The organism is Reyranella sp. (genome assembly GCF_965229815.1).
GTDB lineage: Bacteria > Pseudomonadota > Alphaproteobacteria > Reyranellales > Reyranellaceae > Reyranella.
On sequence record NZ_CBDDJN010000002.1, the window covers coordinates 446,337 to 499,660 of the forward strand.

Here is a 53,324-nt window from a genome sequence, read left to right on the forward strand (position 1 = left end):
GGCGCCGTTCCAGTTCGACGCCGCGCGGGGGCAGCTGCACCGCACCGGCTGCCGGGCCATCCCGTCAGGCTCCCGCTCGGCGCTCTACGCCGTTTGGGAGGTCAATGCGGAGAGCCAGGCCGTCGCCTGTCCGCGCTGCCGTCCGATGGACGGAAAGGCCGCGCCGGCGAAGCCCGAAGCCAAGCCGCCGCCGGAATCCGGCCCGCATCGCGACGCCAAACACGCCGAAGAGGTCCGGGCGGACCGGGCCGCCCAGGCGGAGGGCCGTCCAGCTGAAGCCCGGCCCGGCACGGCGAATGGCCGCCCGCAGGACGACCAGACCGTCGACATGCTGTACGGCGTCCTCGCCCTCTTCAGCCAGTTCGGCGGCGTGCTGCGCGAGCGCGGCCAGGAGTATCGCCGCAGCGGCGCCGGGGCCGCGCTGGGCGGCCGCATCGAGAAGATCTACGCCGAGGTCAACGAGAACGAGCGCAACGTCCTCGACGTGCTGACCAGCTCGCTCGGCACGCTCGCCGCGGCCCTCCGCGATATCGAAGGCGGGCTTGCCGGCGAGCAGGCCCGTGGGGCCGGGCCGCGCGGCGCCGGGCCGGCGGCGGCTCCCCCGCGGCAAGACGAAGCGCAATAGGAGGCCGCCGATGCCGAGGATCGTCATCTCGCTGAACCTGGGCCCTATGGTGAAGATCGAGATCGAAGGCGACAGCTGTCCGGAGATCGTCGAGGCGCTCGCGGGCTTCGAGAAGCTGAACGACACGGTCGACAGCATGTTCTCGGATCTCGCCCAGCGCGTCTTCCCCGAGGGCGTGCCCGCCGGCGAAGAGGAAGCATCATGACCCGACGGCGGATCGATCTCGCGGGCCATCCCGACCTCGCCACCCGGCTGCGCTTCCACGACCTGTCGTTCGAGGTCGCGGCCAGCGGCACCGTCGAGGTCGCGGTGGGCGACGTCCATCTGCGCTTCGACGAGATTCCCGTCCACGTGCGCATCCCGTTCCTGCGCCGCCGGGTGCAGGCGGGCGCGATCGGTCCGTTCGGCGTGCACATGAAGCCGCTCGAGGGGCGTATCCGGGTCTCCGAGATGGTGACCCGCGGCGTCGTGGGCGGCAAGGACTCGGGCCTCGACGTCCAGGTCAAGGGCGACTGCAAGGGCACGATCGAGATCTCCGACGACGCGGAACCGCCCGGCAAGGATCCGCCCGGCAAGGACAAGGCCGCCAGGGAGAAGTCGAAATGATGGCCTTCCCTCACCATCGACGGGGGCGCCACCGCGGCGGGGTCACCGACGTCTACCATCACGTCGTCTGCCGCCATCAGGTGGAGATCGAGGTCTGGCCGCCCCGCGCCGAAGTCAACTTCCGCGACGACTGGACCGCCAACGTCGCGACCACCCAGGTTCGCTTCGAGGCGCAGGTCTACAATTCGAGCCAGGGCTTCGTCTGGGACGTGCGCGACATCGGCGGCGGTCCCGGGCAAGGCACGATCGACGCCTCCGGCCTCTATCGCGCGCCGCCCAAGGGCGCGCTGGCCAGCGGGACCACGGAGCTGGTCATCGCGACGTCCCGGGAGGATCCCCTGCGCAAGGCCTTCGCCTGGGTGAGCCTGGTGGGTCTCGGCCCCCGGCCGGCCAAGGCGGCGGAGGTGGCGATCTTCCCGCGGCGCATCAACCTCTATTATCGCCAGGGCGCCAACAACGACATGATCGACGACTGCAACAAGCGTTGCCAGTTCGAGGCGATCGCCTTCAACAGCGGCGCCGCGGTCGAATGGCTGGTGAACGGCGCCCTCCAGGCCGGCACCGGACCATGGTTCCTCTACCAGACGCCAGCGAACGGCGGCACCGCCGTGGTCACCGTCAGGGCCCGCCTGCAGGGCAGTCCGGCCGTGTTCGACGAAGCCAAGATCTCGCAACTCAACTACGACTGGCCGGGCATCTAATGCGCCCGCTGCCGCTCCGGAGGGAGCCATGGTGGATGTAAAGGTCAAGCAGGTCCGCGACATCGATCCGCTGGATATCAATCCGCTGACGATCAATCCCCTGACCGTCAATCCCCTGACCGTCAGGCCGATGGCCGTGCACCTGAAGGAGCTGAACCAGGTCGCGCCGCTCTCGGTGGAATCGCTCCGGGTCGATCACGTGCGTCACGTCGATCCCCTGCAGATCGACCAGCTCAACATCACCAGCCTGCCGACCGTGAACCTGACGATGAGCCAGATGCCGGCGCTGGACATCAACGTGAGGCGCGTCCCGCCGGTCTCGGTCGCCCTCCATCAGCAGTTCGAGATGTGCTCGGACTACACGATGACGGCGCGCATCCTCGGCCTCGCGCTGATGCGCCTGTCGCTGGCGGGCCGCACCACCATCACCCCGAAGGATTGCGCCCGGCGCGAGCAGTCGAGGAGCCATGAGCGCAGCTTCCCGGACGTGGCGGCGCTCGGCAACCCGGCCATCCCGAACCGCGCCGTCGAGACCTGCACCCAGACCGTGACCCGCCGGAGCGCGCCGCCGCCCGTCCGCCGCCACGTCCATGCCGGGATGCCGCGCTTCGGCTACTCGCTGCAGCAGGCCGGGACTTCCGGACCCGCGACCGACAGCGCCGTGAACGGAGGCTGACCATGCGCCCTCCCCCCACCACCATCATCCCTCTCGCCTGGTCACGCTCGGCGAGAACCTCGCGATGATCGTCGAGACGGCGAGCCTCTCGGCCATGGCCCTGGGATCGCTTGCCCGCACGCTGCTCGGCGCGCCCTTCCGCGAGGCACGGGGAGGCCACCGCTCCGCATGCGACTGCACGGTCCGGCATCATTATCGATGCTGCTGCGAACCAAGCATGTATCGCTGGGGAGGCAGCTGAGATGGCCGGCGAGACACCCTCTCCGAACGGGAATTCCGGCCCGGCCGGGCCGGAAGCTTCCGCAAAGCCGCCCCTGCAGGGACCCGGCGCGGGCGCGGACCTGCGCGAGCGAATCGACCAGATGGGGAGCATCCTCGCCAAGGGGCTCGATCTCGCCGAGGCCGGCGTCAGCCTCGGCGTCACCATCCTCAACCGCGTGAGCCTCGCGGCCCAGCAGAAGATCCGCGAAGGCCTCGACGAGGCCGCGCAGCCGCCGGGCGGGGCACAGGCCGAAGCGCCGCCGGGCCCGCCCGGCGTCGCTCCCGAGGCGCCGGCCGACGCCGGCGAGAGCGGCCCGTACGGCCTGACGAACCGGCTGCCGCTCGTGCCGGGCGGCGAGGTCAGGATCTCCTTCTCGGTCAACAACGACTCGGCCACCGACGTCCGGAAGGTCGAGTTCAAGGTGCAGGGTTTCGCCGGCGAGTCCGGCCAGGCGGCGATCGACGCCGCGTCCTTCGCCGTGCGGCCGGGACAGAAGACCATCGCCCCGGTCGATTTCGAGAAGTTCGTCCTGAAGGGCGTCGTGCCAGAGACGACTCCGCCCGACGTCTATCGCGGCGTCGTGGTGGTCCACTCGGACAAGGACCTCTTCATTCCCGTGATCCTGGTGGTGACGCCGCCGTGAGGTGAGAGGCTTCGATGAGCACGCTCTACGACGTCATCGTGGTGGGGGCAGGGCCCGGCGGATCGAGCGCCGCGACCTTCCTCGCGCGCGACGGCGCCCGGGTGCTCGTGCTCGACAAGTCGGCCTTCCCCCGCGACAAGGTCTGCGGCGACGGGCTGACGCCCCAGGGAATCTACTGGCTCGACCGCCTGGGCTGCGTGGACGAGGTCCTGCGCCACACCAAGGGCTGCATCAAGAGCGCCGACATCGTCATCAACGGCGAGAAGGTGCTGACCGGCGGCTATCCGCCCGACACGATCTATCCCGACTTCGCCATCATCCTCGACCGTCGCCGGCTCGACAACATCCTGCTGGAGCATGCGATCGCGAGCGGCGCCGACTTCCATGACGAGGTCGTGGTCCGCGATGTCGAGATCGGCCCCGACCACGCGACCGTGACCGGCGAGCGCCGCGGCACGCCGGTCGACTATCGCGGCCGCATCGTCATCGGTGCCGACGGCGTCAGCTCGGCCGTCTCGCGCGCCATCGGCAATGTCCTCAAGGACGGGGTGATGGCCGTGTCGCTCCGGGCCTACTACCGGGACTGCCGCGGCGACGGCGCCCGCATGCAGGTCTACTTCGACCGGGAGTACTTTCCCGGCTACGGCTGGCTGTTCGTCGACGACGAAGGATTCGCCAACATCGGGCTGGGCTGCCTGAAGGACCGGCGCTTTCCGCTGCGCCACAATCTCGGCGCCAGCTTCCGGCGCTTCATCGCCGAGGACCTGGCCGACATGCTGGCCGATGCCACGCCGTGCGGATCGGTGTCCGGCGGCTCGTCCGGCTTCTTCCGGCCGCGAGCCATCTCCGCCGCGCGGGTCATGCTGATCGGCGACGCCGCCAACCAGGCGGACCCGCTGAACGGCGGCGGCATCCACAAGGCGATGGAGAGCGCCTGGTGCGCGGCCGAGGCCTGCCGGACCGCGCTCGCGGACGGCGACTTCTCGGAAGCGTCGATGCGGCGCTATGCCGACCTGTGGAGCCGGCAGTGGGAGGCCGACTGGCGGGCGGCCGAGCTCTTCATGTCGATCGCCAAGAACCCGAGCCTCAGCGACTTCGGCCTGTTCGTGCTGCGCCACATGGGCCGGCTCAGCATGTCGGATCCCAAGTTCCGCACATTCGCCGGCGGCATCTTTGCCGGCATCGTGTCGCAGGATGCCTGGCTGGCGGTGCGCGCGCTCTATCACGCCTTCCCCAAGGACCGCGCCGCCTGGCTCGACCTCCTGCGCGCGAGCGGACAGGAGGTCGGGGGCGAGATCGCCGCCGGGACCGTCAACCTCACCGCCGGCTACCTGGCCAGCGCCACCCGCGCCGCCTTCAGCATGGCGAGGGACCCCATCGCCAACATGGACTGGGGCCTCGACCTCGCGACCAAGGCCGCCTGGCTCGCGCAGAACCGGCTCGCGGGCAGCCCGGCCGCGGGAGGAGAGCCATGACGGTCCATGACGTCATCGTCGTGGGAGCCGGCGCGGGCGGCTGCGCCGCCGCCAGCCTGCTGGCCCGCCAGGGCGCCGACGTGCTCCTGCTCGACCAGTCCGCGCCCCCGCGCGACACCGTCCGCAGCGACGGGCTGATGCCGCAGGGCGTCTACTGGCTCGACCGGCTGGGCTGCGTGGACGCGGTGCTGGCCGAGGCCAGGGGCTGCATCAAGGGCTGCGACCTGTACCTCGACGGCCGGCATCTGCTGACCGGGCGTTTTCCGTCCGATTCGCCCTATCCGGATTTCGCCCTGCTGGTGCTTCGCCGCCGCTTCAACGAGATCATGCTGGCCCACGCCGTGTCGTCCGGCGCGCGCTTCGCCGGCGGGACCATGGTCCGCGACGTCGCGCGGGATGGCGGGGTGATGCGCGTGTCCGCCGATTGCGGCCGCAAGGCGGTGGAACACCGCGCGCGCATCGTCATCGGCGCGGACGGCGCCAGCTCCGCCGTGTCGCGCTCGATCGGCAACAACCTGAAGGACGGGGTGCTCGGCCTGTCGGTGCGCACCACCTATGCCGGGGTGAAGTGCGACGCCGGCATCCGCGTCTACTTCAACCGCGGCTTCTTCCCGAGCTACGGCTGGATGTTCATCGACGAGCACCAGACCGCCTGCGTCGGCGTCGGCTGCGCGGTCGACCAGAAGTTTCCGCCGACCGACAGGCTGGGCGCGGCGTTGCGCCAGTTCATCGAATCGGACCTCAAGGAGACGCTGGCGGATGCCCGCCGGATCGGCCCCTTCTCGGGCGGCATCGCCCCGCACTTCCGGCCGGACGCCATGACCGCCGACGGCGTCGTCCTGATCGGGGACGCCGCCTGCCAGGCCGACCCGCTCAATCGCGGTGGCATCCATACCGCGATCGAGAGCGCCTTCTACGCCGCCGACGCCTGCCGCCTGTCGCTCGAGAGCGGCGACTTTTCGCGTACGGCGCTCGCCCGCTACGAGGCCCTGTGGGGCGCGCACAGCGAGCCCGACTGGCGCACCTCCGAGATCTTCATGTCGCTGGCCAAGAATCCCGGCCTGAAGGAACTCGTGCTCTTCCTGCTGGAGCAGGTGGGCACGCTCGGCGAGGCGGATCCGCGGTTCGGCGCCTTCGCCAGCGGCGTCTTCAGCGGCGTGGTCTCCCAGTCGAGCTGGCTCAGCATCCGTGCCCTGTCCGACGCCGTTCCCCGCGACCCCGCCGCCTGGGCTTCCCTGCTGCGCGAGAACAGCCGGAGCAAGACGAGCGTCGCCGCCGGCTCGGTTCGCCTTCTGGCCGGCGCCGTTGCCAGCGCGGTTCGCGGCGGGGCCGGGCTGGCGCGCCGGCCGGGCCCGTCGATCGACTGGGGCCTCGAGGTGCTCACCAAGGCCCTCACCTTCGCCGACCGGCGTCTCGCGGCCCCGCGCACGGCGTCGTCACCGGAGAATTGAAACAGCAAGAAAGGTCACGTCATGGCATCCCTGTTCGACTCCGTCAGAAACCTGATCCACGACACCGCCCAGGGCATGATCGACGCCCAGGTCACGACCAAGGTGTCGGACATGGTCACGAACTTCGTCAGCTCGGGGCTCGCGGTGACCAACGACACCTTGAAGATCGTGCGCGACGTCACCTTGCCGCCGCCACCGCCCCCGCCGCCCGGACCCTGAAAGCCCGCAGCCATTTCCAGCCCAGGAGAGCCACCCATGTACACGGGACATTGGAGTCATTGCGGCCATCAACCGCCCGCCGGCCACCACTACTATCCTGCCGTGCTGCTGGCCCGGGAGATCGACGTCGACAGCGCCACGTCGTCCCGGGACGGCCTCGTCGGCGGCGCGCGGCCGGTCTTCCTCTCCCTCGAGTATCTGGTGGAGGCCGGAGCGGCCTCGCCCGCCGTGAAGGTGACGACCAACGCTGCCGGCTCGAGCGCCACCTGGAGCGACGACGCGCCGGCCGAGGGCTACACGGTGCGCCAGGCGGTGCTGAGCGCCGCGCCCGGCACGAAGGTGACGCTCTCCGTGAACAATGCCATCGCGCGCCTCAGATGGTGCGAGCTCGTCTGTTGCTGAACCCTTCCCCTGGATGAACGCGCGCACCGGCGCGGCAAGGAGACACGTCATGAATCCAGCCCACTTCGCCACCTACACCGGCGCGCGCGCGCTGCCCTTCGCGCCCCATGGCCATGCCTATGGGCCGGGGATCTGCAAGCGGTGCGGATGCGCCTCCGCCGACTGCCGGTGCGGCTGCCGACAGTGCCGCAAGGAGGCGAAGGACCTCACCTTCACCGCCGATCCCAAGCTCAACGTCCGCGACAACGCCGCCGCGGGACTGGCCGTCGCCCATCTCGCGTCGTTCGCCGCCGCGTCGGGGACCACGACTGCAGCGGCGGCGGCGGCTCCCGCCGCGGTGCCGGCGACGGCCTTCATCGGCGGCGGGTGCTGCGTGCACATCTCGCTGGAGTATGCGCCGATCGCCGCCACGGCACAGTCGGCCGTCGCCGTTCTCGTGCGCGACACCGAAGGCACCGTGATGCTGTGGGAAAAGATCAACCCGGCGGGCGTCCACTACCAGGTCAAGGAGAACGTGGTCACGACCAAGCCCGGCGCGACCATCCTGCTGTTCGCCATCAACGCGACCGTGCGGGCGCGCTGGTGCGAAGTGTTCAGCTGCTAGAGCCGAGAGGAGACCGTCATGGCGCGTACCCGGACGACCAAGAAGCCCGCTTCCCCGAACAAGGCGCAGGCAGAGTTCGAGAAATACACGAGACGCCGCCAGGCGCAGGCGGCATCGACCGGACCATCGGCCCGCGTGGTCGGCCCCGAAGTCGCGGCCGGGACCTTCCCCGCCAGCGGCCTCACCTGGGCGGCGCCCCCCGGTGTCGGGATGGTGCCGGTCTATGTCGCCGGGCCGCCGCCCGGCCCGGGAGACGCCGGCGGCCCCGGCAGCGCAGCGGGTCCTGGATTGACCGACAGCATCGGAACTACGGTGCGCCTCGGCGTGGACCTGCTGAACGCGGCCCTGTTCAACACCGCGAAGATCCTCGGCGGCTTCACCGGTTCCTACGGCTACGACGCGCACGATGGCAGGGGGCACGGGTGCGGCTGCGAAAGCTGCTGCGAGCCATCCTGCTGCCAGCCCGACTGCTGCGGCTGCGAGTGCTGCAATCCGGGCGTCGGGAGCTGCTGCTGAGGCAGCGCCGGCGTCCCCTCCGGGGGGCCGGGCTTCGGAGGCTGCCCGAACATGAAGGTATCGTGACAGCCGCGTGCCGGAGGCGGATGTCTGCGACCTGGTCACAGAAGTCGGACCTGGCCGACGGTCATTCACTCAGCCAAAAAAACCCGTCCGCCGGTTGCTGCGACGGAATATTCCCACCGGGGGACCTCTATCGAGAAGAAGCCTTGTCCATCCTGCAGAAAGTTGCGCCGGTCATCGTGACCATGCGAACCATCCTGGCGAACTGGGCTTCCGTCGAGATGACACCGGTATTCCACGCTGCCTGCCTAAACTTTTCGAACTGCTCAGGCTCTTTGGCGTACGGAGCGCGGATTGGTTTCTTGGGCTTTTGCTCGATCTGGCGTGACATTGCAGAGCGCTTGCTCCCCTTGTTATTGATCTTGGACAAGCCGGGGGCCTTTCGACCTCGCCCTTAGATTATCAGTATCGCAGGCCCTGCCAAACTGCCGATTTGCATACCTTTCGTCCAATAGCGACCCGCTATCGGCGCATAAACAACCCATTCATTTTATGTTCCCGAATCATTCGCCGGGCGGTCCCGCCGTCATTGCCCGCCGGCAGCCGGTCACTTGACGGTCACTTGCCGATCACTTGGTCGGATAGCCGTACCGGTCGACATTGGCTTCGCGATCCGGGGCGTAGCCTGCGTCGAAAACCCGGACCCTGCCATTCTGCAGGAGCGTCGCGAGCGCGTAGGTAAGGGCCAGCGCCGCGACGAGGAGGACCACGCCCCGAACCAAGCCCTTCAGAAGTGGGTCCATGACCCCGCCCCATCCTGTTGACCCACGGGTGGACCAACGTCGAGGCGACGCGCCGAGTTCCGGGTCGTCCGCGGGGGCCGGCGGCAGGTCTGCCGTCAGTCCTTCCAGAGCATCACGCCGCCCTTGATGCCCGCCTCGTTGGGCACCACGGTGACGTCGCCGGCGAGGTCGAAGTTGATCTTCCGGGCGTTGCCGCCGCCGATGTAGAGGCGGTCGAAGTTCGTCAGCACGCGCATGTTGGCGATCGCCTTGGCGACCCGCCGATTCCACCGCTTGGTGCCGACATCCTTGAGGGCCGCATTACCGAGCTGCTCGTCGTAGGTCTCGCCATGCCGGAACGGATGGTGGCCGACCTCCATGTGCGGACCGGGCCGGCCGTCCTGGAAGAAGCTGCTGCCGAAGCCGGTGCCCAGCGTGATCGTGGCCTCGACGCCCTCGCCCGAGATGACGGCGAGCCCCGCCAACTCCGAATCGTTGGCGATGCGCACCGGCTTGCCCAGCGCCTTGCCCAGCCGATCGGCGAGAGCGTAACCCTTCCAGGCGTCGTTGCCGAGGTTGGGCGCGGTCAGGATGCGGCCCTTGCGCACCACGCCCGGAAAGCCGACCGAGATGCGGTCGAAGGCGCCGAGAGGGGCGACGAGGCCGGTCAGGACCTCGACGAACTTGTCCGGCGTCGCCCCGACCGGCGTGTCGATCCGCACCCGATCGGTGACCATGTCGCCCGCGGCGTCGAGCAGCGAGGCCTTGAGCCCCGTCCCGCCCACGTCGATCGCCAGCGTCCGAATGTCCCCGGAGCTCTTCGACTCGACCGATCCACTGTCCGCCACGGCACGATTCCCCGCTTGCTCACCCGCTTGCCGGGCCACATTGCCACGCCGTCGCGGCATGTCGACTCTGAATTGCGCCGGCCGGCGCGGTGGTTCCGGCGGGAAACGGATCCGGGCGAGCGGCGTTGCGCTTGACGTCGATCAAGGCAGGCCTCCCGGCGCGACCGGACACTCCACGGTCGGGCCGCCAGGCCCGAGGGAGGGCGCCGATGCGCAAGCTAACCGATGTCATCCTCGACCAGAATCCGCTGGTGCGAAGCGAGGAGACGACCGTCCAGGAGGCGTGCGCGGCCATGCGCGACGCCCAGGCGGGGACGGTCCTGGTGACCGATGGGAACGGCCGGCTGGCCGGGATCTTCACCGGCCGCGACGCGGTCGGCCGCGTGCTGGCCGAGGGGAGACCCGCCGCGACGACGGCGCTGGGCGAGGTGATGACCCGCGATCCGCTGACGCTGAAGCCCGAGCAGACGGCGATCGATGCCCTGCGCCTGATGTGGGACGGCGGCTTCCGCCACGTGCCGCTGGTGCGCGAGGGCCGCATCATGGGGGTCGTGTCGCGCGGCGACTTCAAGGGCCTCGAGCTCGGCCGGCACGAGGACGAGCGGGACCTGTGGGAGCACATGCGCTGAGCGGCGACGGACGAAATCGCCATTGCGGCGCGATGGCGGATCGGCGGCGTGCTATGCTTGGCGCCGTCCGCCTCCTTCCCGCCCGGAGTTCGTCCTGCCGATCCACTGGGAAATCGACCATGACCGACGGATCGTGAACGTCGTCACCCTGGGCGACGTCTCGCGCGAGCAGATCGCCGGATACATGGACGGGCTCGCCGCGGCGGGCGCCATGCACTACGGCAAGCTGCTCGACACGTGCGGCGCCGACAGCCGCCTGCCCAGCGCGCGCGAGATGCAGGACATCGGCATGACGATGCGCGACTATGCGAATGGCGGGCCGATGGGGCCGCTCGCGATCGTCGTCGACCAGGAATCGCGCATGCAGATGGCCCTGTTCGCCGATGCGGCCGGCCGACAGCGGCCGGTCCGGCTGTTCGAGGACCGCGGCGCGGCGATTCGCTGGCTGATGTCGGTGCTCTAGGTACAGCCGCGTTGCCTCCCGGATACCCGCATACTACGGTCGGAAGGACACTCGAGCGGGGACAGGGCTGATGATTCGGTGCGTGCGGATCTGGACGGGAGACGACGACAATTCGCACGCCGAGGAGGGCTGGATCGATCTCGCGCCCGGCAGCCATGGTGGCGACCTGCTGACCGGCAAGATCGGGACGACCCATGCGTCGTTCCAGGAGACGAAGTCGGGCGGCACCTTCGCCTGGCACACCGCGCCGATCCGCCAGCTCGTCATCACGCTGAGCGGCACGCTCGACTTCGAGACCCGCGGCGGCCAGCACTTCACCCTGAGGCCGGGCGACATCCTGCTGGCGGAGGACACGACGGGCGGCGGCCACAGCTGGCGGCTGGTCGACGAGCAGCCCTGGCGCCGGCTCTACGTGGTGCTGGAGCCCGACGTGCCGGTGCCCTTCAAGCGCGCCAACCAGGCCTAGGCGGAGACCCGGCATGAGCGAGACGAGCGAGGCGACCACGGCGGATGTCGTCCTGGTGGGCGCGGGCATCATGAGCACCACGCTGGCGGTCTTCCTGAAGGAGCTGCAGCCGCATCTCCGGCTGGAGATCATCGAGCGCCTGCCCGGCGAGGCGCAGGAGAGCTCGGGCGCCTGGAACAATGCCGGCACCGGCCATGCCGCCAACTGCGAGCTGAACTACACGCCGCAACGCAAGGACGGCACGGTCGACATCGCCAAGGCGCTCGAGGTCAACATCGAGTTCGACCTGTCGCGCCAGTTCTGGTCGTACCTGATCCGCAAGGGCGCCATCGCGTCCCCCGATTCCTTCATCCATCCCGTGCCGCACATGAGCTTCGTGATCGGCGAGGATCGCGCGGCGTTCCTGAAGAAGCGCCACGCCGCCATGAGCGCCCATCACTGCTATCGCGGCATGGAGTTCAGCCAGGACCACAAGCAGATCGCCGAATGGGCGCCGCTGATCATGGAGGGACGCGACCCCAACCAGATCGTCGCCGCCACCCGCATGGTGACGGGCGCCGACGTCAACTACGGCGCGCTGACCAGCAACCTGATGAACTATCTCAAGACGCAGGACCGGTTCAGCGTGCATTTCCAGCACGAGGTGACGGGTCTTCAGCGCCGGCCGGCCGGCAGCGGCTGGCAGCTCGACGTGCGCAACCTGCAGACCGGCGAGACGCGGCGCATCGGCGCCAACTACGTCTTCCTGGGCGCCGGCGGCGGCGCGCTGCCGCTGCTGCAGAAGTCGGGCATTCCCGAGGCCAAGGGCTTCGCCGGCTTCCCGGTGAGCGGCATCTGGCTGCGTTGCGGCAAGCCCGAGATCGCCGCCCGCCATACCGCCAAGGTCTACGGCATGGCCGCCTCGGGCTCGCCGCCGATGTCGGTGCCGCATCTCGACACCCGCATCATCGACGGCAAGCGCTGGATCCTGTTCGGCCCCTATGCCGGCTTCTCGACCAAGTTCCTGAAGCACGGCTCACTACTCGACCTGCCGATGTCGGTCCGGCCCGACAATCTCCTGCCGCTGCTGGCGGTGGCGCGGGACAATTTCCCGCTCGAGGAATACCTGGTCGGCCAGGTCTTCCAGAGCTCGGGCCACCGCTACAAGGCACTGCGCGAGTTCTATCCCAACCTGAACGAATCCGACTGGGAGCTCGACGTCGCCGGCCAGCGCGTCCAGATCATCCGCAAGGACAAGGTGCGCACCGGGACGCTGGAGTTCGGCACCGAGATCGTCCACTCCGCCGATTCGTCGATCGTCGCCCTGCTCGGCGCCTCGCCCGGCGCCTCGACCGCCGCCTGGATCATGGTGCACATGCTGGAGAACTGCTTCCATCCGCAGCTCGTCGGCCACTGGGTGCCCAAGCTCAAGGAAATGATCCCCTCCTACGGCCACGACCTCAAGACCGACGCGGCCGTGCTCGAACGGGTCCGCAAGGACACGGCGGAAGTGCTGGGGCTCCACACGGTCTGATGCCCGGCCGCCCACCGCCGGCGGAGGCGCTCGACGTCCTCCTGCGTTTCGGCGCGCTGATGCTGCGGTCGGGCGACACCGCCTTCCGGGTGCGCGACGCGATGGGCGATCTCGCGCGGGCGCTCGGCGTCGGCCGCCTGTCGGTGCACATCACGCTGGGCGTGATCACGGCCACGGCCGAGAGCGAGGGCGGGTCGGCCACGGTGATGCGCGAGGTGCCCCCTCTCGGCGTCGATTCCGCCCGCATCGCCGCGCTCGAGCAGCTCGCCCGCACGGCCGGGCCGGGTCTCGCGCCCGCGTCGCTGGCGGCCGAGCTCGACGCGATCGAGCGGGCCCCCGCCCTGCACGGCCTGCCGCCTGTGGCACTTTCGATGGCGGTCGCCTCGGGCTGCTTCGCATGGCTGAACGGCGGCGATGCGCTGGCGATCGCCGCCGCGGCCGCAGCCGGCGGGCTCGGCCAGACCGGACGCACGCTGATGTCGCGCGCCGGGGTCAACCAGTTTGCGATGGCGGCGCTGTGCGCGGTCCTGGCCGCCGGCAGCTACTGCCTGATCGTGATGGGGTTCGGCGTCCGCAGCTTCACGCTCGCCCATGCCGTGGGGTTCATCTCGTCGGTCCTGTTTCTCGTCCCGGGCTTTCCGCTGGTCGCCGCGCTGCTCGACCTCGTGCAGCACCAGACGGCGGCCGGCATCGCGCGGCTGTTCTACGCCATCCTGCTGACCCTGGCCGCGGCGCTCGGCCTCTCGGTCGTCGCCGCCCTGGCCGGGCTCACGCCCGCGCCGGCGGGCGCGGCGCAGGGCCTCGATCCCCTGACGCTGCTGTGGCGCGCCGGCGTCTGCTTCGCCGGCGGCTGCGGCTACGGCATCCTGTTCAACAACCCGATGCGCACCGTGCCGGTGATCGGCCTGCTGACCATGGTGGGCAACGAGCTTCGGCTCGGCCTGCACGACGTCGGCATGGGGCTGGCGCCCGCGACCTTCTTCGGCGCGCTGGCGGTGGGCCTGCTGGCCTCGACGATGCGCGAGCCGCTGGGCGTGCCGCGCATCACGCTGACGGTGCCCAGCATCATCCTGATGACGCCCGGCCTCTACGCCTTCCAGACCATCGTGTTCCTGAACCAGGGCCGCCTGATCGAGGCGATGGGCGCCGCCGCCGTCTGCAGCTTCGCGGTCGGCGCCATGGCGACGGGCCTGGTCGCCGCCCGCTTCCTCACCGCGCGGCGCTGGCGGATGGAACGCTGACGCGGCGCTCGCCGCTCCCGCTCGGGGCCTACTCGGTCGCCACGTAGGGCCGCACCATCTTGGCCGGGTCGACGATCTTGTCGAACTCGGCCTCGTCGACGAAACCCAGCTTCAGTGCCGCCTGCTTGAGGGTCAGGTCGTTGTCCATGGCGTAATGGGCGATCTTCGAGGCCTTGTCGTAGCCGATGACCGGCGCCAGCGCCGTCACCAGCATCAGCGAGCGGTCGACATACTCCTTGATCTTCCTGAGGTTCGGCTTCGTTCCCTCGACCAGGAACTTGCGGAAGTTGGTGCAGCCGTCGGCCAGGATCGCGATCGAATGGGCAATGTTGTAGATCATCAGCGGCTTGTAGACGTTCATCTCGAGATAGCCGCCGGCGCCGCCCATGCCGACCGCCACGTCGTTGGCCATCACCTGGACCGCGACCATGGTGAGCGCCTCGCACTGGGTCGGGTTGACCTTGCCCGGCATGATCGACGAGCCGGGCTCGTTCTCCGGGATGTCGAGCTCGGCGAAGCCGGCGCGCGGGCCGCACGACATCAGGCGGATATCGTTGGCGATCTTGTAGAGCGACACGGCGAGCGTGCGGAACGTGCCCGAGAGCTGCACCAGCGCATCGTGCGCCCCCTGCACCGTGAACTTGTTGGAGGCGCTGACGAACGGCAGCTTCGTCAGGCGGGCGATCTCCGCCGACGCCGCCTCGGCGAAGCCCGGCGCGGCGTTGATGCCGGTGCCGACCGCGGTGCCGCCCAGCGCGAGGTGGTAGACGCCCTTCAGCGCGTCCTGGATGCGCTCGATATTGTCGGCCAGCATGCCGGCGTAGCCCGACCATTCCTGGCCGAGCGTGATCGGCGTGGCGTCCTGCATGTGGGTGCGGCCGATCTTGACGATGCCGTCCCAGGCCTTCGCCTTGGCGTCGATCGCGTCGTGCAGCGCCTGGACCGCCGGCAGCAGCCGCTCGACCGTGTTCACCGCGGCGGCGATGTACATGACCGACGGGAAGGAATCGTTCGACGACTGGGACATGTTGACGTGGTCGTTGGGATGCACCGGCTTTTTCGAGCCGAGCGGCGTGCCGGCGAGCTGGCAGCAGCGGTTGGACACGACCTCGTTGACGTTCATGTTGAACTGCGTGCCCGAGCCGGTCATCCAGACGTGCAGCGGAAACATGTCGTGGTGCTGCCCGGCCAGGATCTCGTCGCACACCTTGACGATCAGACCATGGACCTCGTCGTCCAGCCGCTTGCCGGCATGGTTCGCGTTGGCCGCCGCCTTCTTCAGCACGGCGTAGCCCGTGATCATCTCGCGCGGGATCAGGTCCTTGCCGATGCTGAAATGCTCGAGCGAGCGCTGCGTCTGCGCGCCCCACAGCTTGTCGGCGGGAACGCTCACCTCCCCCAGGCTGTCGGTCTCCTTGCGTACGTCTGCCACGGCCGCTCCTCTCGCAATTTACGCGACTCTAAGTACGTCTTCCTCCTCTCCCCCGCTAGGGGAAGAGGGCGGGTGAAGGGGGTTACGAACGATCCTCGCCTTTCGCCCCCTCTCCTGGCCTCTCCCCCTGACGGGGGAGAGGAACTTGAAGGGAGAGGGCATCGACTGCGACGGCCGCCTAATCGTGCGACGGGCGCGCGCGCAGCGACTTCAGCGCGCCCTGCTTCTTCTTGTCGTCCAGACGGCGGCGCTTGCTGGCCTTGGGCGTCCGCGTCCGGATACGCGGCGCCGGCGGCCGCGCCGCCTCGCGCAACAGCTCGACGAGGCGGGCCAGCGCCTCCTCCCGGTTGCGCTTCTGGCTGCGCTCGCCCTGGGCGACCAGCACCAGCACGCCGTCGCGGGTGAGGCGGCGGCCGGCCAGCCGCTCGAGGCGCCGGCGCACGTCGTCGGGCAGGGACGGCGAGCGGCGCACATCGAAGCGCAGCTGCACCGCGGTGGAGGTCTTGTTGACGTGCTGGCCGCCCGGACCGGCGGCGCGCACGAAGCTCTCCTCGATCTCGGCGGGATCGAGGGCGAGGCGACCCGTGATCCAGATCGGCGCGGCCTTGCCCGCGGGCGCGGCCCCGCCTTCGGTCATTCGCGACCGCCGGCCTTGCGCAGCATGGCCTCGATCGCCGGCCGCCCCGACTGCTTGGCATAGGCCATCGGCGTGCGGCCGGTGAAGTCGGCCTTGTTGGGATCCGCCTTCTTCGCCAGCAGCGCCCGCACGACCTCGGCGTATCCGCGCCGCGCGGCGATCGACAGGGCGGTGGCGCCCTGGCGCGTCTGCGCGTTGGGGAGGGCCCGCTTCGAGAGAAGCAGCTCGACCATGTCGACGTCGCCCTGCTCGGCGGCACGGATCAGCGAAGTATAGCCCTCCTTGTCCTGCATGTCGGGCACGGCGCCGCCCTTCAGCAGGGTCTCGGCCAACGGAAGATGACCCGAGACGACGGCGATCATCAGCAGCGGCTGGCCGTTGGCGTCGATCTGGTTGGGACTTTCGCCCTTGAGCAGCGCGCTGCGCACCTTGTCCACGTCGCCGTCGCGCACCGCCTTGACGATCGGCTTCAGGGTCAGCGTGTCGAGCTGCGCCAGCGCCGGCCCGCTGCCGGCTGCCGTCGCCGGCAGCGCCGCGGTCAGGCTCAGGAAGGTCCGACGGTCCATCATCCAGTCCTCCGTGTGTTCTGGTAGCGCGCCTCGATGGCGTCCCAGATCCGGGCCTCCAGCGAGACGCCGTCGAAGCGGTTGATCTGCTGCAGCCCGGTCGGCGAGGTGACGTTGATCTCGGTGAGATAGTTGCCGATCACGTCGATGCCGACGAACAGCAGCCCGCGGCGGGCGAGTTCGGGCCCGATGATCTCGCAGATCTCGGCGTCGCGCTTGCTCAGGACGTCCTTCACCGCGACGCCGCCGACATGCATGTTCGATCGCGCCTCGCCTTCGGCCGGCACGCGGTTGATCACGCCGACCGGCTCGCCGTCGATCAGGATGATGCGCTTGTCGCCCTTGCGCACGTCCGGCAGGTAGCGCTGGGCGATCACCGGCTCGCGGCTGCGCTGGGAAAACATCTCGAGCAGCGAGTTGAAGTTCTCGTCGTCGGGCCGGACGCGGAAGACGCCGGCGCCGCCGTTGCCGAACAGCGGCTTCAGGATGATGTCCTTGTGCTCGTCGCGGAACGCCCGGATGGCGCGCGCGTCGGAGCTGATCAGGGTCGGCGGCATGACGTTGTCGAAATGCGTCACGAACAGCTTCTCGGGCGCGTTGCGCACGCTTGCCGGGTCGTTCACCACCAGGGTCCGCGGATGGATATGCTCCAGGATGTGGGTGGTGGTGATGTAGGACATGTCGAACGGCGGGTCCTGGCGCAGCAGCACCACGTCGAGAGTCGCGAGGTCGAGCGTCTCGGCCGGCCCCAGGGTGAAATGGTTGCCCTTCTCGCGCCTGAGCGTCATGGGCTGCGCCCGCGCCGTCACCTTGCGGTCGCGGAACGTCAGGTCGGGCGGCGTGTAGTGCCACACCGCGTAGCCGCGCCGCTGCGCCTCCATCCCCAGCACGAAGGTCGAATCACCGTCGATGTCGATGGTCGACACATGATCCATCTGGATGGCGACATTGAGCTTCATGACCGGTGATTCCCCAACTGTCCGTCACCCCGAGCGAAACCGGGGCCTCTCATCGTCCCAGCGGAAGAACAGCAGCCTCGGCGACGCTTCGCTCCGCTCGGCATTCAGTTAAGCCGGCGCCGCAGTTCCTGCAACAGCGTCGCGGCCCGCCGGCGGAGCGCCGGATCGCCGCCGCCGAGCGCGAGGAACCGGTCGAAGGCGGCGATCGCGGCGCGATGCTTGTCGAGGCGGGCATTGATCTCGCCGGCCTCGAACAGCAGTTCCGGGCGGTCCGGCGCGATCGCCAGCATGCGCTCGAGCGACTGCGCCGCGCCCGCCCAGTCGTCGCGCTTCGCGAGCCGGAGGCGCACGTTGTTCTCCAGGCGCAGCAGCACGTCGCGGTCGGACACGGGATCGAAATGCTGGGGCGCGAGTTCGGCCTCCGGGCCCAGCACCTGGCGCAGGAGATTGCGCAGATGCGGCGCATCGCGTTCGACGCCGCCGTGGAACGGGTCGACCACGTGCCGGGCGCCGTCGATCGCCACGCGGATCAGGAAATGGCCGGGAAAGGCCAGGCCCTCGGCCTCCCAGCCCTGACCGCGCGCGACGTGCAGATAGAGGATCGACAGCGCCACCGGCAGGCCCTTGCGTCGTTCGACGACGTGGACGAGGTCGGCATTGCGCAGGTCGTCGTAGGATTCGGTGTCGCCGCGATAGGCGTAGGAACGGGCGATCACCTCGCCCAACGACTCGACCGAGGCGCCGCGGCGGCGCACCAGGTCGGCCGTGTCGGCGACCATCGCCGCCACGTGCTGGCGGAACGGCGCGAGGTCGGGCGGCGGATCGCCGTGCAGGAGACTGAGCGCCAGCGCCGCTTCGAGGAGGTCGAGACGCGCGCCGTCGCCGGCGCAGAGATCTCGCAGGCGCCGCAGCGCATCGGGGTCAGGCACGGCCAAGGTTCACTCCGGCGGACGCCACACGTCGGGGAGGTGAAGCGGCCACAGATGACGCAGGAAGGGGCCGCCCACCAGGACGGCGTCGAACCGCACCGAATGCGCAGCAAAGCGCGGATGACGGGCGAGGAACAGGCTGGCCGCACGCGCGACGCGGCCGAACTGCCGGCCGCCCAGCGCGTCCGTCGCCGTCGGCAGGTCGGCGCGCGCCTTGACCTCGACGAAGGCAAGGATGCCGCCGCGCCGCGCCACGATGTCGATCTCGCCGAGCCTGGTCTTGTAGCGGCGCGCGAGCACCGTGTAGCCGGCCAGCCGCAGCCGCCAGACGGCGCGCAGCTCGGCGACGTGGCCCAGCCGATGGGCCGCCTGCCGTGTCTCGAGGCTCATGATCCGGTCTCGCGGCGCAACTCGAGGGCGCGGGCATAGACCTCGCGGCGCTTGAGCCCGTAGCGGGCCGCGACCTCGGCCGCGGCATCGCGCGTCGAGGCGCCGGCCAGGGCCGCGCGCAGCGCCTCGTCGAGCACCTCGGCCTGCGGCGCGGCCGCTTCGGGCGGTCCGCCGATGACGATCACGATCTCGCCCCTGACGTCGGCATGGGCGGCAAGCTCGCGGGCCAGCACGTCGAGGGGCCCCCGGCGCACTTCCTCGAAGAGCTTGGTGAGCTCGCGCGCGATCGCGGCCGGCCGCGGTCCCAGCAGCTCGGCGAGGTCGACCAGTGCCTCGGCCAGCCGGTGCGGCGCTTCGAAGAACACCAGGGTCGCGGGTACCGCCGCCGCCTCCGCGATCGCCCGCCGCCGCTCGCCCTCGCGGGCCGGCAGGAAGCCGCCGAAGTAGAACCGGTCGGTCGGCAGGCCCGACAGGGCGAGCGCCATGGGCACCGCCGAGGCGCCGGGCATCGCCGTCACGGCGTGGCCGCGCGCCACCGCCGCCCGCACCAGGCGATAGCCGGGATCGGAGATCAGCGGCATGCCCGCGTCCGACACCAGGGCCACGCTCTTGCCGGCCGCCAGGGCCCGCACGATGCGCGGCTCGGCCGCGTCCTGCGTGGCGTCGCTGTAGGCGATGGTGGGGGCGTGGATGCCGTAGTGGCCAGCGAGCTTGGCGAACACGCGCGTGTCCTCGCAGGCGATCAGGTCGGCGCCCTGCAGCACGTCGAGGCCGCGCAGGGTCATGTCGCGCAGATTGCCGATCGGGGTGGCAACAATGTACAGGCCCGGCGCCAGCGCCGGTTTACGCGGCGCCTGCCCGTCGCTAGCTTGTGACCGTTCGTTCCCGTCCATCTGCAGCCGTTCGCCCGGAGTTTCGCGCCGATGCGTCAGTCTCTCTTCGCGCTCGCCACAGCAGCCCTTCTGCTGGCGGCCTGTGCCGAACCGCCCAAGACTAGCACGCCGGCCACCCCGGTAACGACCAAGCCGAGCATCGGATCGCCGGTCACCGCCTCGGGTAAGACGCGCATCGCCCTCCTGCTGCCGCTGACCGGCCGCGCTGCGCCGATCGGGCAGTCGCTGCAGCAGGCGGCGGAAATGGCCCTGTTCGACGCCGGTGCCAAGGACCTGGCGCTGGCGGCCTACGACAGCGGCGACAGCGCCGAGTCGGCGGTCGAGGCCTATCGCCGCGCCCGCACCGAGGGCGTGGCGCTGGTGCTGGGGCCGCTGTTCGGCACGTCGGCGACCGCGCTCGCCCCCCTGGTGGCCCAGGGCGGGGCCAATGTCGTGTCCTTCTCCAACGACGAGCAGGTCGGCCAGCGCGGCGTATGGATCATGGGCATTGCTGCGCCGCCGCAGGTGCGGCGGGTCGTCGACTACTCGGTCGAGCAGGGCATCCGGCGCTTCGCGGCGTTCGCGCCGCGCACCTCCTACGGCCAGCAGATGGTGCAGACGCTGGAGAGCGAAGCGGTGCGCCGCGGCGGCACCGTCGCCGCCGTCGAGCTGTTCGATCCTGGCGGGTCCGAGCTCTTCCCGGCGGCCCGGCGGCTCGCCGACGCGACCCAGGGCGAAGGCCGGCTGGCCGTGCTGGTGCCGGTGGCGCCACCCGGCCTGTCGAGCGTGCTGGCGGCGCTGACTGCGGCCGGCATCGACAGCAAGAACGTCCAGCTCGTCGGCACGGGCGTCTGGGACGTGCCCAACATCGGCTCGGAGCCGCTGGCACGCGGCGCCTGGTACGCCGCCCCCGACCCCGCGAAGCGGGCCGACTTCGAGCGGCGCTTCCTCGCCACCTATGGCCGGCCGCCGCACCGCCTGGCCACGCTCGCCTACGACGGCGTGGCGCTGGCCGCCCAGCTGGCGCGCCTCAAGCCGGGCGGCGACTTCTCGGCCGAGGCGATCACCAATCCCAACGGCTGGTCGGGGGTCGACGGCATCTTCCGCTTCCTGCCCAACGGCCGCTCGGAGCGCGCCCTGGCGGTGATCGCGGTGCAGGCCGGCCCGGGAACGGTCGTGAGCCCCGCGCCCACGGGCTTCGCCACGCCGGTCAACTGACCGGCCACGCCCGCGCCGCCATGGCCCTCCCCCGCGCCATCCTGTTCGACCTCGACGACACGCTGATCCGCGCCTACGCCCAGCCGGAGGAAGCGTGGCGCCGGCTCCTCTCGGTCTTCTCGGCCCATCTCGACGCGCACGACGAGGACTCGATCGAGCGCGTGCGGATCGCCGTCATGGACGAGGCGCGCACCCTCTGGCAGGACGCGGGCGCGGCGGCACGCTGGCGCCTCGACATCCCGGGCGCGCGCCGCCTCGCCACGCGGCGGGGGCTGGCGCGGCTGGGCTATGACGACGAGGCCCTGGCCGACCGCATCGCCGACGCCTTCACCGAGCTGCGCCGCCAGGAGTACCGGCTCTATCCCGACGCCCACGCCACCGTCGACTCGCTGCGCCAGGCCGGCGTGCGGCTCGCCCTCGTCACCAACGGGGCGGCGCAGACCCAGCGCGACAAGATCGCCCGCTTCGACCTCGCCCATCGCTTCGACCATATCCAGATCGAGGGGGAGTTCGGCCAGGGCAAGCCGGAGCTCGCCGTCTACCGTCATGCGCTGGAGCGGCTCGGTTGCGACGCCTGCGACGCCTGGATGGTCGGCGACAATTTCGAATGGGAGGTCGTGGCGCCGCAGAAGCTCGGCATCTGCGGCATCTGGTACGACCCGTTCGACGCCGGTGTCCCGGCGCACGCGACGGCGACACCGACGCGGATCATCAGGCGCCTGGGCGAGCTGCTCGAACGGGCCTGAGCGCCCGTCGGGACTCAGCGGCCGGCGCGGTCGCGCGGCAGCCTGTCGGTGGTGCGCAGCATCAGCCGCTCGACGCGACCGCCCTCGACCAGATGCTTCTGCAGCACCTCGTCGATATCCTCCTTCGTCGGGCACGAGTACCAGACGCCTTCCGGATAGATCACCAGCGTCGGGCCGAGCTCGCAGCGGTCGAGGCAGCCGGCGTTGTTGATGCGCACCTTCTTGAGGCCGAGCTCGCGGGCGCGGCTCTTCATATGGTCGCGCAGCGCCTCGCCGCCGCGGTCGGCGCAGCAGCCGCGCGGATGGCCGGCCGCCCGGCGGTTCGTGCAGCAGAAGACATGCGCCTCGTAGTAGGGCGCGGGATCCTCGGGACGCGAACGCTCGCTCATGCCGGTCTATTCCTTCTTGCCGCCGCCGCTCGCGGCGATGCCGGCGAGCTGCGACCAGAACGCCTGCTGCATCTGCTGCATCTGCTCCATGCCCTGCATCGAAGCCGGCAGCCAGGTCTTGAAGATGGTCTCCGGGTTCATCGCCCCCAGGCTGGCCCGCAGGCGCTCCTCGATCTCGGACATGATGCGGTCCTGCATGGGCTTGATGTCGGGCAGGCCGAAGAAGGCGCGCGCCTCCTCGGGCGTGCAGGTCACCTCGACGTTCACCTTCATGATTCCACTCCGTTTGGGCCACCTTAGGGGATATCGGGCCGCCCGGCCATGCTAAGACCCGGCACATGATCCCGTCCTGGCTGGCCCCCAATCCGCGCGCCACGCGCAGCATGACCTTCGGCCGCGAGCAGCAGTTCGTGGTCAATCCCAACGGCATCCCCGAACTGTGCGAGGACCTGAAGCAGTGCCCGCGCCATGTCCCGACGCCGCTCCTCTCCCTGCCGGCGCTGGCCGGGCGGCTGGGCGTGGGCGAGATCCGCGTCAAGGACGAGAGCCAGCGTTTCGGCTTCGGCGCCTTCAAGGCGCTGGGCGGCGTGATCGCGGTCTACAACACGCTGTCGGGCGCCGTCGGCGACGCCTACCACTCGAGCGTCACCTTCGCCGACCTGCTGACGGGCGACTACGACGAGATCACCAAGCGCTTCGTCTTCTCGACGGCGAGCTCCGGCAACCATGGCCGCTCGGTCGCCGCCGGCGCCAAGCTGTTCGGCAATCGCTGCGTCGTCTTCCTGCCGAAGTTCACGTCGGCCGAGAAGGAGGCCGCGATCCGCGCCCGCGGCGCCGAGGTCGTCCGCATCGACGGCGACTACGATACCGCCGTCGCCGAATGCAAGCGCGTGTCGGCCGAGAAGGGCTGGACCATCATCTCCGACACGTCGTGGGAGGGCTACGACTCGGCGCCGCGCAGCGTCATGCGCGGCTACACGGTGCTGGCCCACGAGGCGCTCGTGCAGTGGGGCGAGGCGCCGACCCACGTCTTCGTGCAAGCGGGCGTCGGCGGCCTGGCGGCGGCGGTGATCGGCTACCTGTGGGCCGTGCTGCCGACGCGCCCGGTCTTCGTCGTGGTCGAGCCGGCGAGCGCCGACTGCTGGTTCCAGAGCAACCTCGCCGGACACGCCGTGCCGGCCAGCGGCAACGCCGACACGGCGATGGGCGGGCTGGCCTGCCGCGAGATCTCGCCGATCACCTGGCCGGTCGTGGGGCTGGCCACCGACTGGTTCATGACCATCGAGGAGGACGAGGTGATGCCCGCCCGGCGGCTGCTCGCCCATCCGCTCGACGGCGATCCCGCCATCGCCTCGGGCCCCTCGGGCTGCGCCGGCATGGCGGGCTTCTGCCGCGTCGCCGCCGACGCTTCCGCCTTCGCGGCCCTGAAGCTCGACCGCCGCTCGCGCGTCCTGCTGATCAACAGCGAGGGCAACCTGGGAGAAGCGCCGGCATGAACCGCCTCGCCGCCGAGACCAGCCCCTACCTGCTGCAGCACGCCGACAATCCGGTCCACTGGTGGCCGTGGGGCGAGGCGGCGCTGGCCGAGGCGCAGCGGACCAACCGGCCGATCCTGCTGTCGGTCGGCTACGCGGCCTGCCACTGGTGCCACGTCATGGCGCACGAGAGCTTCGAATCGCCCGAGGTCGCCGCGGTGATGAACGAGCTGTTCGTGAACATAAAGGTCGACCGCGAGGAACGGCCCGACGTCGACGCGATCTACATGCAGGCGCTGCAGGTGCTGGGCGAGCCGGGCGGCTGGCCGCTCACCATGTTCTGCACGCCGGCCGGCGAGCCGTTCTGGGGCGGCACCTATTTCCCGACGCCGGCGCGCTACGGCCGGCCGGCCTTCGTCGACGTGCTGCGCGGCATCGCCGAGGCGTTTCGCGACAAGCCGGACGAGGTCGAGACCAACCGCGCCGGCCTGCTGGAGGCGCTGAAGCGCAAGGCCGCCAGCAAGGCGATCGCCGTCCCGGGCGAGGGCCCGCTGCTGCCGCTCGAGCTGCTCGACCGCATCGCCGCGCGCGTGGCCGAGGCCTGCGATCCCGACTGGGGCGGCGTCGGCCCGGCGCCCAAGTTCCCGTCGCCCTATGTGTTCGAGATGCTGTGGCGGGCCTGGCTGCGCAACCGCGGCGACACGGCGCTGCGCAACGCCGTCACCGTCACGCTCGACCGCATGTGCCAGGGCGGCATCTACGACCATCTGGCCGGCGGCTTCGCCCGCTACGCCACCGACAACGAGTGGCTGATCCCGCATTTCGAGAAGATGCTCTACGACAATGCCCAGCTCGTCGACCTGCTGGTCCTCGTCTGGCAGGAAACGAAGAACCCGCTCTACGCCGCGCGCATCGCCGAGACCTGCGACTGGGTGCTGCGCGAGATGACCGCCGAGGGCGGCGGCTTCGCTGCGAGCTACGACGCCGACAGCGAGGGGGTCGAAGGCCGGTTCTACGTCTGGACCGAGGCCGAGATAGACGCCGTGCTGGGCGACGACGCCGCCTTCTTCAAGCAGGCCTACGACGTCGGCCCCGGCGGCAACTGGGAGGGTCACGTCATCCTCCACCGCAATCGCGACCCGGCGTGGCGCGGCGAGGCCGACGAGAGCCGGCTGGCGGCGCTGCGGACGCGCCTGAAGACGGTGCGCGACCGGCGTCCCTGGCCGGGCTGGGACGACAAGGTGCTGGCCGACTGGAACGGCCTGATGATCGCCGCGCTGGCCAATGCCGCCGCCGTGTTCGGCCGCGACGACTGGCTGGGCGCTGCCGTCCGGGCCTGGCGCTTCGCGATGGGCGCGCTGCGCGACGAGAACGGCCGGCTGTTCCACTCCTGGCGGCTCGGCAGGCGGCTGCACCGGGCGACGCTCGACGACCATGCCAACCTGGCGCGCGCCGGGCTCACCCTGTTCGAGGTGACCGGCGAGGGCCGCTACCTCGAGGAGTCGAAGGACCTGGTCGCCCTGCTCGACCGCCATTTCGCCGATGCCGGAGCCGGCGGCTACTTCACCACCGCCGACGATGCCGCCGACCTGATCGTGCGCGGCAAGCATTGCCACGACAACGCCGCGCCGGCCGGCAACGGCACGCTGGTCGGCGTGTTCGCGCGGCTTCGCGTGCTCGACGGCGACCAGGCCTGGCACGACAAGGCCGAGCGCCAGGTCGCGGCCTTTGCCGGCGAGCTGGAAGGCAACTTCTTTCCGCTGATGAGCCTGCTCAACGGCTACGAGACGCTGCAGCGGGCGATGGAGCTGGTGATCGTGGGCGACCCCACCCTGCCGGAGACGGAGGCGTTGCGGCTCGCCGTCTACGACCGCAGCCTGCCCAACAAGGTCGTGCGGCGCGTGCGCCCGGACACCAAGCTGCCCGCCGGCCATCCGGCGACCGGCAAGGGCCTGGTCGACGGCAGATCCGCGCTTTACGTGTGCGAAGGCATGGCGTGCCGCGCCCCGATCGTCGACGCCTCCAAAGTTGCATTGCTTTAGCTGCCACCCGTGCTAGTGGTGACCTCCAAGACCGGCCTGGCCGGCAATGGGGGAGAGCTTCGATGATAAGGGGTAACCTGGCGGCCGTCGGCCGCCTGATGCTCGTTTGCGGCCTGGCCTTCGGACTCGGTGCGTGCGCGACCGTGGTCGCCGGCACCACCCAGGAAGTCCATGTCCAGAGCGAGCCGCCCGGCGCCGCCTGCCGTCTCGACAAGCAGTCTGGCAATGTCAGCATCGGCTTCGTCCGGAAGACACCGGAAAAGGTCAAGCTGCCCCGCTCCAAGGACAATGTCGTCATCAAGTGCACGCTGGACGGCTACCAGGAATCGGACGAGCTGATGGTCTCGAGCTTCAGCGGCGCGACGGTCGGCAATATCCTGCTGGGCGGACTGGTCGGAATCGCGATCGACGCCGCTTCCGGCGCCAACAACAAGTATCCCGAACGGGTGACCGTTGTGCTGACGCCGGCCAGCTTCCCCAGCGACGAAGCGCGCGACGCGCACTTCGCCGGCATCCGCTCGCGCATCGAGCAGGGTGCGGCCGCCGAGATCAAGCTCGTCAACGAGCGCTGCGGCGGGACCGGCCGCGAGCTGTGCAACATCGAGATCAAGCAGATCGGCGATGCCCGCGACAAGGCGCTCGCCGATCTCGATCGCCGACGCCTGGCGGCCAGGATCGTGCCGGCCAGCTGACCTTGCAAAGCGCCTTGCCGCAATATGGCGGCGTTCTGGCGACTGGACGGCGCAGCGGCGGGCCATCATCCTCGGCCAAACCCGAGGAGTTTGGTTTCGTGCAGCTTCAGCTCAAGACGTGGCAGTTCGTCGAGGACTACCTCAAGACCAGGACCGGCATCATCATCCCGATCGGCTCGACCGAGCAGCACGGGCCGACCGGTCTGATCGGCACGGACGCGCTCACTGCCGAGATGATCGCCCGCGGCGCCGGCGAGAAGGCGGGCGCGCTGGTGGCGCCAACGATCTCGGTCGGCATGGCGCAGCACCATCTCGCCTTCGCCGGCTCGGTGACGCTCCGGCCCACGACCCTGATCGCCGTGGTGCGCGACACGGTCGTGTCCCTGGCGCGCCACGGCTTCACGCGCTTCTTCTTCGTCAACGGCCATGGCGGCAACATCGCCACGGTTACGGCGGCCTTTTCCGAGATCTATGCCGAACGCTCGATGGAGCGCCTGTCGAACCAGCCCTCGATCAAGTGCGCCCTGCGCAACTGGTGGGACGGGGCGGGCGTGAAGAAGCTCAGCCAGGAACTCTACCCGGTGGGCGAGGGCAGCCACGCCACGGCGTCGGAAGTCGCGCTCACCTGGTACAAGTATCCCGAGACGATGCAGCAGAAGGAAATGGAGCCGCGGATCGCGCCCAACGGCTCCTTCGCCGACGCCGAGGACTATCGCCGGGCCTTCCCCGACGGCCGCATCGGCTCCGATCCCAACCAGGCGACCCCCGAGCACGGCAAGCGCTTCTACGACGTCGCGGTCGAGGAGGTCGCCAGGGACTACGAGCGCTGGGTGTCGCGCTGATCGATCCTCCCCTGCCGACGCGCGGGGGTCACTGAGCGGCAGCCCGCGAAACCAAGGAAACCAAGCGCCGCCATCGCGCAATGGGGCGGCAACCCGGTCCTTTCATCCTGTGAGCCTCGAAGATCGCAGGGGGACCGGTCATGCCGCCGTCGGACAAGCCTCGGGAGCCCGCGCGGCCCCTCTTCCGGCCTGAAGTCGCCGAGCGCACCTGGGAGCTCCTGGCTTCCCGCGGGCTGATGCCCCGGGCCCCCGCCTTCACCTTGCTCATCGTTGCGGGCCTGGCCGTCGTCTTCGCGGTCGGCGGCTTCCTGCTGGTCCGCGGCGCCGTGCCGCGGATCGAGACCGCCGCGGGCTATCTCGAGCCGGCGGGCGGCGTCGCCCGAGTCCGCGCGCCCCGCCAGGGCATCGTCAGCGCCATCCATGTCAAGGACGGCCAGCTCGTCGGACGCGGCGACGCCATCGTCACCCTGCAGTCCGACCATGCCACCACCTCCGGCGCCAGCGCCGAGGCCGAGATCGCCCGGCAGCTCGACAGCCAGCGCCAGGACCTCGAGCTGCAGATCGCCCGCGACCGCGACTGGCGCCTGTCGGAGGAGCGTCGGCTGCAGACCACGATCGACGAGCTCGCCGGCGACATCGCGATGCTGGCGCGCAGCGTCGCCGTCCAGGAGGAGCAGTCGAAGCTCGCCCAGCGCTACGCGGACCGCATCCGCGATCTCGCGGCGAAGGGCACGATATCGGCCGACGAGCTGCAGCGCCGCGAGATGAGCGCCCTCGGCCAGCGCGTCTCGCTGCAGGCAACCGAGCGCGAGATCGCCGCCAAGCGGGCGCAGCTCGCCTTGTCGCGCATCGCGCTCGAGCAGCTGCCGATGATCGCGAACGACCGCCATCGCGGCCTGCGCGAGGCGCTGGCCAACGTGCAGCAGCGCCTGATCGAGCTGGAGGCGCGCCGCGCCACTGTGGTGCGCGCGCCGGTCGCCGGCCGCATCGCCGCCATTCCCGCGCTGGCCGGCGCCGGCGTCGACAGCGGCATGCTGATCGCCACCATCGTGCCCGAGGGCGCCGCGCTGCGCGCCCGCCTGTTCGTGCCGACGCGCGCCATCGGCAAGGTCCATGCCGGGCAGGACGTCGCGATCCGCTACGACGCCTTCCCCTACCAGAAGTACGGCACCTTCAAGGGTCGCATCGAGGAGGTCGCCAACTCCGTGCTCCTGCCGCGGGAGATCGAGCGGATCTCTCCGGTCAGGATGGCAGAGCCGGCCTACGTGCTCGATGTCGCCATCGAGCGCCAGCAGGTCGCCGTGGGCGGCGACCGCGAGGCCCATCTCCGCCCCGACATGCTGCTCTCCGCCACCATCCAGGTCGATCGCCGGCCCATCCTGGCCTGGGTGGGCGAGAGCGTGTTCGGCGTGGCACAGCGCTGACGGGAGGCAGACGATGTTCAGTTTCCGCACCCTTCCCCTGATCCGCCAGGCCGAGACCACCGAATGCGGCCACGCCTGCCTCGCCATGATCGCGGGCTGGCACGGCCACCAGATCGACCTCGTGTCCCTGCGTCTCCACCAGACGGCCTCGGGGAACGGCACCAGCCTGCAGTCGCTGGCGACCCTGGCCGAACAGTTCTCGCTCAACGCCCGGGCGCTGCGACTCGAACCCGCCGATCTCGGCCGGCTCCGGCTGCCGGCCATCCTGCACTGGGACATGAACCATTTCGTCGTACTGAAGTCGGTCGGCCGGCGCGGCGCGGTGATCCACGATCCGGCGCGCGGCGCGATACGCCTGTCGCTCCGCCAGGTCGGCGAGCACTTCACCGGTGTCGCCATGGAATTCTCGCCCAACGAGGCCTTCAGGCCGATCCGCCAGGAGCGCCGGCTGCCGCTCGGCACCCTGTTCCGCGGCGTCGGCGGCCTCGGCGGGCAGGGCGTGCAGGTCGTCGTGCTGTCGGTTTTCCTCGAGGCCCTCCTGCTGCTCGCCCCCTGGTACATGCAGACCGCCGTCGACAACGTGATCCCGAGCGGCGACACCGACCTGTTGCTGGCGCTGGCCGGCGGCTTCGCGATCGTGGCGCTGTTCCGCATGGTCACCGAGCTCGCCCGCTCGACCGTGCTGGTCTACGTGCAGAGCCGCCTCGATCTCGCTTTGTCGAGCCGCCTGTTCGCCCACCTGCTGCGCCTTCCCCAGTCGTTCTTCGCCAGGCGCGACGACGGCGACATCGTCTCGCGCTTCCACTCGCTGGAGCCGATCCGGTCGCTGCTGGCCGAAGGCCTGCTGCTGGCCGTGATCGACGGCGTGCTCGCGATCGCCACCCTGGTCCTCATGCTCGTCATCAGCCCGCTGCTGGCCGGCGTGGCGGTGGCCGCGCTGGCGCTCTACGCCTCCCTGCGCGTCGGCTTCTACCTGCCGCTGTTCCGGCGCGGCGAGGACGTGGTGCGTGCCGAGGCCGCCTGCACCACGCACCTGATCGAGAGCATCCGCTCGACGCAGGCCATCAAGCTGTTCAACGCCGAGATCGAGCGCGAGGGCCAGTTCGTCAGCCGCATGGCCGAGGCCGTGCACAGCCGTGCCGCGCAGCAGCGCCTGGAAGCCGCCTTCAAGTCGCTGCGCGAGACCATCGTGATGCTGGAGCAGGTGGCCTTCGTCGCCGTGGCGGCCTGGCTGGCGATCCGGGGCGACCTCACCATCGGCGTGCTCTACGCCATCCTGGCCTACAAGTCGCAGTTCATGACGGCGGGCGCCCACATCGTCGAGAAGGCCGTCGCCTTCCGCCTGCTGCGGCTGCACCTCGATCGCCTGTCCGACATCGCGATGACCGACCAGGAAGGAACCTATTCCCGCCAGGTCGGCGAGCGGCCGCCGATCGCGGGCGAGATCGAGCTCGACCGCGTCAGCTTCCGCTACGCTGCCACCGAGCCGTTCGTGCTGAACGACCTGTCGCTCAGGATCGAGGCCGGCGAATGCGTCGCCATCACCGGCCCGTCGGGCTGCGGCAAGACCACCCTGGTCAAGATCCTGCTCGGCCTGTTCGAGCCGACCTCGGGCGAGGTGCGGGTCGACGGCGCCGCCCTGCCGGCGTTCGGCGAACGCGCCTACCGCCGCCAGGTCGCCACCGTCATGCAGGACGACACGCTCCTGACCGGCTCGATCCTGCAGAACATCTGCTTCTTCGAGGAAGGCGCCGACCCGCAGTTCGTCGCCGAATGCGCCCGGCTGGCCTGCATCCACGACGAGATCATGCGCATGCCGATGGGCTACCGCACGGTGATCGGCAGCCTCGGCAGCACCCTGTCGGCCGGCCAGCGCCAGCGCGTGCTGCTCGCCCGCGCCCTCTATCGCCGGCCGCGCATCCTGGTGATCGACGAGGGAACGGCCAACCTCGACGTCGAGCTGGAGAGGCGGATCAACGAGATGCTGCTGACGCTGCCGATCACCCGCATCCACGTCGCACACCGGCCGCAGACCATCGCGCTCGCCGATCGCGTCATCGAGCTCGGCCGCGGCAACGACAGGAGCAGGACATTGGATTCCGCCAACGTCCGGCTGCTCAAGGGCTGATCGAGAGAACCGCCCGAGCAACACGCGAAACCAACATCGGTGATCGCGCAATCGGCGGGAAACCGGGCGCCCGTATCCTCATCACATCGACGGACGGCAATCCCGCCGGCCGCGGTGCCAAGGACAGGAGAGCATCATGGAAAACAAGTTCATCGAGCTGAGCATCAACGAGACCCAGGCCGTGGTCGGCGGCATCAAGACGGCGGCCAGCATGTACCAGACGACGGCAATTTCGCTGAGCCGTCCGACGGCCGCCAGCTTCACCGCCTCGGTGTCCGTGCCGTCGATGACCTCGTCCAGCCTGGCGGCCCTCCTCAAGCGCTAGACCGGCCCCGACGTTCCCCCCGCAACGGCGCCGTCCCCGGACGGCGCCGTTTCTCTTTGTGGAGATCAGCGACGGACCCGCTCGCGGTGGAGGATGTAGAGGCCCGAGCCGACGATGACGGCGATCCCGGCCATGGCCAGCGCGTCGGGCACCTCGCCCCACACCACGTAGCCGATGCCGAGCGCCCACAGGATCGAGGCGTAGCGGAACGCACCCATCACCGAGACCTCGCCGCCCGAGCGCAGCGCCAGCACCAGGAACTGATAGCCGGCGGCCAGCAGCAGCGACGACGCCGCGATGAAGCCGACGGCGCGCCCGCCCATCGGCTGCCAGCCCTCGACGACCGCCCAGCCGCAGCCGACCACGGCGACGATCAGCGCCGTCGTGAAGGACACGACCAGCGTCGGCACGCCGACCGGCAGGAAGCGGGCGATGACGTCGCGGAACGCGCCGATGACCGTTCCGACCAGGGCCACCCAGGTCCAGGCGTTGAGGTCGCCGGGGTGCGGCTGGATCACCAGCAGCACCCCGACGAAGCCGGCGATCACCGCCAGCCAGCGCCGCCAGCGCACGTCCTCGCCCAGGATCAGCACGGCGAGGACGGTCAGGATCAGCGGCGTCGCGAGGTTGACCGCGGTGGCGATGGCGAAGGGGATGTGGAACAGCGCCACCAGGTAGACGATGGCGGCTCCGGCCTCGAGCACGCCGCGCAGCACGATCCGCGGATGGGCGGCCCAGGCGATGTGCCGCCAGGCGCCGGTCGCCAGCAGGGCGAGCGCGCACCACAGCGTCGCGAACAGGCCGCGCACGCCGATCGCCTGCACCGCCGGCACGCTCTCGGCGGCGAGCTTGATCAGCGCGTCGTTGAAGATGAAGACGACGACCGACGCGGACATCGCGAGGATGCCGCGGGTATTGTCGATCACTCCTTGGCGCCGGCCATCTTCGTCAGGAGCTTCCAGTGGGCGTCGCCGACGGGCGACACCGACAGGCGCGACTGGCGGACCAGGCCGAGATCCTTGAAGGCCGGGTTGGCCTTGATGGCAGCGAGCGTCACCGGCGTCTTCACCGGCCCGACCGGCTTCACGTCGACCGTGACCGACTTGCCGTCCTTGTCGGTGGGATCGGGATAGGCGGTGCGCACCACCTCGGCGATGCCCACGATCTCCTTGCCCTCGTTGGAATGGTAGAAGAAGCAGCGGTCGCCGACCTTCATCGCCTTGAGGTTGGCGGCGGCCTGCGCGTTGCGCACGCCGGTCCACGACGTCTTCTTGTCCTTCACGAACTGGTCCCAGGAATAGGCCGACGGCTCCGACTTGATGAGCCAATGCGCCATGTCACGTCCCTCCGCCCAGAGCCCAAACGCCCTATCGTCCCTCGCGCCGCAGCGGGCGCGCCAGCAGGCCGCGGATCGCCTCGTCGAGGTCCGCGCCGCGATGCAGGATAGCATCGACGGCGGTGCAGATGGGCATCTCGATGCCGAGCTGCGCCGCGCGTGCCAGCACCGCCGGGGCGGTCGCCGCGCCCTCCACGACCTGCCGCCGGCCGGCCATGTAGTCGGCCAGCACCGCCCCCTTGCCCAGAGCGAGACCGAGCGAGCGGTTGCGCGACAGCGGGCCGTGGCAGGTCAGGACCAGGTCGCCGAGGCCGCTGAGCCCGGTCAGGGTCTCGAGCTCGGCGCCGAGCGCCCGGCCGAGCCGCGCCATCTCGGCGAAGCCGCGCGTCACCAGGGCGGCGGCGGCGTTGTAGCCGAGGCCCCTGCCCTCGACGATGCCGGCGGCGATGGCCAGCACGTTCTTGAAGGCGCCGCCCAGCGCCACGCCCATCACGTCGTGCGTCCAGTAGGGGCGGAACGCACCGGCCGCCAGCGCGGCCGCCAGCCCTTCCCCCTGCGCGGGGTCGGCGCTGGCGATGCTGACGGCGGTCGGCAGGCCGCGCACGACCTCCTCCGCGAAGCTCGGTCCGGAGAGCAGCGCGACCGGACGCCCGGGCAGGGTCTCGGCCAGCACCTCTGGCATCAGCCGGCCGCTCGCGGCCTCGATACCCTTGGCGCAGATCACGACCGGCGCCCGGCCGGGCAGCCGAGCGCTCACCTCGCGCACCGCCTGCGCCGGGCAGACCAGCAGCAGCGCATCGCAATCGGCCAGCGCGGCGAGATCGGGCGCCGCCACGATCCCCGCGTCGAGGGAAAGGCCCGGCAGGTAGACGGGGTTGGCGCGGTCCCGGGCGACCGCCTGCGCGATCGACGGGTCGCGCGACCACAGCGCGACCTCGCGTCCGGCCCGCCGGCCGAGGCAGGCGAGAGCGGTTCCCCAGGCGCCGCCGCCGACGACGCCGATGCGCCCGACCGCGTTCATCGCGGCCTCACAGGCTGAGGTTCAGCGCGATCGAGATGCGCTCGGCGTTGCCGCGATAGGGACGCACCTGGTGCAGCACCCAGGACGGGAACATGACCAGCCGCCCGGCCTGCGGCCGCACCAGCTCGTTGGCCCCGACCGACAGGCCGCCCGGCATGGCGAAGGCGAGGTTCGGCGCGTACATCGCCGGCCCCGGCCCGCGCGGATCCATGAACTCCAGCTCGCCGCCCAGCGACGAATCGCCGGCGATGCCGCCGTCGTCGACATAGTAGACGCCGGACCAGAAGCTCGCGGGATGGGAATGGAACTCGTTGGCGTGCCCGCTGCGGTTGACGTTGGCCCACATGTTGGCGCGCCAGGTGATGGCGACCGGCTTGCCCTCGCGGTCGGTGGTCTGGCGGTTGGCGATGTTGCGGGCGAAGGCCAGCAGCTTGATGGCGGCCGCGCCGCCCCAGCGGTCCATGTCCCAGGTCGACTGCCAGCCGCCCAGGTTGGAATGCTGCGTGCCGGGATGAACCTTCTGGCGCTCGGCGATGACACGCCGCAGCTCGGCGCCGAGCGTCTGCGAATCGGGGATGTCCGTCAGCACGATCGGCGTGGCGAACAGCGGGACGACCTGGGATTCCATGGCGGCAGTCTACACCCGAACGGCGGCCGCCGCGTCGAGCGGCCAGCGGGGTCGCGGCTTGAAGTCGAGCGGATCGGTGCGGCCGAGCCGCAGCCGCTCGACGCCGGCCCAGGCGATCATGGCGCCGTTGTCGGTACAAAGCTTGACCGGCGGCGCCACCAGCCGCGCGCCGTGGCGCGCCGCGACGGCTTCGAGGCGGCCGCGCAGGTAGAGGTTGGCGGCGACGCCGCCGGCCACGACCAGGGTCGGCGACGGCGCGGCCGTGAGCGCATTGCCGCACCGGTCGGCCAGTACGTCGCCGACGGTGCGCTGGAAGGAAGCGCAGAGATCGGCCCGCGCCGCTTCGTCCTCGGGGTCGAGCTTCTCGACCGCCAGCCGCACCGCCGTCTTCAGGCCCGAGAAGGAGAAGTCGCAGCCCGGCTTGCGCCACATCGGCCGCGGCAGGGCGAAGCGCTCCGGATTGCCGCCGCGCGCCATGCGCTCGACGGCCGGTCCGCCGGGAAAGCCGAGCCCGAGCAGCTTGGCGGTCTTGTCGAAACACTCGCCCACGGCATCGTCGATGGTGGTGCCGAGTCGCGTGAAGTCGCCGGGGCCGCGCACCGTCAGGAGCTGGCAGTGGCCCCCCGAGACCAGCAGCAGCAGGTAGGGAAACTCGACCGGCTCGGTCAGGCGTACCGTGAGCGCATGGCCCTCGAGATGGTTGACCGCTAGGAACGGCTTGTCGCGCGCGAAGGCCAGCGCCTTGGCCGCCATGACGCCCACCATCACGCCGCCGATCAGGCCGGGGCCGCCGGTGGCGGCGATGGCGTCGAGATCGTCGAGGCCGAGCGAGGAGACCCGCAGCGCTTCCTCGACCAGCCCGTCGATGCGCTCGAGATGGGCACGCGCGGCGATCTCCGGCACGACGCCGCCGAACCGGCGGTGCTCGGTCTCCTGGCTGTAGACGACGTTGGCGAGGATCGCCCCGACCGGGCCGAAGCCCGGCGGCGCCTCGACGATGGCGACCGCCGTCTCGTCGCAGCTGGTTTCGATGCCCAGGACGCGCATGCCAGTCTTCTAGCGTCGGCGGTCCACCTAAGCTAGAGCAGCGCCCATGGCGCCTTTTCTGAAACTCGGCACCCGCGGCAGCAAGCTTGCGCTCACCCAGGCCGGCCTCGTGCGCGACGCGCTGGCGCAGGCGGTGCCCGCCTTGGCCGGTCCGGACGCCATCGCGATCGAGGTCATCCGGACCACCGGCGATGCCATACAGGACCGGCCCCTGTCGGAGGCCGGCGGCAAGGGCCTGTTCGTCAAGGAGATCGAGGAGGCGATGCTGTCGCGCCGCATCGACATCGCGGTGCACAGCATGAAGGACATGCCGACGGCCCAGCCGCCCGGCCTCGCCATCGCCGCCTTCCTGCCGCGCGAGGATGCACGCGACGTGCTGATCGCAGGCGACGGCGTCAGGGCGATCGCGGAACTGCGCCGAGGTGCCGTGGTCGGTACCTCGGCGCTGCGCCGCCGCGCCCAGCTCCTGCACCACCGGCCCGACCTTTCCCTGGTCATGCTGCGCGGCAACGTCGACACGCGGCTGGCCAAGCGCGCGCGCGGCGAGGTCGAGGCGACCCTGCTGGCGCTGGCCGGACTGAAGCGGCTGGGACTCGGCCATGTCGGCACGCCGGTGCCCGAAGATGAGATGCTGCCCGCCGTCGGGCAAGGCGCGATCTGCATCGAATGCCGCATCGACGATGCGCGGACCCGGGACTGGCTCGCCGCCATCGACCATGGCGCGACCGCGACCTGCGTCGCGGCCGAGCACGCCATGCTGGCGGTGCTCGACGGCTCGTGTCGCACGCCCATCGCGGGGCATGCCGTCCTCGACGGCAGCGGCCTGTTCCTGCGCGGGCTGATCGCCAAGCCGGACGGCTCGCAGCTCGTTTCCGTCGAGCGCCGCGGCGCAGCGGCCGATGCGGCGGCGCTGGGCCGCGATGCCGGACAGGAGCTGCTGCGCCGCGGCGGTCCGGGCTTCCTGGCGACCTGACGGGCCCTCGGGGGCGGCGCCACCATCGTCGTGGCGATGAGGTAGGATGGGCGGACCATGAGCGACACGCTGGAATACGATGCGACGGGCCTGCTGTGCCCCCTGCCGGTGTTGCGGGCCAACCGCAAGCTGCGCGAGCTCGCCGTCGGCGGGCTGCTCACCGTGCGCGCCACCGATCCGGCGGCGGAGCAGGACTTTCCCGCCTACTGCAAGCAGACCGGCCATGAGCTCGTCTCGACTCGGCGGGACGGCGAGGTCCTGATATTCGTCATCCGCAAGCGCTGACGGCACGACAACAGACAGAGAGAGTTCATGCCTCAAACGACCTTCAACACGATCGATACCATCGACCTCGCCGGCAAGCGCGTGCTGGTGCGCGTCGACCTGAACGTGCCGATGAAGGCCGGCAAGGTCACGGACGCGACCCGGATCGAGCGGGCCGCACCGACCCTCAAGGAACTCGCGGCCAAGGGCGCACGGGTGGTCGTCCTCAGCCATTTCGGCCGTCCCGACGGCAAGCGTGTCCCGGAGATGTCGCTGAAGCCGCTGGTCGAGCCGCTGGCCGCGGCGCTGGGCAAGCCCGTCGCCTTCGCCGAGGACTGCATCGGGCCGCTGGCCGAGGATGCGGTGCGCACGCTGAAGCCGGGCGATGTCCTGCTGCTCGAGAACCTGCGCTTCCACAAGGAGGAGGAGAAGAACGACAGGGGCTTCGTCGACAAGCTGTCGGTGCTGGGCGACGTCTACGTGAACGACGCCTTCTCCGCCGCCCATCGCGCGCACGCCTCGACCGAGGGGCTTGCCCATCTGCTGCCGGCCGCCGCGGGCCGGCTGATGCAGGCCGAGCTCGAGGCGCTCGACAAGGCGCTCGGCAATCCGCGGCGCCCGGTCTGCGCCGTCGTCGGCGGCGCCAAGGTCTCGACCAAGCTCGACCTGCTGGGCAACCTCGTCGGCAAGGTCGACAAGCTCATCATCGGCGGCGGCATGGCCAACACGTTCATGCAAGCGCAGGGGATCGCGGTCGGCAAGTCGCTGTCGGAAAAGGACCTCGGCAAGACCGCCTTGGAGATCCTCGACAAGGCCAAGGCCGCCGACTGCCGGGTGCTGCTGCCGGTCGACGTGGTCGTCGCCGCCGAGTTCAAGGCCGGCGCGCCGAGCCGCGTGGTCGACGCCAAGGCCTGCCCCGACGACCAGATGATCCTCGACGTCGGACCGAAGTCCATCGAGCTCTACAAGCAGGAGGTCGCCGACTGCGCCACGCTCGTGTGGAACGGACCGCTCGGGGCCTTCGAGATCCAGCCGTTCGACACCGGCACGGTGGCGTTGGCCCGCGCCGTCGCCGACCAGACGGCGGCCGGCAAGCTCCTGTCGGTGGCGGGTGGCGGCGACACGGTGGCGGCGCTGGCCGCGGCCGGCGTCGAGGACAAGTTCTCCTACGTCTCGACCGCGGGCGGTGCCTTTCTCGAGTGGATGGAAGGCAAGGCGCTGCCGGGCGTTGCGGCGCTGATCCGCGCGGCGTAGACCCGGGAGCATGAGCGAGCCGCCTCCCTCGACCCCGGCGCGCCCACGGCTGCCGTGGGACCCGCCGGAGCATTTCGAGAAGCGCATTCCCGACGGCGACAACCGGGAGCGGCTGGTCTGCGGCCGCTGCGAGTTCATCCACTACCAGAACCCCAAGATCGTCGCCGGCGCGGTCTGCACCTGGGAAGACCGCATCCTGCTCGCCAAGCGGGCGATCGAGCCGCGCAAGGGCTTCTGGACCGTGCCGGCGGGCTACATGGAGCTCGGCGAGACGACCGAGCAGGCGGCGCAGCGCGAGGCGCTGGAGGAAGCCTGCGCCACGATCGAGATCGACCGGCTGCTCGCGATGTACAGCGTCGCCCGGATCGGCCAGGTGCAGATCATGTACCGGGCGCGGCTGGCGAGTCCCGACGTGGCCGCCGGCCCCGAGAGCGAGGACGTGGCGCTGGTCGCGTGGCCGGACATTCCCTGGGACCAGCTCGCCTTCCCGACCGTGGTCTGGGCACTGGCCCACTTCCACGAGTCGCGCGGCAAGGCCGATTTCGCGACCCATTCCAACCCGTCGGGCGAGCTCGCCCGCCTGTGGCCGCCGCGCAAACCGGCGGGAGTCTGATCAGCGTAGTCCCGTCAACGAGGAGCGTTCGAACCGACCTGAACTGATAATCCTGGAGGAAACCATGCTGACTGCTGCCAGCAACGAGATGCTGACGCGCGTTGGACCCGGCACACCCATGGGCAACCTGATGCGGGAATACTGGATTCCCGCCTGTCTTTCCTCCGAGCTTGCAGCGGACGCCGCGCCGCTTCGGCTCCTGCTGCTGGGCGAGCAGCTCATCGCCTTCCGCGACACGGCCGGCCGCGTCGGCATCATGGAGCACCGATGTCCGCACCGCTGCGCCTCGCTGTTCTTCGGACGCAACGAGGAGAACGGCCTGCGCTGCGTCTATCACGGCTGGAAGTTCGACGTGGACGGCAACTGCGTCGACATGCCGAACGTGCCGCCGGCCCAGGACTTCAGGGAGCGCGTGAAAGCCAAGGCCTACAGGGTCGTGGAGCGCGCCGGCATCGTCTGGACCTACATGGGCCAGCGCCGGGACGTGCCGCCGCTCCCCAACATCGAGATCCTGATGCTGCCCGAGGAGGAGCGCTTCACGCGCGTCCACCAGCGCGAGTGCAACTGGTTCCAGTCGCTGGAAGGCGACATCGACACGTCGCACTTCGGCTTCCTGCATATCGGCGGGCTGAAGATGGAGGACGTGGCGTCCGACACGATCCACAAGTGGGGCGTCGGCGACCGGGCGCCCGAGTACAAATCGACCGAGACCGAGTGGGGCACGATGTATGCGGCCTACCGGCCGGCCGAGACCGGCCAGTACTACTACCGGTTCGCGCACTTCATGTTCCCGTTCATCACGCTCACGCCCAACGGCTCGTTCGAGGACCAGGTAGCGTGCACCCTGAACGTGCCCATGGATGACACGCACACCATGACCTACAACCTGGCCTGGAAGCAGAAGACCCGCCCGCTGGAGACGCTGAAGAACGGCGACTGGATTCCCGGCCTGGCACCCGACATGGAATTCCTGCCCAACACCAGCGACTGGTACGGCCGGCATCGCCTCGTCGCGCGCCGCGACAACGACTACTTCATCGACCGCGACATGCAGAAGACCGTCAACTACACCGGCATCCAGGGCATCGGCCGCCAGGACCAGGCCGCGGTCGAATGCATGGGCGAGATCGTCGACCGCTCGCTCGAGCATCTCGCGCCGTCGGACCGCATGATCGCCATCACGCGCAAGCGGCTGCTGCAGGCCGCCCAGGACCTGATGAATGCGAAGAAGGTGCCGGCCACCGTCGACAATCCCGACATCTACCTCGGCGCGCGCGGCGGCGCGTTCGTGGCGCCCGTCGAGCAGGACTGGCTCGATGCCTACGCCGAAAGGCTCAAGACTGCGAGGAGCCCGCTCGGCCTGCTGGACAGGAACCGGCTGCCGCTGGCGGCCGAATAGCCGCGACGACGGCACCTCGCGGCGGGAGGGCGCGGGGTCAAGCCCCCGCTTCCACTCTCAGCCGCCCGGGGCGAAGGGATTGTCGTCACCGTCCCAGTAGCGCCGCAGCAGCGGGATCTGCAGGAAGGCGAAGACCAGCGTCAGCGGGAAGCTCAGCAGCATCTTGCTGGCGATCCAGGTGTCGGTGGAGAAGAACCGCCACATCACCTCGTTGACGGCGGCGAGGACGAAGAAGAACAGCGCCCAGCGCACGGTGAGCTTGCGCCAGCCCTCGTCGGTCAGGCGGAAGGCGGTGCCGAAGATCGGCTTCAACAGCGGCCGGTCGAACAGCAGCAGACCGCCGCCCAGGATGACGCCGAACAGGCAGTTCACGATGGTGGGCTTCAGCTTGATGAACGTGTCGTCCTGAAGCCAGATCGTGAGCCCGCCGAACACCAGCACGAAGAAGCCGCCGACCAGCGGCATGACCGGCCAGCGCTTCTCCAGCCAGCGATAGCAGGGCAGCGCCACCGCCGTGGCCGCGATGAACACGCCGGTGCCGACGAAGATGCCCCAGCGGCTGTTGGCGACGAAGAACAGGAGCAGCGGCCCGAGCTCCAGCGCGGTCGCGTAGAAGCGGCGCATGCCGTGTTCGGGTTGCGCGTTCTCGCTCATGGCAGCCCCATCAATCCCCGGGCGAAGGCCCGCGCCTCGAACGGCCGCAGGTCGTCGATGCCCTCGCCGACACCGATCGCCACGACCGGCAGCTTGAACTTCTCGGCCAGCGCCACCAGGACGCCGCCCTTGGCGCTGCCGTCGAGCTTGGTCAGCACCAGCGCATCGACCGGCGACATGGTCTTGAAGGTCTCGACCTGCGCATGGGCGTTCTGGCCGGTGGTGGCGTCGAGCACCAGCAGGCAGGAATGCGGCGCGGTGGGATCGAGCTTGCGGATCACGCGCACGATCTTGGCCAGCTCGTCCATCAGGTTGGCCTTGTTGTGCAGCCGCCCGGCCGTGTCGATCAGGAGCACGTCGCAACCTTCGGCGCGCGCCCGCTCCAGCGCCTCGTAGGCGAGACCGGCGGCGTCGGCGCCGGTGTTGCGCGACACGACCGGCACCCCGGCGCGATCGCCCCAGACCTTGAGCTGCTCGACGGCGGCGGCGCGGAACGTGTCGCCCGCGGCCAGCATCACCGAGCGGCCCTCGCCCTTGTAGAGGTTGGCGAGCTTGGCGATCGTCGTGGTCTTGCCGCTGCCGTTGACGCCGATCACCAGAACGACATGCGGCCGATGGCCGGGATCGATCGCCAGCGGCACCGCGACCGGCGCCAGGATCTCGGCGATGTCGTCGGCGAAGGCGGCCCGCACCTCTTCGTCCGTGACCTCGCGGCCGAAGCGCTCCTTGCCGAGCTTGCCGACCAGCCGTGCCGCCACGGCGACGCCGAGATCGGCCTGGATCAGCGCATCCTCGAGCTCGTCCAGCGTCTGCTGATCGAGCTTCTTCTTGGTGAAGAGGCCGGTGATGCTCTCGGTGACGCGCCTGGTCGACTTCGACAGTCCCTCGCGCAGCCGCGACAGCCAGCCCTTCTTCCCGGCTTCCTTCTCGGGCTCTTCCGTCTCCTCGACCGTCGCGACCTCGACGTCGGGGACGCTGGCTGTGGCCTCGATGGACTCGGGCGCGACGGAAGCGGGCTCCGGTTCCGGTTCGGGGGCAGGCGGCGGGTCGGACTCCGGCTCGGTGGCCGGCTCAGGCACCGCAGCATCGCCGCGCGAGCGCCAGCGCGCGAACCAGCCCTTCTTGGGGGCGTCCGCCTCGGCCTTTCCGTCCTCGGGCTTGGAGGGATCGCTCACCGCATCACCTCACGCGAGCAGCGAGCGGTCGAGCTCGCCCTTGAAGGCAACCGCGATGCCGCCGGTCATCAGCACATGGCCGTCGCGCAGCCACTCGATGGTGAGCGTGCCGCCCTCCAGCACGACGTCGGCCCTGCGCTGCACGAGACCGCGCCGGCTCGCCGCCACGACGGCCGCGCAGGCGCCCGAGCCGCAGGCGAGGGTGATGCCGGCGCCGCGCTCCCAGACGCGCAGCCTGAGCCGGTCCGGCGCGAGAAGCTGGGCGACGCCGATGTTGGCGCGTTCGGGAAAGAAGGGATCGTTCTCCAGCCGCGGGCCAAGCTCGGCGAGCGGGATCGCCTCGGCATCGTCGACGAAGAAGGTCGCGTGCGGATTGCCCATGCTCGTCCCGACGGGATCGCTGAGCGGCCCCAGGGCGACCGGCAGGTGGTTGGTGTCGCACGCGTCGCGGACCGGGATCTCGCGCCAGTCGAGCCGCGCCGGTCCCATGTCGACCGAGATCACCGGCAGGCCGTTGCTGCCCATGCCGGCCTTCTGCGACTCGAGGAGCCCGGCGACGGTCTGCACCGTGACGTGGTCGGTCCGGCGCTCGTCCATCACCATCGAGGCGACGCAGCGGGTGGCGTTGCCGCAGGCCCCGGCCTCGCCGCCGTCGGGATTGTAGATGCGCATGAAGACGTCGGCGTCGCGGTCGCTCGGCGGCTCGAGCACGATCAGCTGATCGCAGCCGACGCCCAGCCGCCGGTCGGCGATGGTACGGCGACGCTCCGGCGTCAGGTCGAGCGCGGCCAACCGCGCATCGAGCACGACGAAGTCGTTGCCCAGCCCGTGCATCTTGAGGAACGGCGTCCCGGCCATGCGGGCTATATGGCCGTTCGCCCGGGCCAGCGCAACGCGCGCTGCCGGACCTGGCCGGCATGCGCGCCGCCCACCTCGCGCACGTCGAGCGTCGCCAACCGCTTGGTGTAGATCGTGAGATGCAGGATGCCGAGCGGTTCGTAGGGCATGGCGGGCTCGACGAACAGGCCGCGCGCGGCGTCCCAGGCCGGCGTGGCGTGATGAACCGGCCAGTTGCAGCGGCTGGGCAGCGGCTCGCAGGCGAAGCCGCGGTCGTAGACCAGCACGTTAAGCGCGATCTGGTCGGTCATGTTCGCCGAGCGCCGCAGCGCCTCGCCCATGACGTCGGCCCAGCCGGCCCAGTGCGGCGCATCGGCCCTGAGTGCGAATACGCCGGCGTTGATCAGCGGATAGCGGATCAGCCGCTCGGCCGTCTCCCGGTCGAAGCAGGCTTCGTAGGCGGCGCCGTTGATCGAGGAGAACTCGCCCCAGGCGTGGCGGTAGTGGCGCATCGAGCGATGGATCTCGGGCGCGACCGCCAGCGCACCGGTGCAGGCCGCCCGCTGGAAGAGATCGAGCGCGTCGCCTTGTTGGACCCAGCAGTCGCCGTCGATCCAGAGGTAGAGGTCGTAACCGGGGAAGTAGCGCGGCAGGAACGGACGCGCGGTGAGCGCCTTGTAGCCGTCCTTCAGCCGGTCGCGGCCGGGGAACTCGAAGTCCCAGCCAGGCACGACCAGCGTCGCACCGCGCTCGCGGCACCAGGCGCGCTGCTCGTCCGTCAGGCCGCAATCGAGAACGCCCATGGACAGCGCGGCACCCTCTTGCGTCGCGCGCAGCGAGCCGATGCAGTCCTTCATCAGGTCGAAATAGCCGGCATCGCCGCCGGTGATCGCGATGGTGCGTTCCGCCACGAGGGCAGGATGGCGGATCGACCCTTTGCTGTCGCCTGCCAATCGGCCACAGTCGGCGCCCGGAGGGAACCATGCCCAAGCACGTCGACTACTACGTCTCGCTGAACTCGCCCTGGACCTATCTCGGCTCGAAGCGCTTCGAGGCGATGGCGAAGAAGCACGGCGCCGACGTCACGATCTGGCCGGTCGACTTCGGATCGGTGTTCGCGGTGTCGGGCGGGCTGCCGCTGCCCAAGCGCGCGCCGCAGCGCCAAGCCTATCGCATGATGGAGCTGAAGCGCTGGCGCGATCAGGTCGGCGTGCCGCTGACGCTGGAACCGAGATTCTTTCCCGCCAACGAGGTGCCGGCGGCCCGCTGCGTGATCGCGCTGCGCGAGCAGGGGCGCATGGCCGATGCCATCAAGCTCGCCCACGCCGTCCTGCATGCGCTGTGGGTGGACGAGAAGGACACCGGCGATCCCGCGACCCTGCGCGCCATCATCGCGGGCTGCGGCCTCGACGCCGATGCCGTGACCAAGGCCGGCGAAGCGCCGGAGATGGCGGGGAAGCGCGAGGAATACACCAAGGCCGCCATCGAAAAGGGCGTGTTCGGCGCGCCGTCCTTCGTCATCGACGGCGAGATCTTCTGGGGCCAGGACCGGCTGGACTTCGTCGAGCGCAAGCTCGCGGCTTAGGTCGAGCGCAAGCTCGCGGCCCGAACCTCAACCCGATCCGAGCAGCACCGCGGCCCCGACCGCGAGCCCGTTGTTGCAGGCATGGGCCACCAGCGACGGCCACAGCGACCCGGTGCGCCGCCGCAGCCAGCCGAACCACAGGCCGAGCGGCAGGACGAGGATGGCGTGCGCCGGCTCGACATGGGCGGCGGCGAAGGCGAGCGAGCTCACCACCCAGGCGGCGATCGAGCCCCAGCGGCCCGCCACCCAGCCATAGAGCAGGCCGCGGAAGACCAGTTCCTCGACCAGCGGCGCGAGGCCCGCCAGGACGACCAGGCTCACCAGCAGGCGCTCCGGCTCCTGGGCGATCTCCATCGCCTGCTTCATGCCCTGGGGTTCGATACCGAGATGGCTGACCCCGATCGACAGGGCGGCCGTGCCGAGCGTTCCCAGCACGATCGGGCGCCAGCCGGCCCGGCGGAAGCCGAGCGCCGGCAGGGCCGCCCAGCCCATCGGCGCCATGGAAACGGCCACCGCCACCAGGCCCGCGGCGAAGAAGGCCCCGAGCGCCGCCAGCATGCCGGAAGGCCCCGCCCACCAGACCGCAGGCACGAAAAGCGCGGCCGCGACGACCAGGAAGAGCCCGAGATTCCACCACCGGATGAGGGGAATATCGTGGTATTTCAACGTACTAGGATCGGTCACCAAGCCTTTTGACTCCTCGCCGGACAGGCCTTATACCCCGCCCGTCCAATCGGTCCTGCCGATTCAAGGTTCCTCCCGGTCGGAGGAGCTCCGCTGATCCGCGAAGGTTCGCGCATCGGCGCGATCGGTGCTTGGGTGAACGGAGCGACATGTTCGAGGGTCTGAGCAAACGTCTGGGTGATGTGTTCGACCGGCTTCGCGGGCGCGGTGCGCTGTCGGAAGCCGACGTCGACCTGGCCCTGCGCGAGGTGCGGACGGCACTGCTCGAAGCCGACGTCGCGCTCCCGGTGGTCCGCCAGTTCATCGACACGGTGCGCCCCAAGGCGGTCGGCACCGACGTCATCCGCTCGGTCACGCCGGGCCAGATGGTCGTCAAGATCGTCAACGACCACCTGGTCGAGATGCTGGGCGGCACCGTCGCCGACCTCGACCTCAACGCCATCCCGCCGGTCGTGATCCTGATGGTCGGCCTGCAGGGCTCGGGCAAGACGACCTCCTCGGCCAAGATCGGCTACCGGCTGAGCCAGGGCCCGCAGGGCATGGCGGCCGAGTTCGGCGGCAGCTTCTCGGTCAAGCGCAAGGTCCTGATGGCCTCGCTCGACACCCGCCGCCCGGCCGCGCAGCAGCAGCTCAAGATCCTCGGCGAGCAGACCGGCGTGCCGACGCTGCCGATCGTGCCGCTCGAGATGCCGCTCGCCATCACGCGCCGGGCGCTCGAGACGGCGCGGCGCGAAGGCTTCGACGTGCTGATCCTCGACACCGCGGGCCGGCTGTCGATCGACGAGGAGCTGATGAAGGAGGTCGCCGACATCAGCGCCCTCGCCCAGCCCAAGGAGACGCTGCTCGTCGCCGACGCCATGACCGGCCAGGACGCGGTCAACGTCGCCAAGGCCTTCAACGACCGGCTCGCCGTCACCGGCATCGTGCTGACCCGCGTCGATGGCGACGCCCGCGGCGGCGCGGCGCTGTCGATGCGCGCGGTCACCGGCCGGCCGGTCAAGCTGATCGGCGTCGGCGAGAAGTTCGACGCGCTGGAGCCGTTCCATCCCGACCGCATCGCCAGCCGCATCCTGGGCATGGGCGACATCGTCTCGCTGGTCGAGCGCGCCGCCGAAACGATCGAGAAGGAAGACGCCGAGAAGCTCGCGGCCAAGGTCCGCAAGGGCCAGTTCGACATGGACGACCTGCTGAGCCAGCTCCGGCAGCTGCGCAAGATGGGCGGCCTGTCGGGCCTGATGGGCATGCTGCCGGGCGCGATGCAGGCCAAGGCGGCGATGTCCAAGTCCAAGATCGACGAGAAGCAGCTGAAGCGGCAGGAAGCGATGATCCTGTCGATGACGCCGCGCGAGCGGCGCAACCCCGACCTGATCCATGCCTCGCGCAAGAAGCGCATCGCCAAGGGATCGGGCGTGGCCGTCCAGGACGTCAACAAGCTGCTCAAGCAGCACGCCGACATGCTCAAGATGATGAAACGCGTCAACAAGCTTGGAGAAAAGGGATTGATGCGCAGCCTCGGCGGCATGATGCCGCCGCCCGGCTTTCCGCGCTGATTTTTCGAAGGAGAAGGAATGCTAGCGATCCGAATGTCCCGCCACGGCGCCAAGAAGCGGCCGTTCTTCCACATCGTCGTGGCCGATTCGCGCAGCCCGCGCGATGGCCGCTTCATCGAGAAGGTCGGCACCTACAATCCGCTGCTGCCGCGCGAGCACGCCCAGCGCGTGACGCTCGACAAGGAGCGTCTGGCGCACTGGCTGCAGGTCGGCGCGCGGCCGTCGGACCGGGTGGCCAAGTTCCTTGCCGAGGCCGAGATGATGAAGCCGCGCGAGCGGCGCGACCAGACCCGCAAGCCGCAGCCGCGCGCCAAGGCGCAGGAGCGTCTCAAGGCCGCTGCCGCCGCCGCGGCGGCGGGCGCCGGGGCCTCCGAGGGCGGCGAGACGACGGAAGCCGCCGCCGGCTGAGCCTGTGGTGAGCAAGGGCCGCGTCCTGCTGGGCATCGTCGCCGCGCCGCACGGCGTGCGCGGGCTGGTGCGCATCAGGAGCTTCACCGAGGACCCGATGGCGATCGCCTCCTACGGCGCGCTGTCGGACGAGGCGGGGAAGACGCGGTACCGGGTCGAGGCACTGAGCACGGCCAAGGGTGCGGTGCTGGCCCGGATCGAGGGCGTAGCCGATCGAACGGCGGCCGAGGCGATACGCGGGCTGCGACTCTACGTGGAGCGCGGCCTGTTGCCGGCGACGGGCGAGCGGGAGTGGTACGAGGCGGACCTGGTCGGTCTGCCTGCCGTCGGATCGGACGGCCGGGATTGGGGCAAGGTGATCGCCTTCCACGATTTCGGCGGCGGACGGACGATGGAGGTCTCGGGCGGCACGGCGTCACGCCAGTCGGTGATGCTGCCGTTCAACGACGAGGCGGTGCCCGAGGTCGACGTCGAGGGCGGCAAGGTGGTGGTCGATCCGCCGGCGGGCGTGCTGGCGGTGGCGAGCGAGAAGGAGGCGTGAAGGCACGTGTGGCGCGCGACGGCGCTGACGATCTTTCCGGAGATGTTTCCCGGCCCGCTGGGCATCAGCCTGGCCGGCAAGGCGTTGAAGGAGGGCGTGTGGTCGCTGGACGCCGTCGACATCAGGCGGTTCGCCAGGGATCGCCATGGCACGGTGGATGACGCGCCGTTCGGCGGCGGAGCCGGCATGGTGATGAAGGCCGACGTGCTGTCGGCGGCGATCGAGGCGGCAGCGCCTCCGGGCGCCCCGAGGCTGCTGATGTCGCCGCGCGGCGTCCCGTTCTCCCAGGCCCGGGCTCGGGCGCTGGCGGCGGGACCGGGCGTGGTCGTGGTGTGCGGGCGGTTCGAAGGCGTCGACGAGCGGGTCATCGAGGCCCAGGCGCTGGAGGAGGTTGCGGTCGGCGATTTCGTGCTCTCGGGCGGCGAGATCGCGGCCATGGCGGTGATCGATAGCTGCGTGCGGCTGCTGCCCGGGGTGATGGGCGAGCCGTCATCGGCGAACGAGGAGAGTTTCGAGGACGGACTGCTGGAGTATCCGCACTACACGAGGCCCGCGAGCTGGACGGGACCCGACGGGATCGAACGGCGGGTGCCGGAGATTCTGGTCTCGGGCAACCACGGAAAGGTGGCGGCGTGGCGGCGGCAGCAACGGGAAGAGATCACGCGACGGCGCCGGCCCGACCTGTGGGCCCGGCGGCAGGCCGCGAGGACGGACGAAGAGAAGTGACGAAAGGATGGATGCGATGAACATTCTAGACACGATCGGCCAAGCGACGATGGACAAGGTCCAGGCCGAGCGGCCGGTGCCGCGCTTCGAGCCGGGCGACACGCTGCGCGTGCACGTCAAGGTTCAGGAAGGCAACCGCGAGCGCCTGCAGGTCTACGAGGGCCTGTGCATCGGGCGCAAGAACGCCGGCGTGAACTCGTCGTTCACGGTGCGCAAGATCTCGTTCGGCGAGGGCGTCGAGCGCGTCTTCCCGCTGTACAGCCCGGGCATCTGGGAGATCGAGGTCGTGCGCAAGGGCATCGTGCGCCGCGCCAAGCTCTACTACCTGCGCGATCTGCGCGGCAAGGCGAGCCGCATCGCCGAGGACGTCGAGGCCCAGCGCGAACTGATTGCCGAGCAGGCCGAGGAGGCCGCGAAGCGGCCGCGTCGCGAGAAGCTCAAGAAGGAAAAGCCCCGGGACGAGAGGAACATCCGTGCCGCCAAGGGCGGCGGGAAGAAGTAGGCCCGCCATGGCGTCGCGCAAGAAGTCGGCCGAGCCGCCGCCCCCTCCCCCGCCGCCGCGGACCCTGTTCGAGAAGATCTGGGATTCCCACGTCGTCCATCGCCAGGACGACGGCACCTGCGTGCTCTATATCGACCGCCACCTCGTCCACGAGGTGACCAGCCCGCAGGCCTTCGAGGGGCTGCGCATGGCCGGCCGCAAGGTGCGCCGCACCGACGCCACCATCGCCGTCGCCGACCACAACACGCCGACCACGCCGGTCGGCGAAGGCGGCATGGACGAGGAATCGCGCATCCAGGTCGAGACGCTCGAGAAGAACGTCGTCGACTTCGGCGTGCCGTACTTCGACATGAACGACCCACGCCGCGGCATCGTGCACGTGATCGGGCCCGAGCAGGGCCTGACCCTGCCCGGCATGACCATCGTGTGCGGCGACAGCCATACGTCCACGCACGGCGCCTTCGGCGCGCTCGCCTTCGGCATCGGCACCTCGGAGGTCGAGCACGTGCTCGCCACCCAGACGCTGATCCAGAAGCCGGCCAAGAACATGCGTGTGGCGGTCGAGGGCAGCCTGCCGCTCGGCGTCACGGCCAAGGACGTGATCCTGGCCATCATCGGCCGCCTCGGCACCGCCGGCGGCACCGGCTACGTGGTCGAATATGCCGGCCGCGCCATCCGCGAGATGACGATGGAAGGCCGCATGACCGTCTGCAACATGTCGATCGAGGCGGGCGCCCGCGCCGGCCTGATCGCGCCGGACGAGACCACCTTCCAGTACCTGCAGGGCCGGCCCTATGCCCCCAAGGGTGGCGCCTGGGACCTGGCGCTCGGCCAATGGCGTCGCCTGCCGAGCGACAAGGAGGCGCATTTCGACACGCGCCTCGACCTGCTCGCCGCCGACATCCCGCCGATGGTGACCTGGGGCACCAGCCCGCAGGACGCGCTGCCGATCACCGACGTCGTGCCCGATCCGGCCAATGCGCCGGATCAGGACCGGCGCGACGCCTGGAGCCGCTCGCTCGCCTACATGGGCCTGACGCCCGGCCAGCGGCTGGTCGACGTGCCGATCGACCGCGTGTTCATCGGCTCGTGCACCAACGGCCGCATCGAGGACCTGCGGGCGGCGGCGGAGATCGCGCGCGGCCGCAAGGTCGCCGAGGGCGTGTCGGCCATGGTGGTGCCGGGCTCCGGCCTGGTGAAGGCCGAGGCCGAGAAGGAAGGTCTCGACAAGATCTTCCGCGAGGCCGGCTTCGAATGGCGCATTCAGGGCTGCTCGATGTGCCTCGCCATGAACGCCGACCGGCTCGAGCCCGGCCAGCGCTGCGCCTCGACCTCCAACCGCAACTTCGAGGGCCGGCAGGGCCGCGGCGGCAGGACCCATCTCGTCAGCCCCGCGATGGCGGCGGCAGCGGCCATCAAGGGCACGCTGGCCGACGTGCGCGATTACCAGTAGAGCCGGGCAGTAGCGCCGGGCAACGAAGATCCGGATCGAAGGGCGGTGCCAACGGCACCGCCCTTTTTCCTGTCCGCGGGCCGATGTGCTAGGATGCCTTCGGTTCGTTCAGGGGAGACAGACGAATGCCCAGCGTTCCCAACTCGGGACCCGCCGCACCGCCGCCGCCCGTCTGGGACGCCCAGCCGGCCAGCAACCAGGCCGTCGCCTATGGCGGCTTCTGGATCCGGCTGGTGGCCTACATCATCGACGCGATCCTGCTCGGAATCGTAGCCAGCGTCATCGCGGCCATCGTGGGCGTCGACATGATGTCGGACGACCTCGAGAACTACGACCCGACGTTCAATCTCGTGACGTTCGTGATCGGGTGGCTCTACTTCGCCCTGATGGAAAGTTCCGAACGCGGCGCCACGGTCGGCAAGATGGCCATGGGCCTCCGTGTCGTGACTTCCGATTTCCAGCGCCTCAGCTTCCTGAACGCCACCGGCCGGTACTTCGCCAAGATCCTGTCGGCGATCATCTTCTGCATCGGCTTCATCATGATTGCCTTCACGGAACGCAAGCGCGGCCTGCACGACATGATCGCCGGCACGCTGGTCATCAAGGTCCGCTGAGCGGGCCTTCCCGGCGCGGCACGGCGGCTTGACCCGGGCGGCAAAAGCCCGTTAATTCCGACGTTTCGCGAGGGAACCCCATGGAAAAGTTCACGACGCTGCGCGGCGTCGCCGCGCCGATGCCGATGGTCAACATCGACACCGACATGATCATCCCGAAGAACTTCCTGAAGACCATCAAGCGCACCGGTCTCAAGGACGGGCTCTTCTACGAGCTGCGCTGGACGGCCGACGGCCAGAAGAAGGACTTCGTCCTCGACCAGCCGGCCTACCAGAACGCCAAGATCATCGTCGCCGGCTCGAACTTCGGCTGCGGCTCGAGCCGCGAGCACGCGCCGTGGGCGCTGCTCGACTTCGGCATCCGCTGCGTCATCTCCGAGGACTTCGCGGACATCTTCTACAACAACTGCTTCAAGAACGGCATCCTGCCGATCAAGATGCCGAAGGAAGTCATCGCCAAGCTGATGGACGATGCCAGCCGCGGCTCCAACGCCATCATCGAGGTCGACCTCGAGAAGCAGGAGATCAAGGGTCCCGACGGCGGCACGGTGCACTTCGACATCGACCCGTTCCGCAAGCACTGCCTGCTGAACGGCCTGGACGATATCGGGCTGACCATGGAGAAGGCGTCCGACATCGACGCCTACGAGCAGCGCCAGAAGGACTCGCAGCCCTGGCTGCACGCCGCCTCCTGACGACGAAGACCTCCGAGAGAAAGAAGACAATGGCGTCAAACCGCAATCTGCTGGTGCTGCCCGGTGACGGCATCGGCCCCGAAGTCATGAACGAAGTGCGCAAGATCATCGCCTGGATGGGCAGGAAGCGCGCGGTCGGCTTCGACATCAAGGAAGACGTGGTCGGCGGCGCCGCCCTCGACAAGCACGGCGTGCCGCTGTCGGACGACACGATGAAGCTGGCGCTGGAAGCCGACGCCGTACTGTTCGGCTCGGTCGGCGGGCCGAAGTGGGATACCGCCGACTTCTCCAAGAAGCCCGAGCGCGGCCTGCTGCGTCTGCGCAAGGAGATGGACCTCTTCGCCAACCTGCGCCCGGCCAAGGTGTTCGACGCCCTGGTCGACGCGAGCTCGCTCAAGCCCGAGATCGTCAAGGGTCTCGACATCATGATCATCCGCGAGCTGACCAGCGGCGTGTACTTCGGCGAGCCGCGCGGCCGCCAGACCAACGCCCAGGGCGAGGTCGAGGCGTTCGACACCCAGCGCTACACCGTCCCCGAGATCCGCCGGGTCTGCGCCGTCGCCTTCGAGCTGGCGCGCAAGCGCAAGAACAAGGTGATGTCGTCCGAGAAGGCCAACGTCATGCACACCGGCGTGCTGTGGCGCGAAGTGGCGACCGAGCTGCACAAGGAGAAGTATTCCGACGTCAAGCTCGAGCACATGTATGCCGACGCGCTGGCCATGCAGCTCCTGCGCGCGCCCAACCAGTTCGACGTCATCGTCACCGACAACCTGTTCGGCGACATCCTGTCGGACGAGGCCTCGATGCTGACCGGCTCGCTCGGCCTGCTGCCCTCGGCCTCGCTCGGCGCGCCCGACGCGACCGGCCGGCGCAAGGCGCTGTACGAGCCGATCCATGGCAGCGCGCCCGACATCGCCGGCAAGGGGCTGGCAAACCCGCTGGCCGAGACGCTCTCCTACGCGATGATGCTGCGCTACTCCTTCGACCTCGGGAAGGACGCCGACCTCGTCGAGACCGCGGTCGAGAACGTGCTAAAGGCGGGCTACCGCACCGCCGACCTGCTGGCCGGCGGCAAGGCCGACGGGGTCAAGAAGGTCGGCACCCAGGAAATGGGCGACGCCATCGTCAAGGAGCTCGACCGGCTGGCCTGACGCGGCCGGCCGGGGGCGATCCGCCTATCGCCGCCGCGAGCCCAGCACGCCACGCAGGATGATCCTGGTGCCCTCGCGCACCAGGGTGCTGCCGAACGCCCGCCCCATCGACTTCAGAGTGGCCTCGAGAGCGGTGTCGCTGCGCCGTGTCGGAGCGCGCGGCGCGGGTGCGGGTCGCGGCTCGCCGCGCGGTTCGGCCCGGGGGCGCGGTGCCGGGGAGTCGGGCGCCTCCCCCGTCTGCGGAACGCGCGTGCGCCCCCACGGTCCCGGCGAAGCCGGTGGCGGGGCGTCGTACTGGCCGCGCCGGCGTGGCCGAGACTCAGGGCCGTCGGCCTCGTGCTCCACCTGGCCACCACCCGCCCGCCGCTGCAGGACCTCGTAGGCCGAGTCGCGATCGACGCCTTGCTCGTATCTGCCCGCCAGCGGGCTCGACCGCAGGGCGGCGGCGCACTCGGCCGCCGTCGCCGGCCCGATGCGGCCCTGCGGCGGCGCCACCAGGCAACGCTCGACCGGCTCGGGCACGCCCTTGGCGTCGAGGAAGGAGACCAGCGCCTCGCCGACGCCCAGCTCGACGATCGCCTGCGCGGCATCGAACTTGGGGTTCGGCCGGAACGTCTCGGCCGCGGTGCGGACCGCCTTCTGGTCGCGCGGCGTGAAGGCGCGGAGCGCGTGCTGCACGCGGTTGCCGAGCTGTCCAAGCACCGACGCCGGGATGTCGAGCGGGTTCTGGGTGATGAAGTAGACGCCCACGCCCTTCGACCGGATGAGGCGCACGACCTGCTCGATCTTGTCGAGCAGCGCCTTGGGCGCGTCGTCGAACAGGAGATGGGCCTCGTCGAAGAAGAACACGAACTTCGGCCGGTCGAGATCGCCGACCTCGGGCATCACCTCGAACAGTTCCGACAGAAGCCACAGCAGGAAGGTCGCGTAGAGACGCGGGCTCTGCATCAGACGGTCGGCGGCCAGGATGTTGACATAGCCCAGGCCCGCGCCGTCGCGACCGATCATGTCCCGGAGGTCGAG

The 53,324-nt window shown here is 70.0% G+C and carries 64 protein-coding genes (2 of these 64 cut by a window edge); 41 read left to right on the forward strand and 23 right to left on the reverse strand.

Annotation, left to right across the window (positions count from 1 at the left end; genetic code table 11):
- From ACO073_RS02585 to ACO073_RS02640, 12 genes are all read left to right on the forward strand, one after another.
- A protein-coding gene (locus ACO073_RS02585; RefSeq protein WP_421994961.1) for a hypothetical protein crosses the window boundary here: on the forward strand, nt 1-625 show its 3' portion. It extends 137 nt beyond the left edge of the window; 625 of the gene's 762 nt are visible here — the last part of the coding sequence; its start codon lies beyond the left edge, outside the window; its stop codon occupies nt 623-625.
- A 10-nt stretch (nt 626-635) separates the two neighbouring features.
- Entirely contained in the window at nt 636-830 is a 195-nt protein-coding gene (locus tag ACO073_RS02590) for a hypothetical protein (protein ID WP_421994963.1), read from the forward strand.
- On the forward strand, nt 827-1,231 hold the full coding sequence (locus ACO073_RS02595; RefSeq protein WP_421994965.1) for a hypothetical protein: 405 nt from the start codon (nt 827-829) through the stop codon (nt 1,229-1,231). The genes ACO073_RS02590 and ACO073_RS02595 overlap by 4 nt, the downstream gene beginning before the upstream one ends.
- Complete coding sequence (locus ACO073_RS02600) at nt 1,228-1,932, forward strand: hypothetical protein (RefSeq protein ID WP_421994967.1); 705 nt, start codon at nt 1,228-1,230, stop codon at nt 1,930-1,932. The genes ACO073_RS02595 and ACO073_RS02600 overlap by 4 nt, the downstream gene beginning before the upstream one ends.
- Before the next feature lie 28 nt (nt 1,933-1,960).
- On the forward strand, nt 1,961-2,608 hold the full coding sequence (locus ACO073_RS02605) for a hypothetical protein (protein ID WP_421994969.1): 648 nt from the start codon (nt 1,961-1,963) through the stop codon (nt 2,606-2,608).
- A 362-nt stretch (nt 2,609-2,970) separates the two neighbouring features.
- Complete coding sequence (locus ACO073_RS02610; RefSeq protein WP_421994971.1) at nt 2,971-3,513, forward strand: hypothetical protein; 543 nt, start codon at nt 2,971-2,973, stop codon at nt 3,511-3,513.
- A 14-nt stretch (nt 3,514-3,527) separates the two neighbouring features.
- The gene (locus tag ACO073_RS02615) at nt 3,528-4,988 is read left to right on the forward strand and encodes an NAD(P)/FAD-dependent oxidoreductase (protein WP_421994973.1); all 1,461 of its coding nucleotides are present in this window, start codon (nt 3,528-3,530) and stop codon (nt 4,986-4,988) included.
- Entirely contained in the window at nt 4,985-6,439 is a 1,455-nt protein-coding gene (locus tag ACO073_RS02620; protein WP_421994975.1) for an NAD(P)/FAD-dependent oxidoreductase, read from the forward strand. The genes ACO073_RS02615 and ACO073_RS02620 overlap by 4 nt, the downstream gene beginning before the upstream one ends.
- Nucleotides 6,440-6,460: 21 nt before the next feature.
- Nucleotides 6,461-6,658 (forward strand): hypothetical protein, encoded by a 198-nt coding sequence (locus tag ACO073_RS02625; RefSeq protein WP_421994977.1) that lies wholly within the window; start codon nt 6,461-6,463, stop codon nt 6,656-6,658.
- A gap of 36 nt (nt 6,659-6,694) precedes the next feature.
- Nucleotides 6,695-7,060: a hypothetical protein gene (locus ACO073_RS02630; protein WP_421994979.1), complete on the forward strand. Its 366-nt coding sequence runs from the start codon at nt 6,695-6,697 to the stop codon at nt 7,058-7,060.
- A gap of 49 nt (nt 7,061-7,109) precedes the next feature.
- Nucleotides 7,110-7,664 (forward strand): hypothetical protein, encoded by a 555-nt coding sequence (locus ACO073_RS02635; protein WP_421994981.1) that lies wholly within the window; start codon nt 7,110-7,112, stop codon nt 7,662-7,664.
- Between the two features lie 18 nt (nt 7,665-7,682).
- Entirely contained in the window at nt 7,683-8,180 is a 498-nt protein-coding gene (locus ACO073_RS02640; protein WP_421994983.1) for a hypothetical protein, read from the forward strand.
- A 193-nt stretch (nt 8,181-8,373) separates the two neighbouring features.
- Here the strand turns inward: ACO073_RS02640 and ACO073_RS02645 are convergent, their stop codons facing one another.
- From ACO073_RS02645 to ACO073_RS02655, 3 genes are all read right to left on the reverse strand, one after another.
- On the reverse strand, nt 8,374-8,613 hold the full coding sequence (locus ACO073_RS02645; RefSeq protein ID WP_421994985.1) for a hypothetical protein: 240 nt from the start codon (nt 8,611-8,613) through the stop codon (nt 8,374-8,376).
- Between the two features lie 199 nt (nt 8,614-8,812).
- Nucleotides 8,813-8,986, reverse strand: a complete 174-nt coding sequence (locus tag ACO073_RS02650; protein WP_421994987.1) for a hypothetical protein — start codon at nt 8,984-8,986, stop codon at nt 8,813-8,815.
- Nucleotides 8,987-9,081: 95 nt separating this feature from the next.
- Entirely contained in the window at nt 9,082-9,813 is a 732-nt protein-coding gene (locus ACO073_RS02655; RefSeq protein WP_421994989.1) for an ROK family protein, read from the reverse strand.
- A gap of 209 nt (nt 9,814-10,022) precedes the next feature.
- On the opposite strand from ACO073_RS02655, the gene ACO073_RS02660 reads away from it, so the two are divergent.
- The 5 genes from ACO073_RS02660 (at nt 10,023) to ACO073_RS02680 (ending at nt 14,125) form a co-directional block, all read left to right on the forward strand.
- Complete coding sequence (locus ACO073_RS02660) at nt 10,023-10,442, forward strand: cyclic nucleotide-binding/CBS domain-containing protein (protein WP_421994991.1); 420 nt, start codon at nt 10,023-10,025, stop codon at nt 10,440-10,442.
- Between the two features lie 133 nt (nt 10,443-10,575).
- A complete protein-coding gene (locus tag ACO073_RS02665; RefSeq protein WP_421994993.1) occupies nt 10,576-10,905 on the forward strand; it encodes a hypothetical protein in 330 nt (109 codons plus the stop codon).
- 82 nt (nt 10,906-10,987) lie between these two features.
- Nucleotides 10,988-11,371, forward strand: a complete 384-nt coding sequence (locus ACO073_RS02670) for an AraC family ligand binding domain-containing protein (protein ID WP_421994995.1) — start codon at nt 10,988-10,990, stop codon at nt 11,369-11,371.
- Nucleotides 11,372-11,384: 13 nt separating this feature from the next.
- Nucleotides 11,385-12,884, forward strand: a complete 1,500-nt coding sequence (gene mqo / locus ACO073_RS02675) for a malate dehydrogenase (quinone) (protein ID WP_421994997.1) — start codon at nt 11,385-11,387, stop codon at nt 12,882-12,884.
- Complete coding sequence (locus ACO073_RS02680; protein WP_421994999.1) at nt 12,884-14,125, forward strand: threonine/serine ThrE exporter family protein; 1,242 nt, start codon at nt 12,884-12,886, stop codon at nt 14,123-14,125. The genes mqo and ACO073_RS02680 overlap by 1 nt, the downstream gene beginning before the upstream one ends.
- Nucleotides 14,126-14,153: 28 nt before the next feature.
- On the opposite strand, the gene fumC is transcribed toward ACO073_RS02680, so the two are convergent.
- The 7 genes from fumC to rsmI form a co-directional block, all read right to left on the reverse strand.
- On the reverse strand, nt 14,154-15,557 hold the full coding sequence (fumC, locus tag ACO073_RS02685; protein ID WP_421995001.1) for a class II fumarate hydratase: 1,404 nt from the start codon (nt 15,555-15,557) through the stop codon (nt 14,154-14,156).
- 178 nt (nt 15,558-15,735) lie between these two features.
- Nucleotides 15,736-16,194, reverse strand: a complete 459-nt coding sequence (gene arfB, locus ACO073_RS02690; RefSeq protein WP_421995003.1) for an alternative ribosome rescue aminoacyl-tRNA hydrolase ArfB — start codon at nt 16,192-16,194, stop codon at nt 15,736-15,738.
- Entirely contained in the window at nt 16,191-16,763 is a 573-nt protein-coding gene (locus ACO073_RS02695) for an ankyrin repeat domain-containing protein (RefSeq protein ID WP_421995005.1), read from the reverse strand. The genes arfB and ACO073_RS02695 overlap by 4 nt, the downstream gene beginning before the upstream one ends.
- Entirely contained in the window at nt 16,760-17,719 is a 960-nt protein-coding gene (gshB, locus tag ACO073_RS02700) for a glutathione synthase (RefSeq protein ID WP_421995007.1), read from the reverse strand. The genes ACO073_RS02695 and gshB overlap by 4 nt, the downstream gene beginning before the upstream one ends.
- 104 nt (nt 17,720-17,823) lie before the next feature.
- Nucleotides 17,824-18,648 (reverse strand): SirB1 family protein, encoded by an 825-nt coding sequence (locus ACO073_RS02705; RefSeq protein WP_421997381.1) that lies wholly within the window; start codon nt 18,646-18,648, stop codon nt 17,824-17,826.
- Between the two features lie 9 nt (nt 18,649-18,657).
- On the reverse strand, nt 18,658-19,038 hold the full coding sequence (locus ACO073_RS02710) for a YraN family protein (RefSeq protein WP_421995009.1): 381 nt from the start codon (nt 19,036-19,038) through the stop codon (nt 18,658-18,660).
- Nucleotides 19,035-19,931 carry a 16S rRNA (cytidine(1402)-2'-O)-methyltransferase gene (gene rsmI, locus ACO073_RS02715; protein WP_421995011.1) on the reverse strand — a complete coding sequence of 299 codons (897 nt, stop codon included), beginning with the start codon at nt 19,929-19,931 and terminating at the stop codon, nt 19,035-19,037. The genes ACO073_RS02710 and rsmI overlap by 4 nt, the downstream gene beginning before the upstream one ends.
- Nucleotides 19,932-19,961: 30 nt before the next feature.
- Between rsmI and ACO073_RS02720 the strand changes: the two genes are divergently transcribed.
- Both ACO073_RS02720 and ACO073_RS02725 read left to right on the forward strand, forming a co-directional pair.
- Nucleotides 19,962-21,128: a penicillin-binding protein activator gene (locus ACO073_RS02720; protein WP_421995013.1), complete on the forward strand. Its 1,167-nt coding sequence runs from the start codon at nt 19,962-19,964 to the stop codon at nt 21,126-21,128.
- A 20-nt stretch (nt 21,129-21,148) separates the two neighbouring features.
- Complete coding sequence (locus ACO073_RS02725; protein ID WP_421995015.1) at nt 21,149-21,874, forward strand: HAD family hydrolase; 726 nt, start codon at nt 21,149-21,151, stop codon at nt 21,872-21,874.
- Nucleotides 21,875-21,888: 14 nt separating this feature from the next.
- Here the strand turns inward: ACO073_RS02725 and ACO073_RS02730 are convergent, their stop codons facing one another.
- Nucleotides 21,889-22,263, reverse strand: coding sequence for a (2Fe-2S) ferredoxin domain-containing protein (locus tag ACO073_RS02730; RefSeq protein ID WP_421995017.1), 375 nt, complete (start codon nt 22,261-22,263; stop codon nt 21,889-21,891).
- 6 nt (nt 22,264-22,269) lie between these two features.
- Entirely contained in the window at nt 22,270-22,536 is a 267-nt protein-coding gene (locus tag ACO073_RS02735) for a DUF6489 family protein (RefSeq protein WP_421995019.1), read from the reverse strand.
- Nucleotides 22,537-22,601: 65 nt separating this feature from the next.
- Here ACO073_RS02735 and ACO073_RS02740 point away from each other — a divergent pair, with 65 nt between their 5' ends.
- The 7 genes from ACO073_RS02740 (at nt 22,602) to ACO073_RS02770 (ending at nt 31,191) form a co-directional block, all read left to right on the forward strand.
- A complete protein-coding gene (locus ACO073_RS02740) occupies nt 22,602-23,759 on the forward strand; it encodes a diaminopropionate ammonia-lyase (protein ID WP_421995021.1) in 1,158 nt (385 codons plus the stop codon).
- Nucleotides 23,756-25,780: a thioredoxin domain-containing protein gene (locus tag ACO073_RS02745; RefSeq protein WP_421995023.1), complete on the forward strand. Its 2,025-nt coding sequence runs from the start codon at nt 23,756-23,758 to the stop codon at nt 25,778-25,780. Before ACO073_RS02740 ends, ACO073_RS02745 begins: the two co-directional genes overlap by 4 nt.
- Nucleotides 25,781-25,842: 62 nt before the next feature.
- On the forward strand, nt 25,843-26,472 hold the full coding sequence (locus ACO073_RS02750) for a hypothetical protein (RefSeq protein WP_421995025.1): 630 nt from the start codon (nt 25,843-25,845) through the stop codon (nt 26,470-26,472).
- A 98-nt stretch (nt 26,473-26,570) separates the two neighbouring features.
- On the forward strand, nt 26,571-27,314 hold the full coding sequence (locus tag ACO073_RS02755; protein ID WP_421995027.1) for a creatininase family protein: 744 nt from the start codon (nt 26,571-26,573) through the stop codon (nt 27,312-27,314).
- Between the two features lie 236 nt (nt 27,315-27,550).
- Nucleotides 27,551-28,738, forward strand: coding sequence for an HlyD family secretion protein (locus ACO073_RS02760; protein WP_421995029.1), 1,188 nt, complete (start codon nt 27,551-27,553; stop codon nt 28,736-28,738).
- 13 nt (nt 28,739-28,751) lie between these two features.
- Nucleotides 28,752-30,866, forward strand: a complete 2,115-nt coding sequence (locus tag ACO073_RS02765; RefSeq protein ID WP_421995031.1) for a peptidase domain-containing ABC transporter — start codon at nt 28,752-28,754, stop codon at nt 30,864-30,866.
- A gap of 136 nt (nt 30,867-31,002) precedes the next feature.
- Complete coding sequence (locus ACO073_RS02770; protein ID WP_421995033.1) at nt 31,003-31,191, forward strand: hypothetical protein; 189 nt, start codon at nt 31,003-31,005, stop codon at nt 31,189-31,191.
- A 65-nt stretch (nt 31,192-31,256) separates the two neighbouring features.
- On the opposite strand, the gene ACO073_RS02775 is transcribed toward ACO073_RS02770, so the two are convergent.
- From ACO073_RS02775 to tsaD, 5 genes are read right to left on the reverse strand one after another with little or no spacing between them, the layout of a single operon-like run.
- Nucleotides 31,257-32,117, reverse strand: coding sequence for a DMT family transporter (locus ACO073_RS02775; protein WP_421995035.1), 861 nt, complete (start codon nt 32,115-32,117; stop codon nt 31,257-31,259).
- Entirely contained in the window at nt 32,114-32,527 is a 414-nt protein-coding gene (locus ACO073_RS02780) for an EVE domain-containing protein (protein WP_421995037.1), read from the reverse strand. Before ACO073_RS02780 ends, ACO073_RS02775 begins: the two co-directional genes overlap by 4 nt.
- A gap of 31 nt (nt 32,528-32,558) precedes the next feature.
- Nucleotides 32,559-33,548 carry an NAD(P)H-dependent glycerol-3-phosphate dehydrogenase gene (locus ACO073_RS02785; RefSeq protein ID WP_421995039.1) on the reverse strand — a complete coding sequence of 330 codons (990 nt, stop codon included), beginning with the start codon at nt 33,546-33,548 and terminating at the stop codon, nt 32,559-32,561.
- A 7-nt stretch (nt 33,549-33,555) separates the two neighbouring features.
- Complete coding sequence (locus ACO073_RS02790) at nt 33,556-34,176, reverse strand: TIGR02466 family protein (RefSeq protein WP_421995041.1); 621 nt, start codon at nt 34,174-34,176, stop codon at nt 33,556-33,558.
- 9 nt (nt 34,177-34,185) lie between these two features.
- Nucleotides 34,186-35,223 carry a tRNA (adenosine(37)-N6)-threonylcarbamoyltransferase complex transferase subunit TsaD gene (gene tsaD, locus ACO073_RS02795; protein WP_421995043.1) on the reverse strand — a complete coding sequence of 346 codons (1,038 nt, stop codon included), beginning with the start codon at nt 35,221-35,223 and terminating at the stop codon, nt 34,186-34,188.
- Between the two features lie 46 nt (nt 35,224-35,269).
- On the opposite strand from tsaD, the gene hemC reads away from it, so the two are divergent.
- From hemC to ACO073_RS02820, 5 genes are all read left to right on the forward strand, one after another.
- Complete coding sequence (gene hemC, locus ACO073_RS02800) at nt 35,270-36,196, forward strand: hydroxymethylbilane synthase (RefSeq protein ID WP_421995045.1); 927 nt, start codon at nt 35,270-35,272, stop codon at nt 36,194-36,196.
- 57 nt (nt 36,197-36,253) lie between these two features.
- Entirely contained in the window at nt 36,254-36,481 is a 228-nt protein-coding gene (locus ACO073_RS02805; protein WP_421995047.1) for a sulfurtransferase TusA family protein, read from the forward strand.
- A gap of 27 nt (nt 36,482-36,508) precedes the next feature.
- Nucleotides 36,509-37,714 (forward strand): phosphoglycerate kinase, encoded by a 1,206-nt coding sequence (locus tag ACO073_RS02810; protein WP_421995049.1) that lies wholly within the window; start codon nt 36,509-36,511, stop codon nt 37,712-37,714.
- Between the two features lie 10 nt (nt 37,715-37,724).
- Nucleotides 37,725-38,327: an NUDIX hydrolase gene (locus tag ACO073_RS02815; protein WP_421995051.1), complete on the forward strand. Its 603-nt coding sequence runs from the start codon at nt 37,725-37,727 to the stop codon at nt 38,325-38,327.
- Between the two features lie 64 nt (nt 38,328-38,391).
- On the forward strand, nt 38,392-39,726 hold the full coding sequence (locus ACO073_RS02820) for a Rieske 2Fe-2S domain-containing protein (RefSeq protein WP_421995053.1): 1,335 nt from the start codon (nt 38,392-38,394) through the stop codon (nt 39,724-39,726).
- A 57-nt stretch (nt 39,727-39,783) separates the two neighbouring features.
- On the opposite strand, the gene ACO073_RS02825 is transcribed toward ACO073_RS02820, so the two are convergent.
- The 4 genes from ACO073_RS02825 to ACO073_RS02840 are packed head-to-tail and all read right to left on the reverse strand — an operon-like array spanning nt 39,784 to nt 43,303.
- Nucleotides 39,784-40,380 carry a septation protein A gene (locus ACO073_RS02825; protein WP_421995055.1) on the reverse strand — a complete coding sequence of 199 codons (597 nt, stop codon included), beginning with the start codon at nt 40,378-40,380 and terminating at the stop codon, nt 39,784-39,786.
- Nucleotides 40,377-41,555 carry a signal recognition particle-docking protein FtsY gene (gene ftsY / locus ACO073_RS02830; protein ID WP_421995057.1) on the reverse strand — a complete coding sequence of 393 codons (1,179 nt, stop codon included), beginning with the start codon at nt 41,553-41,555 and terminating at the stop codon, nt 40,377-40,379. Before ftsY ends, ACO073_RS02825 begins: the two co-directional genes overlap by 4 nt.
- A gap of 9 nt (nt 41,556-41,564) precedes the next feature.
- A complete protein-coding gene (gene dapF, locus ACO073_RS02835; RefSeq protein ID WP_421995059.1) occupies nt 41,565-42,413 on the reverse strand; it encodes a diaminopimelate epimerase in 849 nt (282 codons plus the stop codon).
- Between the two features lie 5 nt (nt 42,414-42,418).
- The gene (locus ACO073_RS02840; protein ID WP_421995061.1) at nt 42,419-43,303 is read right to left on the reverse strand and encodes a hypothetical protein; all 885 of its coding nucleotides are present in this window, start codon (nt 43,301-43,303) and stop codon (nt 42,419-42,421) included.
- 71 nt (nt 43,304-43,374) lie between these two features.
- On the opposite strand from ACO073_RS02840, the gene ACO073_RS02845 reads away from it, so the two are divergent.
- Nucleotides 43,375-43,977, forward strand: coding sequence for a 2-hydroxychromene-2-carboxylate isomerase (locus ACO073_RS02845; protein WP_421995063.1), 603 nt, complete (start codon nt 43,375-43,377; stop codon nt 43,975-43,977).
- A gap of 27 nt (nt 43,978-44,004) precedes the next feature.
- Here ACO073_RS02845 and ACO073_RS02850 read toward each other — a convergent pair whose 3' ends face one another.
- Nucleotides 44,005-44,643 carry a CPBP family intramembrane glutamic endopeptidase gene (locus tag ACO073_RS02850; protein WP_421995065.1) on the reverse strand — a complete coding sequence of 213 codons (639 nt, stop codon included), beginning with the start codon at nt 44,641-44,643 and terminating at the stop codon, nt 44,005-44,007.
- 167 nt (nt 44,644-44,810) lie between these two features.
- Between ACO073_RS02850 and ffh the strand changes: the two genes are divergently transcribed.
- The 9 genes from ffh (at nt 44,811) to leuB (ending at nt 52,301) form a co-directional block, all read left to right on the forward strand.
- Nucleotides 44,811-46,211, forward strand: a complete 1,401-nt coding sequence (gene ffh / locus ACO073_RS02855) for a signal recognition particle protein (RefSeq protein WP_421995067.1) — start codon at nt 44,811-44,813, stop codon at nt 46,209-46,211.
- A gap of 18 nt (nt 46,212-46,229) precedes the next feature.
- The gene (gene rpsP / locus ACO073_RS02860; RefSeq protein ID WP_421995069.1) at nt 46,230-46,619 is read left to right on the forward strand and encodes a 30S ribosomal protein S16; all 390 of its coding nucleotides are present in this window, start codon (nt 46,230-46,232) and stop codon (nt 46,617-46,619) included.
- Between the two features lie 7 nt (nt 46,620-46,626).
- Nucleotides 46,627-47,160: a ribosome maturation factor RimM gene (gene rimM, locus ACO073_RS02865; RefSeq protein WP_421995071.1), complete on the forward strand. Its 534-nt coding sequence runs from the start codon at nt 46,627-46,629 to the stop codon at nt 47,158-47,160.
- A 42-nt stretch (nt 47,161-47,202) separates the two neighbouring features.
- Nucleotides 47,203-47,886 (forward strand): tRNA (guanosine(37)-N1)-methyltransferase TrmD, encoded by a 684-nt coding sequence (gene trmD / locus ACO073_RS02870; protein WP_421997382.1) that lies wholly within the window; start codon nt 47,203-47,205, stop codon nt 47,884-47,886.
- 16 nt (nt 47,887-47,902) lie between these two features.
- Nucleotides 47,903-48,388: a 50S ribosomal protein L19 gene (rplS, locus tag ACO073_RS02875; RefSeq protein WP_421995073.1), complete on the forward strand. Its 486-nt coding sequence runs from the start codon at nt 47,903-47,905 to the stop codon at nt 48,386-48,388.
- Nucleotides 48,389-48,395: 7 nt separating this feature from the next.
- A complete protein-coding gene (leuC, locus tag ACO073_RS02880) occupies nt 48,396-49,841 on the forward strand; it encodes a 3-isopropylmalate dehydratase large subunit (protein ID WP_421995075.1) in 1,446 nt (481 codons plus the stop codon).
- Nucleotides 49,842-49,966: 125 nt separating this feature from the next.
- Nucleotides 49,967-50,455 carry an RDD family protein gene (locus tag ACO073_RS02885; RefSeq protein ID WP_421995077.1) on the forward strand — a complete coding sequence of 163 codons (489 nt, stop codon included), beginning with the start codon at nt 49,967-49,969 and terminating at the stop codon, nt 50,453-50,455.
- An 80-nt stretch (nt 50,456-50,535) separates the two neighbouring features.
- A complete protein-coding gene (leuD, locus tag ACO073_RS02890) occupies nt 50,536-51,150 on the forward strand; it encodes a 3-isopropylmalate dehydratase small subunit (RefSeq protein WP_421995079.1) in 615 nt (204 codons plus the stop codon).
- A 29-nt stretch (nt 51,151-51,179) separates the two neighbouring features.
- Nucleotides 51,180-52,301, forward strand: a complete 1,122-nt coding sequence (leuB, locus tag ACO073_RS02895) for a 3-isopropylmalate dehydrogenase (RefSeq protein WP_421995081.1) — start codon at nt 51,180-51,182, stop codon at nt 52,299-52,301.
- Between the two features lie 24 nt (nt 52,302-52,325).
- Here the strand turns inward: leuB and ACO073_RS02900 are convergent, their stop codons facing one another.
- Nucleotides 52,326-53,324 carry the 3' portion of a helicase HerA-like domain-containing protein gene (locus ACO073_RS02900; protein WP_421995083.1) on the reverse strand. 612 nt of this gene lie beyond the right edge of the window, so 999 of the gene's 1,611 nt are visible here — the last part of the coding sequence; its start codon lies off the right edge, out of view; it ends in the stop codon at nt 52,326-52,328.

What these genes read in the sequence shown, in the direction of transcription:
- ACO073_RS02590 (WP_421994963.1), top strand. Translation starts at nt 636, where the DNA reads ATGCCGAGGATCGTCATCTCGCTGAACCTGGGCCCTATGGTGAAGATC.
- ACO073_RS02595 (WP_421994965.1), top strand. Translation starts at nt 827, where the DNA reads ATGACCCGACGGCGGATCGATCTCGCGGGCCATCCCGACCTCGCCACC.
- ACO073_RS02600 (WP_421994967.1), top strand. Translation starts at nt 1,228, where the DNA reads ATGATGGCCTTCCCTCACCATCGACGGGGGCGCCACCGCGGCGGGGTC.
- ACO073_RS02605 (WP_421994969.1), top strand. Translation starts at nt 1,961, where the DNA reads ATGGTGGATGTAAAGGTCAAGCAGGTCCGCGACATCGATCCGCTGGAT.
- ACO073_RS02610 (WP_421994971.1), top strand. Translation starts at nt 2,971, where the DNA reads ATGGGGAGCATCCTCGCCAAGGGGCTCGATCTCGCCGAGGCCGGCGTC.
- ACO073_RS02615 (WP_421994973.1), top strand. Translation starts at nt 3,528, where the DNA reads ATGAGCACGCTCTACGACGTCATCGTGGTGGGGGCAGGGCCCGGCGGA.
- ACO073_RS02620 (WP_421994975.1), top strand. Translation starts at nt 4,985, where the DNA reads ATGACGGTCCATGACGTCATCGTCGTGGGAGCCGGCGCGGGCGGCTGC.
- ACO073_RS02625 (WP_421994977.1), top strand. Translation starts at nt 6,461, where the DNA reads ATGGCATCCCTGTTCGACTCCGTCAGAAACCTGATCCACGACACCGCC.
- ACO073_RS02630 (WP_421994979.1), top strand. Translation starts at nt 6,695, where the DNA reads ATGTACACGGGACATTGGAGTCATTGCGGCCATCAACCGCCCGCCGGC.
- ACO073_RS02635 (WP_421994981.1), top strand. Translation starts at nt 7,110, where the DNA reads ATGAATCCAGCCCACTTCGCCACCTACACCGGCGCGCGCGCGCTGCCC.
- ACO073_RS02640 (WP_421994983.1), top strand. Translation starts at nt 7,683, where the DNA reads ATGGCGCGTACCCGGACGACCAAGAAGCCCGCTTCCCCGAACAAGGCG.
- ACO073_RS02650 (WP_421994987.1), bottom strand. Translation starts at nt 8,986, where the DNA reads ATGGACCCACTTCTGAAGGGCTTGGTTCGGGGCGTGGTCCTCCTCGTC.
- ACO073_RS02660 (WP_421994991.1), top strand. Translation starts at nt 10,023, where the DNA reads ATGCGCAAGCTAACCGATGTCATCCTCGACCAGAATCCGCTGGTGCGA.
- mqo (WP_421994997.1), top strand. Translation starts at nt 11,385, where the DNA reads ATGAGCGAGACGAGCGAGGCGACCACGGCGGATGTCGTCCTGGTGGGC.
- ACO073_RS02680 (WP_421994999.1), top strand. Translation starts at nt 12,884, where the DNA reads ATGCCCGGCCGCCCACCGCCGGCGGAGGCGCTCGACGTCCTCCTGCGT.
- arfB (WP_421995003.1), bottom strand. Translation starts at nt 16,194, where the DNA reads ATGACCGAAGGCGGGGCCGCGCCCGCGGGCAAGGCCGCGCCGATCTGG.
- ACO073_RS02695 (WP_421995005.1), bottom strand. Translation starts at nt 16,763, where the DNA reads ATGATGGACCGTCGGACCTTCCTGAGCCTGACCGCGGCGCTGCCGGCG.
- gshB (WP_421995007.1), bottom strand. Translation starts at nt 17,719, where the DNA reads ATGAAGCTCAATGTCGCCATCCAGATGGATCATGTGTCGACCATCGAC.
- ACO073_RS02710 (WP_421995009.1), bottom strand. Translation starts at nt 19,038, where the DNA reads ATGAGCCTCGAGACACGGCAGGCGGCCCATCGGCTGGGCCACGTCGCC.
- rsmI (WP_421995011.1), bottom strand. Translation starts at nt 19,931, where the DNA reads ATGGACGGGAACGAACGGTCACAAGCTAGCGACGGGCAGGCGCCGCGT.
- ACO073_RS02720 (WP_421995013.1), top strand. Translation starts at nt 19,962, where the DNA reads ATGCGTCAGTCTCTCTTCGCGCTCGCCACAGCAGCCCTTCTGCTGGCG.
- ACO073_RS02725 (WP_421995015.1), top strand. Translation starts at nt 21,149, where the DNA reads ATGGCCCTCCCCCGCGCCATCCTGTTCGACCTCGACGACACGCTGATC.
- ACO073_RS02730 (WP_421995017.1), bottom strand. Translation starts at nt 22,263, where the DNA reads ATGAGCGAGCGTTCGCGTCCCGAGGATCCCGCGCCCTACTACGAGGCG.
- ACO073_RS02735 (WP_421995019.1), bottom strand. Translation starts at nt 22,536, where the DNA reads ATGAAGGTGAACGTCGAGGTGACCTGCACGCCCGAGGAGGCGCGCGCC.
- ACO073_RS02740 (WP_421995021.1), top strand. Translation starts at nt 22,602, where the DNA reads ATGATCCCGTCCTGGCTGGCCCCCAATCCGCGCGCCACGCGCAGCATG.
- ACO073_RS02745 (WP_421995023.1), top strand. Translation starts at nt 23,756, where the DNA reads ATGAACCGCCTCGCCGCCGAGACCAGCCCCTACCTGCTGCAGCACGCC.
- ACO073_RS02750 (WP_421995025.1), top strand. Translation starts at nt 25,843, where the DNA reads ATGATAAGGGGTAACCTGGCGGCCGTCGGCCGCCTGATGCTCGTTTGC.
- ACO073_RS02760 (WP_421995029.1), top strand. Translation starts at nt 27,551, where the DNA reads ATGCCCCGGGCCCCCGCCTTCACCTTGCTCATCGTTGCGGGCCTGGCC.
- ACO073_RS02765 (WP_421995031.1), top strand. Translation starts at nt 28,752, where the DNA reads ATGTTCAGTTTCCGCACCCTTCCCCTGATCCGCCAGGCCGAGACCACC.
- ACO073_RS02770 (WP_421995033.1), top strand. Translation starts at nt 31,003, where the DNA reads ATGGAAAACAAGTTCATCGAGCTGAGCATCAACGAGACCCAGGCCGTG.
- ACO073_RS02780 (WP_421995037.1), bottom strand. Translation starts at nt 32,527, where the DNA reads ATGGCGCATTGGCTCATCAAGTCGGAGCCGTCGGCCTATTCCTGGGAC.
- ACO073_RS02785 (WP_421995039.1), bottom strand. Translation starts at nt 33,548, where the DNA reads ATGAACGCGGTCGGGCGCATCGGCGTCGTCGGCGGCGGCGCCTGGGGA.
- ACO073_RS02790 (WP_421995041.1), bottom strand. Translation starts at nt 34,176, where the DNA reads ATGGAATCCCAGGTCGTCCCGCTGTTCGCCACGCCGATCGTGCTGACG.
- tsaD (WP_421995043.1), bottom strand. Translation starts at nt 35,223, where the DNA reads ATGCGCGTCCTGGGCATCGAAACCAGCTGCGACGAGACGGCGGTCGCC.
- hemC (WP_421995045.1), top strand. Translation starts at nt 35,270, where the DNA reads ATGGCGCCTTTTCTGAAACTCGGCACCCGCGGCAGCAAGCTTGCGCTC.
- ACO073_RS02805 (WP_421995047.1), top strand. Translation starts at nt 36,254, where the DNA reads ATGAGCGACACGCTGGAATACGATGCGACGGGCCTGCTGTGCCCCCTG.
- ACO073_RS02810 (WP_421995049.1), top strand. Translation starts at nt 36,509, where the DNA reads ATGCCTCAAACGACCTTCAACACGATCGATACCATCGACCTCGCCGGC.
- ACO073_RS02815 (WP_421995051.1), top strand. Translation starts at nt 37,725, where the DNA reads ATGAGCGAGCCGCCTCCCTCGACCCCGGCGCGCCCACGGCTGCCGTGG.
- ACO073_RS02820 (WP_421995053.1), top strand. Translation starts at nt 38,392, where the DNA reads ATGCTGACTGCTGCCAGCAACGAGATGCTGACGCGCGTTGGACCCGGC.
- ACO073_RS02825 (WP_421995055.1), bottom strand. Translation starts at nt 40,380, where the DNA reads ATGAGCGAGAACGCGCAACCCGAACACGGCATGCGCCGCTTCTACGCG.
- dapF (WP_421995059.1), bottom strand. Translation starts at nt 42,413, where the DNA reads ATGGCCGGGACGCCGTTCCTCAAGATGCACGGGCTGGGCAACGACTTC.
- ACO073_RS02845 (WP_421995063.1), top strand. Translation starts at nt 43,375, where the DNA reads ATGCCCAAGCACGTCGACTACTACGTCTCGCTGAACTCGCCCTGGACC.
- ffh (WP_421995067.1), top strand. Translation starts at nt 44,811, where the DNA reads ATGTTCGAGGGTCTGAGCAAACGTCTGGGTGATGTGTTCGACCGGCTT.
- rpsP (WP_421995069.1), top strand. Translation starts at nt 46,230, where the DNA reads ATGCTAGCGATCCGAATGTCCCGCCACGGCGCCAAGAAGCGGCCGTTC.
- trmD (WP_421997382.1), top strand. Translation starts at nt 47,203, where the DNA reads ATGTTTCCCGGCCCGCTGGGCATCAGCCTGGCCGGCAAGGCGTTGAAG.
- rplS (WP_421995073.1), top strand. Translation starts at nt 47,903, where the DNA reads ATGAACATTCTAGACACGATCGGCCAAGCGACGATGGACAAGGTCCAG.
- leuC (WP_421995075.1), top strand. Translation starts at nt 48,396, where the DNA reads ATGGCGTCGCGCAAGAAGTCGGCCGAGCCGCCGCCCCCTCCCCCGCCG.
- ACO073_RS02885 (WP_421995077.1), top strand. Translation starts at nt 49,967, where the DNA reads ATGCCCAGCGTTCCCAACTCGGGACCCGCCGCACCGCCGCCGCCCGTC.
- leuD (WP_421995079.1), top strand. Translation starts at nt 50,536, where the DNA reads ATGGAAAAGTTCACGACGCTGCGCGGCGTCGCCGCGCCGATGCCGATG.
- leuB (WP_421995081.1), top strand. Translation starts at nt 51,180, where the DNA reads ATGGCGTCAAACCGCAATCTGCTGGTGCTGCCCGGTGACGGCATCGGC.